The following is a 56,352-nucleotide window of genomic DNA, read 5'->3' on the forward strand; positions in this document are numbered from 1 at the left end:
AGTCGCATCGCGGCGCGAGCTTCCCGCTCGGGCCGCTCACCCTGCTGGCCGGGGCGAGCGGGACCGGCAAGTCCAGCGTCCTGGAGGGGCTCGGCCTGCTCGGCCGGCTCGCCGCCGGCGAGGAACTGACGACGGCGTTCGACGGGGCGCGCGGGGGAGTGGCGGCGTGCGTGCCCCACGCCGCCAGGCCGGATGCGGAGGGGCGGCGCGGCTTCCGCATCGGCTGCACGGTGGACGGCGCCGTCGGACCGGTCGTGCTCGACGTCGCCGTCCAGACCGAACCCGGACTGCGCATCGTCGGCGAGCGGTTGACCGGCGCCGGGGAGACCCTGCTCGCCACCGCGCTGCGCGACCCGGGACGGCGCACGGTCCAGGCGGCCTGGCACACCGCGGGGCTGGTCCCGGTGACCCGGGCCCCGCTGCCCGACGACCGGCTGGCCACCTCGCTGCTGCCGCTGCGCGTCGCGGGCACGACCGAGGGACAGCGGCTTGTGCTCGCCGCCGCCGAGCAGATGGTGCTCGCGTTGCGCGGGGTGTTCCCCGTCGACCCCCGGCCGCACATGATGCGGGAACCCGCACGGGTGGCGGACGGACTGCTCCGCGGCGGCTGCGACAACCTCTCGGCGGTGCTGCGCCGTACCCAGGGCGAATGCCGTACGCGGCACGCGGCGCTGGTCGGTGCCCTGCGGGCGGTGTGCAGCCCGCCCGTCGAAGGGCTGACGGTGATCCCCGCCGGGGAGCCGGGGACAGGGGCGTACGCGGAGTCGGTGCTGGCGGCCGTCGACCGGGGACCGCTGGGGCTGGTGCCGGTCGACCGGCTCGGCGACGGGGAGTTGCGCTTTCTCGCGCTGGCGCTGGTGCTGCTCACCGGGCCGGGCGTGCTGGAGGTGGACACCAGCGGAGAAGTGCCGGACGCCGTACAGGTGCTCACGGTGCTGGCGGACGGCCTGGACAGCGGTCTGGACCGGGCGCAGTCGCGGCAGTTGCTGGCGCTGGCCGCGCTGGTCGCCGAGCGCGGCCACATCAGGCTGCTCGGCACGGTGCACGACCCCTCGGTGGCCGAGGACGCGGACGGGGTCACCCTGCTGCGCCTCGGGAACGCCGTGGCCGACGGGGAACGGGTGCCGGCGCAGGGGCCGGGTCCGGAGACGCCGGCCGCCGGGGCCCCGCCGGCCGGGCAGGCCCCGCCGCAGCACGCGACGGCGGCGATGGGGTAGACCTGCGGGTGTGACCGAGGATCTGCACGCGCTGCAACGCAGGCTGGCCGCGTTCGCGGCCGCCCGCCGCTGGGAGCCGTACCACACCCCGAAGAACCTGGCCGTGGCCCTGAGCGTCGAGGCCTCCGAGCTCCTGGAGATCTTCCAGTGGCTCACGCCCGAGCAGGCGGCCCGGGTCATGGAGGACCCCGGCAGCGCGCACCGGGTGCGGGACGAGGTGGCGGACGTGCTCGCGTACCTGCTGCAGTTCTGCGAGGTGCTCGGCGTCGACGTGCTCCAGGCGCTGTCCGCCAAGATCGACCGCAACGAGCTGCGCTTCCCGCTGCCGGGGGCGGAGGGCTGAGGCGCGGCGGCCGTCGCGCCGCGCGGGGCACGCTCGTCACACGGACGGGCGAGCGGGTTGTCCACAGGCGGGAACCGGCCACTTCCACATCACGTCACGGTCGGTCACTCTGAGCGAGAAGGCGAGATCGACGGGTGAGGACGGGGGAGGTGCGTCGTGATGGACGCGGTACGGCTGATCCGGGCCACGCGGGAGGCGCTGAGCAGCGGTGGGACCGAGCGCGAGCTGATGGCGGAGGCCTGGCAGGTACAGGCGCTGACGGAGGCCATCGGCAGCCACCTGGCGCTCCATGGAGGGCCCGAGCTGCGCACCCCCGGCTTCTCCGTCTGCGAGGCGGGTGGCCGGGCGTGCGTCGCCCCGGGGCCACCGGGTGTGGCGTCCGGACCGTTGCGCGCCGCCCTGCTCACCGAAGTGCGCGAGCCGGCCGGGGCCTTGCGCGAACTGCGTGAACTGCTGTCGGAGCTGGGCATGGCCCTGGTCTCGGTGGCCTGTACCGCCGAGAGCGAGACGGAGTACTGGCAGTGCATCGACGCGGTCGACGCCGCCGACGAGTCCAAGGACCGGGTGGGTGTGCTCCTACGCGCGGTCGAGGCACGGCAGCAGGAAGACGCGTGAGCGGCAAGTCGCCCGAGCGGGAGCGCGGTTGGCGGATTGCCGCCGTCCCCCGCCGGAGAAGGTGCCCCGCGCGACCGGTTGCCGATCGATTCAGGGCCGACAGGTGCAGGATGGAGTCATGGATCTTCGAATATTCACCGAGCCCCAGCAAGGGGCCTCGTACGACACCCTGCTCTCCGTCGCCAAGGCGACCGAGGAGCTCGGTTTTGACGCCTTCTTCCGCTCGGACCACTACCTCAAGATGGGTGACGTGGACGGTCTGCCGGGGCCGACCGATGCGTGGATCACCCTGGCCGGCCTCGCCCGCGAGACCAAGCGGATCCGGCTCGGCACCCTGATGACGGCCGCCACGTTCCGGCTGCCAGGTGTGCTCGCCATCCAGGTCGCGCAGGTGGACCAGATGTCGGGCGGCCGCGTCGAGCTGGGCCTGGGCGCCGGGTGGTACGCGGACGAGCACGCCGCGTACGGCATCCCGTTCCCGAAGGAGAAGTTCGCCAGGCTGGAGGAGCAGCTCGCCATCGTCACCGGCCTGTGGGGGACACCGGCGGGGGAGACCTTCGACTTCAAGGGCACGCACTACACCCTGGAGAACTCGCCCGCGCTGCCCAAGCCCGCCCAGGCGAAGCTCCCCGTCCTCATCGGCGGCCACGGGGCCAAGCGCACCCCGCGGCTCGCCGCCCGGTACGCCGACGAGTTCAACCTGCCGTTCGGCTCACTGGAGGACACCGCCCAGCAGTTCGCCCGGGTGCGGGAGGCCGCCGAGGAGCACGGCCGGGGCAAGGACGAAATCGTCTACTCCAACGCCCTCGTCGCGTGCGTCGGCAAGGACGACGCCGAGGTCGCGCGCAGGGCCGCGGCCATCGGCCGTGAGGTCGACGAGCTCAAGGCCAATGGCCTCGCCGGTTCCCCCGCCGAGGTCGTCGACAAGATCGGCCGCTTTGCCGAGCTCGGTGCCACCCGCTTCTACCTGCAGATTCTGGACCTGAGTGACCTCGGGCACCTGGAACTGATCGCCTCCGAGGTGCAGCCGCAGCTCGGCTGACCCCGGCACTCCGCCGCGAGGAGCACCCGCGATGCCCACACCCGACCGGTCCCTGGCGCAAGCCCTCGCCGAGGGCGCCGTCGTCCTCGACGGCGGGCTGTCCAACCAGCTCGCCGACCAGGGCTGCGACCTGGCCGATGCGCTCTGGTCGGCCCGGCTGCTCGCCGACGCGCCCGGGCAGATCCAGGCGGCGCACACCGCCTACCTGCGGGCGGGCGCGCGGGTGCTCATCACCTCCAGCTACCAGGCGACCTACGAGGGGTTCGCCGCGCGCGGCATCGGACGGCAGGAGGCGACCGCCCTGCTGCGGCGCAGCGTCGCCCTCGCCCGCGCCGCCGCGGGCGAACGCGACGACGTATGGGTGGCGGCCTCCGTGGGACCGTACGGCGCGATGCTCGCGGACGGCAGTGAGTACCGGGGCCGATACGGGCTGAGTGTCGCGGAGCTGGAGCGCTTCCACCGGCCAAGGATCGAGACGCTGGCCGAGGCAGGTCCCGACGTCCTGGCGCTGGAGACCGTGCCTGACACGGACGAGGCGGAGGCGCTGCTGCGAATCGTCGAGGGCCTCGGGGTCCCGGTCTGGCTGAGCTACACCGTCTCGGGCGGGACGACCCGGGCCGGCCAGCCGCTGGAAGGGGCCTTCCGGATCGCGGCGGACGCGAAAGCGGTGATCGCCGTCGGCGTCAACTGCTGCGACCCGGCGGACGCCGCCCACGCGGTGGAGACGGCGGCGGCGACCGCCGGCCGGCCCGTGGTCGTCTACCCCAACAGCGGCGAGACCTGGGACGAACGGGCCCGCCACTGGCACGGCGGCTCGGCCTTCGACCCGGCCCTGGCGTCCGGCTGGCAGCGGGCCGGTGCCCGGCTCATCGGGGGATGCTGCCGGGTCGGGCCCGCGCAGATAGCCGCCCTGGCCGCCGCACTCGCCCCACAGCCGGGGAAAACCGCTGTTCGGGGCGGCGGCGGGCAGGCGATACTCGGGCGGTGTTCCTGACGATATCGACCACCGGCAACGGCGGCATGCCCGCCACGGACCTCGGCTTCCTGCTGCACAAGCATCCGGAGAAGGCCCAGGTGTTCTCGACCTCCTACGGCGACGCCCACGTCTTCTACCCCGAGGCGTCCGAGCAACGGTGCACGGCCGCGGTGCTGCTGGAGGTCGATCCGGTGGCGCTCGTCCGGCGCGGCAAGGGCAAGGGCCGGGGCGGGGCTCCCGGCTCCGCGCTCGGCCAGTACGTCAACGACCGGCCGTACGCCGCCTCGTCGCTGCTCGCGGTCGCCCTCCGTACGGTGTTCGCCAGCGCCCTGAGGGGGGTTTGCGACGCCCGCCCGGAGCGCGCCGCGCAGCCGCTGCCGTTGCGGATCGAGATCCCCGCCGTGCCCGCGCGCGGCGGCGCCGCCCTGGTCCGCCGGCTGTTCGAGCCGCTGGGCTGGACCGTCGAGGCCGAACCGGTCGGGCTGGACGAGCGGTTCCCCGAGTGGGGTGAGTCGCGGTACGTACGGCTGGTGCTCGAAGGCGAGCTGCGGCTGTCGGAGGCCCTGCGGCACCTGTACGTGCTGCTTCCGGTGCTGGACGACGCCAAGCACTACTGGGTCTCGCCCGACGAGGTCGACAAGCTGCTGCGGATGGGCGACGGATGGCTCGCCGGCCACCCGGAGCAGCGGCTGATCACCAGCCGCTATCTGTCCCGCCGCTGGTCGCTGACCCGGCAGGCCATGGAACGGCTGGAACTCGCCCGGCTCGCCGAGGCCGACGACAGTGAGGCGGAGGAACTGGACAACGCCGTCGACGAGGAGGTGGACACCGAGGAGAAGCCACTGCCACTGGCGGTGCAGCGCCGCGAGGCGATCCTGGCGGAGCTGCGCGACGCCGGGGCGAGCCGGGTCCTCGACCTCGGCTGCGGTCAGGGCCAGCTGGTCGGCGCTCTGCTGAAGGACGTCCGCTTCACCGAGATCCTCGGCGTCGACGTGTCGGCCCGGGCCCTGGGCGAGGCGGCCCGGCGGCTGCGGCTGGAGCGCATGGGCGAGCGGCAGTCCTCCCGCGTCCGGCTGGTGCAGGGCTCCCTGACGTACACCGACGCCCGCCTCAAGGGCTACGACGCCGCCGTGCTCAGCGAGGTCGTCGAGCACCTCGACCTGCCCCGGCTGCCCGCCCTGGAGTACTCCGTCTTCGGTGCGGCGCGTCCCGCGACCGTGGTCGTGACCACACCGAACGTCGAGTACAACGTGCGCTGGGAGACCCTGCCCGCCGGGCACGCCCGGCACGCCGACCACCGCTTCGAGTGGACCCGCCAGGAGTTCCGCTCATGGGCCGAGCAGGTCGCCGGACGGCACGGCTACGGGGTGCGGTTCGTCCCCGTCGGCCCCGACGACCCCGAAGTCGGCCCGCCCACCCAGATGGCGGTTTTCACGATGACCGCGAAGGAGGTCGCATCCGCATGACCGGCAAGCACACCCTCCCGGTGACCGACCTGTCCCTCGTGGTCCTGATCGGCACCACCGGCTCCGGCAAGTCCACCTTCGCCCGGCGCCACTTCAAGCCCACCGAGGTGATCTCCTCGGACTTCTGCCGCGGCCTGGTCAGCGACGACGAGAACGACCAGGGCGCCAGCGGCGACGCCTTCGACGTACTGCGCTACATCGCGGGCAAGCGGCTGGCCGTCGGCCGGCTCACCGTCGTCGACGCCACCAGCGTGCAGCAGGAGAGCCGCCGTCAGCTCGTCCGGCTCGCCCGGGAGCACGACGTGCTGCCCATCGCGATCGTCCTGGACGTCCCCGAGCAGGTCTGCATCGAGCGGAACGCGTCCCGGCCCGACCGCGCCCACCTGCCCCGGCACGTCGTGCAGCGCCAGCAGCGCGAGCTGCGCCGCTCCTTGCGGCAGCTGGAGCGCGAGGGCTTCCGCAAGGTCCACATCCTGCGCGGCGTCGAGGAGGTCGAGGCGGCCGAGGTCGTGCTGGAGCGCCGCTACAACGACAAGCGCGAGCTCACCGGTCCGTTCGACATCATCGGCGACGTCCACGGCTGCAGCTCCGAGCTGGAGACCCTGCTGGGCAAGCTGGGCTACGTCGACGGCGTGCACCCCGAGGGCCGCACGGCCGTCTTCGTCGGAGACCTCGTCGACCGCGGCCCCGACAGCCCCGGCGTGCTGCGCCGCGTCATGGGCATGGTCGCCGCAGGCAGCGCCCTGTGTGTGCCCGGCAACCACGAGAACAAGCTGGGCCGCTGGCTGAAGGGCAAGAAGGTCCAGCACACCCACGGCCTCGCCGAGACGATCGAGCAGCTGGAGAAGGAGGACGCCAGGGACCCCGCCTTCCGCGAGCAGGTGCGCGAGTTCATCGAGGGACTCGTCAGCCATTACGTCCTCGACGGCGGCAGGCTGGTCGTCTGCCACGCCGGCCTGCCCGAGAAGTACCACGGCCGCACCTCCGGCCGGGTCCGCTCGCACGCCCTGTACGGCGACACCACCGGAGAGACCGACGAGTTCGGCCTGCCCGTGCGCTACCCGTGGGCCGAGGACTACCGCGGCCGCGCCGCCGTCGTCTACGGCCACACGCCCGTGCCGAGCACATCGTGGCTCAACAACACCATCTGCCTCGACACCGGCGCCGTGTTCGGCGGGCGGATGACGGCCCTGCGCTGGCCCGAGCGCGAGATCGTCGACGTCCCGGCGGAGCGGGTCTGGTACGAGCCGGCCAAGCCGCTCGCCTCCGAGGCCCCCGGCGGGAACGATGGCCGGCCGCTCGACCTCGCCGACGCCATCGGCCGCCGGATCGTGGAGACCACGCACCACGGACGGGTCGCCGTCCGCGAGGAGAACGCGGCCGCCGCGCTGGAGGTGATGAGCCGCTTCGCGGTCGACCCGCGGCTGCTGATGTACCTGCCGCCGACGATGTCGCCGTGCGCGACCTCGCAGCTGGAGGGCTACCTGGAGCACCCGCACGAGGCGTTCGCCGCCTACCGGGCGGACGGCATCGGCCAGGTGCTCTGCGAGGAGAAGCACATGGGATCGCGCGCGGTGGCGCTGGTATGCCGCGACGCGGAGACGGCCGCCGAGCGCTTCGGGGTGGCCGGCGGTGTGACGGGCGCCCTGCACACCCGCACGGGCCGTCCGTTCTTCGACGATCCGGCCGTCACCGAGCAGGTCCTCGGCCGGCTGCGGGCCTCCGTCACCGCCGCCGGCCTGTGGGAGGAACTCGGCACGGACTGGCTGCTGCTCGACGCCGAGCTGCTGCCCTGGTCACTGAAGGCCTCCGGGTTGCTGCGCAAGCAGTACGCCGCGGTGGGTGCCGCCTCCGGCGCGGTCTTCCCGGGCGCGCTCGCCGCCCTGGAGTCCGCCGCCGCGCGCGGCACCGACGTGGCGGCCCTGCTGGAGCGGCAGCGCGGCCGGTCCGCGGACGCCGCCGCCTTCACCGAGGCGTACCGGCGCTACTGCTGGACGACCGAGGGCCTGGACGGGGTGCGTCTCGCGCCCTTCCAGATCCTGGCCGCCGAGGGCCGCAGTCTCGCCGCGCTCCCGCACGACGAGCAGCTGGGGCTCATCGACCGCCTGGTCGCCGGCGACCCGACGGGTCTGCTCCAGGAGACCCGCCGGCTGCTGGTCGACACCCGAGACGAGGAGTCGGTTGCCGCCGGTACGCGGTGGTGGCTGGAACTGACCGAGGCCGGCGGCGAGGGCATGGTGGTCAAGCCGCTCCAGGCCCTGGTGCGCACCGAGAACGGCAACCGCCTGGTCCAGCCCGGCGTCAAGTGCCGCGGCCGGGAGTATCTGCGGATCATCTACGGCCCGGAGTACACCCGGCCCGACCAGCTGCTCGGGCTCCGCTCCCGGGCCCTGGGCCACAAGCGCTCGCTCGCGCTGCGCGAGTACGCGCTGGGCCTGGAGGCGCTGGACCGGCTGGCCGCGGGCGAGCCCCTGTGGCGCGTGCACGAGGCGGTCTTCGCCGTCCTGGCCCTGGAGTCCGAGCCGGTGGACCCCCGGCTGTGACGGGTGAGGGGCGGGCACCCGGTTGCCCGCCCCTCCCTGGCGGTAAACCCTTGCCAAGTGGGAATGTCTAGCTCCATGGCATTCCATGTGGACTCCGAGGCAGGGCGGCTGCACCGCGTCATCCTCCACCGCCCCGACCTGGAGCTGAAAAGGCTCACGCCGTCGAACAAGGACGCCCTGCTCTTCGACGACGTCCTGTGGGTGCGCCGGGCCCGCGCCGAGCACGACGGCTTCGCCGACGTGCTGCGCGACCGGGGCGTGGCCGTGCACCTCTTCGGCGACCTGCTGCGGGAGACGCTGGGCCTGCCCGAGGCCCGGCGCATGGTGCTGGACCGGGTCTTCCACGAGAAGGAGTACGGGCCGGTGGTCACCGACCACCTGCGCGCCGCCTTCGACGAGCTGTCCGCATCCGAGCTGGCCGAGGCCCTGGTCGGCGGCGTGACCAAGCGGGAGTTCCTGGCCCGCTTCGCCGAGCCGACCTCGGTCCGCTTCCACGTGATGGACCTGGACGACTTCCTGCTCAACCCGCTGCCCAACCACATCTTCACCCGGGACACCTCGGCCTGGGTCTACGACGGGGTCAGCATCAACGCGATGCGCTGGCCGGCCCGCTGGCACGAGACGATCCACTACGAGGCGATCTACCGCCACCACCCCCTCTTCGCGGGCGGGTCCTTCCACGTGTGGTCCGAGGGCCAGGCGGCCTACCCCTCCACCATCGAGGGCGGCGACGTCCTGGTGATCGGCAACGGCGCCGTGCTCATCGGCATGAGCGAGCGCACGACCCCGCAGGCGGTGGAGATGCTGGCCCAGCGCCTGTTCAACGCCGGGTCGGCCACCACGATCGTGGCCTTGGACATGCCCAAGCGGCGTGCCTTCATGCACCTGGACACCGTGATGACCATGGTCGACGGCGACACCTTCACCAAGTACGCGGGCCTGGGCATGCTCCGCTCGTACACCATCGAGCCCGGCGCGGGGGAGCGCGACCTGAAGGTCACCGACCACCCGCCGGAGCACATGCACCGGGCGATCGCGGCGGCCCTCGGTCTCGACGACATCCGCGTGCTCACCGCGACCCAGGACGTCCACTCCGCCGAGCGCGAGCAGTGGGACGACGGGTGCAACGTGCTCGCGCTGGAGCCGGGCGTCGTCCTGGCCTATGAGCGCAACGTCACCACCAACACCTTCCTGCGCAAGCGCGGCATCGAGGTCATAGAGATTCCCGGGAGCGAACTGGGGCGCGGCCGCGGCGGCCCGCGCTGCATGAGCTGCCCCATCGAGCGGGACCCGGTCTGACGGGAGGCGGTCCGTGGGGCGGCTGTATAAGGATGCGAGTGTTCGTATAGACTTCCATGGTCCCGGCGCACTCATGTTCGGCACCCGGCCGACCCCGACCTAGGAGCCCCCATGGCCATCGACCTCACGGGCCGTCACTTCCTCAAGGAGCTGGACTTCGCCCCCGAGGAGTTCCGCGGGCTGGTGGAGCTGGCCGCCGAGCTGAAGGCGGCCAAGAAGGCGGGCACCGAGGTGCGGCGGCTCGGCGGCAGGAACATCGCCCTGATCTTCGCCAAGACCTCCACCCGCACCCGCTGTGCCTTCGAGGTCGCCGCGGCCGACCAGGGCGCGTCCACGACCTACCTGGACCCGGCCGGCTCCCAGCTCGGCCACAAGGAGTCGGTGAAGGACACCGCCCGCGTGCTCGGCCGGATGTTCGACGGCATCGAGTACCGCGGCACGGGCCAGGAGGTCGTCGAGGAGCTGGCCGCCCACGCCGGGGTGCCGGTGTGGAACGGCCTCACCGACCAGTGGCACCCGACCCAGATGCTCGCCGACGTCCTCACCATGACCGAGCACTCCCGCTCCCCGCTGGAGCGGACCGCCTACGCCTACCTCGGCGACGCCCGCTCCAACATGGGCAACTCGCTGCTGGTCACCGGCGCCCTCCTCGGCATGGACGTGCGCATCGTCGCCCCGCGGAAGCTGTGGCCGGACGACTTGGTCGTCACCCGGGCGCGGCGCCTCGCGGAGACCACCGGCGCCCGCGTCACCCTGACCGAGGACGTCACCGAGGGCGTCGCCGGCGCGGAGTTCGTCCACACCGACGTCTGGGTGTCGATGGGCGAACCCGCCGAGGTGTGGGACGAGCGCGTCGCACTGCTCAAGCCGTACGCCGTGACCATGGACGTGCTGCGGGCCACCGGGCGTCCCGACGCGAAGTTCATGCACTGCCTGCCCGCCTTCCACGACCTCGGCACCACCCTGGCCCGGGAGATCCACGAACGGCACGGACTGACCTCCCTGGAGGTCACCGACGAGGTCTTCGAGTCGGCGCACTCCATCGTCTTCGACCAGGCCGAGAACCGGATGCACACCATCAAGGCCGTCCTCGTCGCCACGCTGGGAGGCGCGTGAGGCGCCTCGCGTATCGCGCACTCGTGACGGCGGTCACGAAGGAGTGATAACTTCGCGGTGTTGGCAAGCCTGCCTCCCCCCGCGAAGGAGGACGTGCCCATGAGCCCCTACCGAGGCTCCGCAGGCCGTACCGAGGAATGGCGGCACCTGCGGGTCGAGCACGCCGACGGTGTCGTCACCGTCACCCTCGACCGCCCCGACAAGCTCAACGCGCTCACCTTCGGTGCCTACGCCGACCTGCGCGACCTGCTCACCGAGCTGCCGCACCACGGCGACACCCGGGTGCTGGTGCTGGCCGGGGCCGGTCGCGGCTTCTGCTCCGGAGGGGACGTCGACGAGATCATCGGTGCCACCCTCGCCATGGGCGCCGGACAGCTCCTGGACTTCACCCGCATGACCGGACAGGTCGTCCGCGCCATCCGCGAGGCCCCCTTCCCCGTCATCACGGCCATCCACGGCGTCGCGGCCGGAGCCGGTTCCGTCATCGCCCTCGCCTCCGACTTCCGGATCGTCGAACGCTCCGCCCGCTTCGCCTTCCTCTTCACCAAGGTCGGCCTCGCGGGCGCCGACATGGGCGCCGCCTATCTGCTGCCGCGCGTGGTCGGCCTCGGCCACGCCACCCGGCTGCTGATGCTCGGCGACACCGTAGGCGCCGCGGAGGCCGACCGTATCGGCCTGGTCAGCGAGCTCGTCGACGACGGGCAGGCGGACGCGAGCGCCGCCGCCCTCGCCAAGCGGCTGGCCGCCGGCCCCGCGCTGGCGTACGCCCAGACCAAAGCACTGCTCACCGCGGAGCTCGACATGCCGCTCGGCGCCGCCGTCGAGATGGACGCCGCGACCCAGGCCCTCCTGATGACCAGTGAGGACTACGCCGAGTTCCACGCCGCGTTCACCGGGAAGCGCAGCCCCAACTGGAAGGGCCGCTAGCCGTGCGGGTGGCCATCATCGGCGGCGGCCCCGGCGGGCTCTACGTGGCCGCGCTGCTCAAACGCCTCCACCCGGAACGGGACATCACCGTCTGGGAGCGCGGCTCGCCCGAGGACACCTTCGGCTTCGGCGTCGTGCTCTCCGACGAGACGCTCGGCGGCATCGAGCACGCCGACCCGGTGGTCTTCCGCGCCCTGGAACGGGAGTTCATCCGCTGGGACGACATCGACGTGCACCACCGCGGCCGTGCCGTCACCTCCGGCGGCCACGGCTTCGCCGCGGTGGACCGGCGCACGCTGCTGGCGATCCTCCACGACCGCTGCCGCGACCTGGGGGTGACCGTCCGCACCCGCGAACTCGCCCCTGCCGCCGAGCGGCTGGCCCGCGACCACGACCTCGTCATCGCCGCCGACGGCGCGGGCAGCGCCACGCGCGGTGCCCACGCCGACGTCTTCCGGCCCACCCTCACCGGGCACCGCTGCCGCTACATCTGGCTCGCCACCGACCGCGTCCTGGACGCCTTCCGCTTCGAGATCGCCGAGACCGAGCACGGCGTGATGCAGGCCCACGGCTATCCGTTCCGGCCGGACGAGAGCACCTTCATCGTCGAGATGCACGAGGACGTCTGGCGGCGCGCCGGACTGGACCGGCTGGACGAGGCCGAGTCGATCGCCCGCTGCGAGAAGATCTTCGCCGACGCCCTGCACGGCCACGGCCTGCGCGGCAACCGCTCCCGGTGGATCGCCTTCACCACCGTGGTCAACGAGCGCTGGCGGCACAGGAACATCGTCCTCCTCGGCGACGCCGCCCACACCGCGCACTTCTCCATCGGCTCCGGTACCAAGCTCGCCATGGAGGACGCCCTCGCCCTCGCCGCCTGCCTGCACGAGCAGCCCGGCGTCCCCGAGGCGCTGGCCGCGTACGAGGCCGAGCGCAAGCCCGTGGTCGCCAGCACGCAGCGCGCCGCGCGGGCCAGCCTGGAGTGGTTCGAGCACCTGGAGCAGTACACCGCCCAGCCGCCCCGGCAGTTCGCCTTCAACCTGCTCACCCGCAGTCGCCGCGTCACCCACGACAACCTGCGGCTGCGCGACGCGGACTTCACCGCCTCCGTGGAGCGGGAGTTCGGCACCGAGCCGGACATCCCGCCGATGTTCACCCCCTTCACCCTGCGCGGGCTGACCCTGCGCAACCGGGTCGTCGTCTCGCCGATGGACATGTACTCCGCCACCGACGGCACCCCTGGCGACTTCCACCTCGTCCACCTCGGCGCCCGGGCCCTCGGCGGCGCCGGCCTGGTCATGACCGAGATGGTCTGTGTCAGCCCCGAGGGCCGCATCACCCCCGGCTGCGCCGGCCTGTGGAACGACGGGCACGAGGCGGCCTGGCGCCGGGTCACCGACTTCGTGCACGCCCGGCCCGGCCCCGCGATCGGTCTCCAGCTCGGCCACAGCGGCCGCAAGGGCTCCACACGGCTGATGTGGCAGGGCATCGACCAGCCGCTCCCGGAGGGCAACTGGCCGCTCGCCGCCCCCTCCCCGCTGCCGTACCACCCCCAAGTCAGTCAGGTCCCGCACGCCCTGGACGCCGCCGGACTGGCCGCGATCCGCGAGCAGTTCGCCGCCTCCGCCGCGCGCGGCGCCCGCGCCGGGTTCGACCTGCTGGAACTGCACTGCGCCCACGGCTACCTGCTGTCGTCCTTCCTCTCCCCGCTCACCAACCGGCGCACCGACGCCTACGGCCGCGACCTGGCCGGACGGCTGCGCTTCCCGCTGGAGGTCTTCGACGCCGTCCGCGAGGTCTGGCCCGCCGACCGCCCGATGACCGTCCGCATCTCCGCCACCGACTGGGCCGAGGGCGGCACGACCGCCGACGACGCCGTCGAGATCGCCCGGGCCTTCGTCGCCCACGGCGCCGACGCCATCGACGTCTCCACCGGCCAGGTCGTCCCCGACGAGGTCCCCGACTACGGCCGCTCCTACCAGACCCCCTACGCCGACCGGATTCGCAACGAACTCGGCGTGCCCGTCATCGCGGTCGGCGCAATCTCCTCCTGGGACGACGTCAACTCCCTGCTCCTGGCCGGCCGCGCCGACCTGTGCGCGCTCGCCCGCCCCCACCTCTACGACCCCAACTGGACGCTGCACGCCGCCGCCGAACAGGGCTACTCCGGCGCCGGCGCCCCCTGGCCCCTCCCGTACCAGGCGGGCAGCCGCCGCCCGCCCACGGGCCGCACGGACGCCCCCCGGCCCCGGCTGACGCTGGACGTGTGAGGGACGGCCGGCTCCGGGTCAGCCGAAGAGGGAGGTGTCGAGGGCGAACGCGAAGGGCTCGGGGAGCTCGAGCTCCTTGCCGAACAGCACCCGGACGTCCTGGCGGTAGTCCTCGGCGTCCGGCTCGCTGTACAGGGTCACGGTGCCCTCGGTGCGGTCCACCAGCAGGTAGAAGGGGATGCCGGCAGCAGCGTAGCCGCGTCGCTTCGGGCCGCGGTCCTTGTCGGGCCGGATCGACGTCACTTCGACGGTCATGACCACGCCGTCCGGGTCCGCCCACGCGTCGAGACCGCGGAAGAAGCCGCGGGGGGCGACGGACGCGTCGGGGACGAATCGGCCGAGCGGGGTGATCAGCCCCTTCGTCCCCACGCCGTACAGCTCTGTGGCGGACTTCCTGGCGATCTGCCACAGCAGCTCGCCGACCGCGTCCTCGTGGTCTCCGTCGGGCGGCGGGGTCACGACGATCTCCCCCTCGATCAGCTCGGCGCGGTACCCCTCGGGGACCGTGAGGTCGAGGAAGGCGGCGAGCACCGCGTCGCCGCCGGAGCCCGAGCGTTCGGTCGCGGGCAGTGCCATCTCGCGTACCTCCTCGATCGTCATGGTTCCGCTCCGACGTGGTCAGGTTATGCCCCGCCGGGCGGCGTGGGCGTGCGTCCTGCCAACGATCAACCGCGGGGGCCGGTCACGTCATGCGATCGGCTGACCGCGCGAACTCCGCTCCCGCGTCGTGCAGCCGCGCGTGCAGGCCCTCGAAGACCGCTGCCGCGCGGCCGCCGGGCCAGTCGGGAGGGAGGAGGGCGGGCGGCAGGCCCGGGTCGGCGTAGGGGAGGCGGCGCCAGGAATCGAGGGCGCGCAGGTAGTCCGCGAAGGCCTCCTGCGGCGGGGTCGCCGCCCGGGCGCCCCAGGAGCGCAGGACCGGCTGGTGGGCGTCGAGGAAGGCGTGGTGGCGCTTGGCGACGGCGTCGAGGTCCCACCAGCGGCGCACGGCCGTGGCCGTCGGCTCGAAGCCGAGGTGGGTGCCGGTGAAGAGGTCCACGTAACGGTCGAGGCCGAGCCGGCGCAGGGTGTGCAGGGCCTCCTCGTGGAGGCGGGCGGGCGCGATCCACACGCCCGGCGCGGCGGTGCCGAAGCCCAGGCGGGCCAGGCGGGAGCGGAGCAGGTGCCGCTTGTGGCGCTCGCTCTCCGGGACGGAGAAGACCGCGAGCACCCACTCCTGGTCCCCCGCTCCGCCGGCCGGGTGACCGTAGATGCGCCGGTCGCCGTCGGCGAGCAGCTGGCGGGCGTCCTCGGACAGGGCGTAGCCCGCGGCGCCGTCGACGCGGTCCGGCTCCAGCAGGCCGCGGCGCTTGAGCCGGGAGACCGCCGAGCGCACCGACTGTGGGTCCACGTCCACCGCGCCCATCAGCCGGATCAGCCCGGCGACGGGTATCCGCCCGTCCCAGGCGTCGGCCCGGCCGTAGGCGCCGAAGAAGGTCAGGATCAGCGAACTGGGGGTGTGCTCGGTCACGCGATCACTGTAGGTCGCGCAGCCGGAAGCGCTGCAGTTTCCCGGTGGGCGTGCGGGGCAGGGCGTCGAGGAAGACGATCTCGCGCGGGCACTTGTAGCCGGCGATCTCCTCCCGGGTGAAGGCGCGCAGCGCCTCGACCGTGTGCTCGTCGCGCGGCGGGCCGTCCCGCAGTACGACGAATGCCCGGACGATCTGGCCGCGCTGGTCGTCCGGCACCCCGATGACCGCGGCCTCCCGTACGTCGGGGTGGCGCAGCAGCGCCTCCTCGACCTCGGGGCCCGCGATGTTGTACCCGGACGAGATGATCATGTCGTCGGCGCGGGCCACGTAGCGGAAGTAGCCGTCCGGCTCGCGCACGTACGTGTCGCCGGTGATGTTCCAGCCGCCCCGCACGTACTCCCGCTGCCGCTCGTCCGCCAGATAGCGGCAGCCCGTCGGGCCGCGCACCGCGAGCAGTCCCGGTTCGCCGTCCGGGACGGGGGACAGCGTCGCGGGGTCGACGACCCTGGCCTGGTAGCCCGGCACCGGCAGGCCCGTGGTACCCGGCCGGATCATGCCGTCGGCGGCCGAGATGAAGATGTGCAGCAGCTCCGTGGCCCCTATGCCGTTGATGATCCGCAGCCCCGTCGACTCGTACCAGGCGTGCCAGGTGGCCTCGGGCAGGTTCTCGCCCGCGGACACGCAGCGCCGCAGCGAGGACAGGTCGCGCGAGCCGTGCGAGGCGAGTATCGCCCGGTAGGCGGTGGGCGCGGTGAACAGCACGGTCACCCCGTGCTCCGCGACCGCGCGGGCGAGCTGCTCGGGACCGGCCTGCTCCAGCAGCAGCGCCGACGCCCCCACGCGCAGCGGGAAGACGACCAGGCCGCCCAGCCCGAAGGTGAACCCCAGCGGCGGGCTGCCGGCGAACACGTCCTCTGCGGTGGGTCGCAGTATGTGCGCGGAGAAGGTGTCGGCGATCGCCAGCACGTCCCGGTGGAAGTGCATGCAGCCCTTGGGCCGCCCGGTCGTCCCGGAGGTGAAGGCGATCAGCGCGACGTCGTCGGACGAGGTCTCCACGGCGGCGAAGGAGCCCGGCCGGCCGGCCGCGAGCCGCAGCAGGTCGTCCGGCGCCTCACCGCCGTACGTGGCGATGCGCAGTCCCGGCGCCTCGCACTTGGCGAGGTCGTCGAGCGCGCGGATGTCGCACAACGCGTGCCGGACGGCGGCGATCTCGCAGATCGTCGCCAGTTCGTGCGGGCGGTGCGCCGCGAGCACGGTCACTGCCACCGCGCCCGCCTTCATGACGGCGAACCAGCACGCCACCAGCCACGGCGTGGTGGGACCACGCAGCAGCACGCGGTTGCCGGGCACCACCCCGAGGTCCTCGGTCAGCACGTGCGCGATGCGGTCGGAGGCGGCGCGCAGGTCCGCGTACGACCAGACCTCACCGCCCGGCATCCGCAGGCAGGGCGCCTCGGGCAGGCCGGCGGCGAGGAGCTCGGTGCCGCAGTTGAGCCGGCCGGGATAGGCCAGCTCGGGGAGGTCTTGGGTCAGGACGGGCCACTGGTCACGCGGCGGGAGGTTGTCCCGCGGGAAAGTGTCCACGTGTGCTGACGGCAGCAGGTCCATGGCGGGTTCGCCCCTCGTTGGCCCCTGGTTGCGGACGGATTCAGCGTAACGTGTTTGTGACGGCAGTCAACGGTACGCGATACGGGAGGTGCCGCGTGGCATCGTTCGCGCTCGACCCGGAACAGCTCAAGTGGTGTGCGCAGGTCCGTGATTGGGCCGCCGAACGGCTTCGCCCGCTGGCGGGGTCCGGCGAACCCGGGCGGGTCAACCGGCCCCTGCTCGCCGCCCTCGGCGAACTCGGCCTGCTGTCCCGCCTCTTCCCCGGCACCGCCCTGGAGCTGTGCCTGCTGCGGGAGTCCCTGGCCCGCGAGTGCACCGAGGCCGAGACAGCGCTCGCCCTCCAGGGGCTGGGCGCCCATCCGCTGCTGGACTCCCCGGAACTGGCCGCCCGCTGGATCCCGCGGATCGTCTCCGGGGAGGCCGTCGCGGCCTTCGCGCTCACCGAGCCCGGCGCCGGCTCCGACGCCGCCGCCCTCGAACTGGCCGCGGAACCCGCGCCGGAGGGCGGCTGGCGGCTCACCGGCGAGAAGTGCTGGATCTCCAACGCCCCCGAGGCCGACGTCTACACCGTCTTCGCCCGGACCACCCCTGGCGCCGGGGCTCGCGGCGTCACCGCTTTCGCGGTCCCGGCCGACCGCCCGGGGCTCACTGGCGAACACCTCGACATGCTCTCCCCCCACCCCATCGGGCGGCTGCGCTTCGACGCCGTACCGGTCGGGGAGCAGGACGTGATAGGCGAGGTCGACCGGGGCTTCCGGGTCGCCATGACCACCCTCAACCGCTTCCGGCCCAGCGTCGGTGCGTTCGCCGTCGGCATGGCGCAGGCCGCGCTCGACGCGGCCACCGCACACGCCGCCTCCCGCACTGCTTTCGGCGCGCCCTTGAAGGAGCTCCAGGCCGTCGCCCATACCCTCGCCGAGATGGCCACCCGCACCGAGGCCGCGCGCCTGCTGGTCTACGCCGCCGCCGAGGCCTACGACTCCGGTTCGTCCGGCACCGCCCGCAGCTCCGCCATGGCCAAGCTCTTCGCCACCGAGACCGCCCAGTACGCCGTCGACGCCGCCGTCCAGATCCACGGGGCCCGCGCGCTGGAGCGCGGCCACCTCCTGGAGCACCTCTACCGCGAGGTGCGCGCACCGCGTATCTACGAAGGGGCCACCGAAGTCCAGCGGTCGATCATCGCCAAGGAGCTGTTCGCATGACCCTCAACCGGATCAACCCGCCGGAGCTCTCCCCGCCGACCGGCTTCAGCCACGCCGTCACCGCCACCGGCCGGACCCTCGTCCTCCTCGCGGGTCAGACCGCGCTGGACTCCGCGGGCAAGGTCGTCGGGGACACGCTCCCCGCCCAGTTCGAGCACGCGCTGATCAACCTGCTCACCGCCCTCCAGGCGGCCGGTGGCACCCCCGCCGACCTCGCACGCCTCACCGTCCACACCACCGACGTCGCCGCCTACCGCGAACACGCGCCCGAACTCGGCCGCATCTGGCGCGCCCTGGCCGGCCGCGACTACCCGGCGATGGCGGTCATCGGCATCACCCGCCTGTGGGACGAGGAGGCCTTGGTCGAACTCGACGGCCTCGCCGTGCTCACCTGAGCGGGCGGGCGTCAGGAGGTACCCAGGGTGCGGGGCATGGCCCGGCACGTCGGCAGTGGCCGCCGTCCCGCCGCCCCTGACGAGCGGCCCCTGACGAGCGGCCCCGGCCGGCGTCCGGGTCTGACGGCCGCGATCGCCGGGGCGGTGGGCGGCGAGGGCCGCCCGGGGCGGTGGGCAGCCGTCAGGATGTCCGCGACGCTTCGCGGCGGCTCCGGCACGCCGCCCGTCAGTCCTCGACCTCGTGCGCGAAGGGCCGGACCTCGATGGGCAGCGTGGTCACCCGGGACAGCCTGCTGCCCCACTCCAGCGCGGCGTCGAGGTCGGCCGCCTTCACGATCGTGAAGCCGCCGAGGTACTCCTCGCTCTGCGCGAACGGTCCGTCGGTGACGAGCACCTCGTCGCCCTGCGCCCGCAGCACGGTGGCCGTGTCCGGGGCGTTCAGGCCCGCGCCGAAGACCCAGGCCCCGGCCTCCTTCATGTCCTGGTTGAGGACGTCGAGGTCCGCCATGATCCGGGCGAGGACCTCGGGCGGTGGCGGGGTTCCCCCGGGCTGGTACACGCTGAGCAGGTAGTGCTTCATGTCGGTCGTCCTCGCGGTCCGGGCCGGCCCTTCGCCGGCGTTCCACCCCTCTGCACGAAGGGCGACCGCCCGGATCGACACCTCGTGCCCCGGATCCGCGGGGAACGGGCGCCGAGGGCGGTCGGCACGTTCGTACCACGGGTGTCAGCCCCGGCGGCGGGACGACACCTCGTCCCTGACCCGGGAGAGGATCGCGGCCGCCTGGTCGAGCCCCGCCGCCCGGCACCGGTTGATCGCGGGACCGAGCCGCGCCAGCGCCGCTTCCGGCCGGTCCAGGCCGTTCGCCTCGACCAGGGCGGCGATCCGGACGGCTTCGGCGCGCGGCGCCTCGCCCCGGGGCCCGCCCTCCTCGTGGGCGGCGATGGCCCGCTCCAGCTCGGCGAGCGCCTCGGGGAAGCGCTCGGCGCCGGCGTAAGCCCGGCCGCGCTGGTAGTGCGTGGCGCCGGTCTCGTACCAGAGGGCGATGTCCTCGTCGTCCGCGGGCACGGCCGCCAGCACCTCGTCGGCCTCGCGCAGATGGCCCAGGGCCCTGTCCAGGCCCCCGGCGCCCTCGGCCGACACGACGTACCCCGCGAAGTCCCGCATCATCTCCGCGACGGCGTGCGGGTTGGGCCCCTTGGCGTGCGAGGCGACGGCCCGGCCGTACGCGGAGCGCGCCGCCTCCTCGCGGCCGGCCGTCAGCAGGGCGACGGCGGCCTCCGAGGCGACGAGCGTGTGTGTGAACTGCTCTTCCCACGGCTCGACGGCGTCGGCCAGCAGCAGGAACTGCTCGGCGCTCGCGCGGTGCTCCTCCAGGTCCCGCAGGCCCCGTGCCAGCAGCAGCCGGGCCTGGGCGAGGGCGCGTTCGTCCATGCCGGCCGCGGCCTCGTCGTGGACCAGCGACTCCAGCACGGCGACGGCGTCCGCCTGGCGGTCGGCGCGGGCGAGCACGTCCGCCAGCTCCACCCGCAGCTCGGCGGCGCCGGGGGCGTCGCCCTCGCGATCCAGCCGCGCCGCCGCGTCGGACAGGTGACGTACGGCGGCGCTCAGGTCGCCCGCGTGGCCGGCGGCGTGGCCGAGCAGCGCGTGGGTGCGCGCCACCGGGAACGCCGTGTCGCCGTGGGCGCCGGCCGAGGCGAGCGCGCCGTGGAACTGCTCCATGGCCTCCTGAGGGCGGTGCTGCTGCAGCAGCACCTGGCCGAGCAACCCCCGCGGGCGCGTGGCCCGCCAGGGCGTCCCCGCCGCCTCCACGATCCGCAGCACACTCCGCAACTCCTGCTCGGCCCGGTCCAGGTCCCCCGAGCGCGCCGCGAGATCCGCCGCGTACACACGGGTGTTGACCATGCGCTCAGGGGCGCCGAGCCGCTCCGACTCGGCGACGGCCTCGGCCACGGCGGCGTCGAAGCGCTCGCGCAGCTCCGTGGGGACGTCGGGCAGCGCGGCCGCCGCCTCGGTGTGTGCCAGGAAGGCACGGCACTGCAGTACGACGAAGTAGGCGCGCACGACCCCGGCGGAGCCCTCGTCCAGCAGGGCGCGGGCCTCGGTCAGCACCGCGTCCAGCTCCGCCCGGCCCTCGGCGGCCTCCGGGCCGGGCTCCACGCCCACCGAGGCCAGCCGGGCTCGGGAGGTCAGCACGCGCTCGGGCATGCCGGCCAGGGCGAACAGCTCCCGTGCCTCGGCCAGCGCGGCCCTGGCCGCGGCCCGGTCCTCGTCCTCCATGGCCGTGAAGGCGCGGTGCTCGGCCAGTTCGCCCCGCAGCCGCTCCTCCGGGCCCAGCCGGGGGTCGTGGACATGGCCCTCGGCCCCGGCGCGCTCGGCGACGCGGCGCCACAGCTCCTCGTCGCCGGGTCGGCCCGCGTCCCCCATCTCGCGGGCCTTCTCCACCAGTTCGACGAAGTCCTCGGGCACCTCCCGCGCGGGCGCGGCCACGGGCGGTCCCGCCACCACGGGTCCGGCCGCCGGGGCGGGCACGGCCGCGGTACGCAGACCGAGCCGCAACGGCTCGGCGAGCGGCGGGCGCCGCTCGAGCCGGGCCCGGCGGCGCTCGCCGACCGCGCCGGTGCCGTTGCGCCGGTCGAACGCCGCCGCCAGGGCGTCGCCCTCCTCGCGCACGTGGTCCAGCAGCTCCTTCGCCGTCCAGGCGCGCCCCAGTGGTCCGGCGACGGGGGTCGTGTCGTACCCTTCGTCGACCAGGCGCCGGGTGAGGACCTGGACGCCGGTTAGGAAACCGAGCAGCGACAGCGGCGCGCCCGTGGTGTCGAACAGGGCGCGGTTCTCGGCGAGGATCTCCAGCGCCCGGCCCTCGTTGCCGGACAGCGCGCAGAACTCCACGTGCAGTCCGGTCTCCTCGGCCATGCCGACGCGCCCCCGGACGTGCCGGTAACCGGTCAGGTGGTGGGAGCGGGCCTCGTCGGTGCGGCCGAGGCGCAGCAACGGCAGCAGGGCGTGGGCCTGGGTGACCCAGGGCTCCTCCTCGCAACTCTGGAGGCCGCTCAGGACCGGCTCCCAGGTCCGCAGGGCCCGCTCGTCGTCGCCCGCCGCGAGATGGTGCAGCCCCTGGTGCCGGGTCTCGCAGGCCAGGCAGTCGCTGAGCTGTTCCCGGCGCCGGGTGACCCACAGGTCCCAGGCCGTCCCGCGGTCCGCGCCGGTGTGGGCGGCGATCCGGTGCCGCATGGCCGCCACCGGCTGCAGTCCCTCACCGGCCGCGCGGTAGCGCTCGCCCATCTGGCCGACCCAGGCGTGGACCGTCGCCAGCGGGACGTCCGGCACCTGGAGCAGGGAGGTCGTCACCCACTTGTGGCGCCACAGCACCTGGCGGGCCTCCCACTCGCTGAAGGAGTCCGGCACCTCCTCCCACAGCTTCAGGATCCGGGCGAAGACGACCGGCGACTTGCGGTGCTCGGCGGCGTACTCGTACGCCGACATGAGTTCGAGCAGTGCCGTCACCAGGACGTCCTTCTCCTCGAACTGCTCGGCCGCCTCGGCCAGTTCCTCGGCGATCACGGCGCGGGGCGTTCCGTAGGGGCGCTCGTTGTTCTCGCGGAGCGCCTCGAACACGGCCTCGGGGGTGTCCAGCATCAGTGCTCCTTGGCGTCCGGCCCGGACCCGGGGGTGTCCTGGTCGTGCATGGCGTGGGTGAGCAGGCCGATGAAGGCCCGGTTGAGCAGCGCGCTCTCCGAGGACTTCAGCGGCCGCCGGGTGAGCAGCAGCGCCTGCCCGTACAGGGCCTCGGCCGTGGTGAGGGCCAGCCCGCGCTCGGTGACGGTGGCGGCCCGGCGCACCAGCGGGTTGAGGTGGTTGAGGACGAGCTGGGCCCGCGGCGCCTGCGTGCGCAGCGAGCCGAGGATGTCCGCCCACAGCCCGTCGCTGCTCTCCGCGAGGCCCGCCCGGGTGCGCTCGTGGCGTGCCTCGCGGTTGTCCAGGAGCAGCGCGGGTGCGGTGACCGGCTGGAAGGCGCGCAGCACCACGTCGCAGTCGTACTGGCCGACGACCTCGCGGGCGACCGCGAGGAAGGAGCCGGCGGCGAGTTCGGCGGCCGAGTCGACGGGGTCGAGGTGCGCGGTGACGGTGGCCGGGTCCAGGTCGGTGACCGTGGTGCCGGGACGGATCTCCGGCAGCCGGTGCACCAGGTCCCGGTCGTAGGTGTAGCCGCCGTTGACGACGCCGAGGCCGGCCGCCGCCGCGATCGGGGCGACCTGCCGGAACTCGTCGACGCTGCGGGTGACCAGCACCGTGGGGTGGGCGCGGGCGAACTCCTCCAGCGTGACGTTGCCGTCCGTGGTCTCGAAGGGCAGCCATGGCAGCAGCATCCGCAGCAGCGCGTCGTCGTAGCGGGCCAGCGCCTTGACGGCGAGATGGTGACTGTCGATGAAGCGCTGAAGGAGCACCGGGTCGCTGGCGGCGAGCCCGGTCAGCCAGTCGCGGATGCGGGCGCCGAGGGCGTCGCGGACGGCCGCCAGCGTCTCGTCCTCGTACAGCGCCTCGCGGGAGGCCGTCGGGCGCAGGCTGGTGACGTCCACGACGCAGCGGACGAAGAACGCCCACTCCGGGAGGAGTTCGGCGGCCCGGTCCGAGAGCAGCATGCCCTTCAGGTGCACCCGGTGCCCGGCCCGCTCCGACGGGTTGACGGCGGTCGGCAGCACGTAGGCCACGCCGCGCAGCCCGGCGACGGGCAGGTCGAGGTCGATGGTGTCGAGCGGGGTGAAGCCGAACGTCGCGCGGCAGTGCTCGGAGAGCGCCTCGGCGCGGGCCAGCGGGGAGCCGTGGCGGCGCTCCCACGGCGGGGTCTCGTTGATCCGGGTGGTCCCGCCGCGCGGGTCGGCCACGGTGACCTCGTGCCGCAGCAGGCTGCCGTAGTGCCGGGCCAGCGACGCCACCCGGTCTGGCTCCGTCCACTCGCGGGCGTCCGCGCGCGGGGTCAGCGTCACGCGCGTGCCGGGCTCGGGCAGCGCGTCGGCGGGAAGCGTGCGGATGGTGTAGCTGCCGTCGGAGCGTCCGCGCCATTCGACGGCGGGGGCGCCGGGGGCGATGGCCGAGCGGCTGACGACCGTGATCTCGTCGGCAACCACGAAGCAGGCCAGCAGCCCGATGCCGAACTGGCCGATGAAGTCGCCGCGGGCGGCCTCGATCTCCCCGTCGGCGGCGCGCTTGGAGCTGCGCCCGATGGTGGCGAGGAAGGTGTGCACGTCGGCCTCGCTCAGCCCGACACCGGTGTCGGTGACGCTGAGCGTGTCACCGGTCCGCACGGTGATCCTGGCCGGTGCGCCCGGCTGGACCGCCTGCCGGGCGCTGATCGCGTCGACGGCGTTCTGCAGCAGCTCCCGAAGGTAGACGCGGGGGCTGGAGTAGAGGTGGTGGGAGAGCAGGTCGACCAGGCCGCGCAGGTCGACCTGGAACGTGTGCGCTGACGGGGACTGGGACACCGAAGGGGCCTTCCGGGCGGTGCGCGGACGGGGAACGGGGTGCGGGACGGTCAGGGACGCCCCGAGCGGGACCGCAGGGCGCGGTAGGCCGCGGCCGGGTCGTTGCCGTTGAGGTACTGCCACGGGAACTCGGTGACGAGGCCACCGGTGGCGGCGAAGGCCTCGGCGGCCGCCTTCTTCTCGCCGGCCAGCGCGAAGGCCATGGCGAAGACGTTGAGCGTCGCGACCGGGTCGAGGGCGTCCCGGTACCCCGCGTTGCGGTAGGAGCGGTCCGCGGCCTCGTGCAGTTCCTTCTCCACCTGCAGGCGCAGCATGTACGCCGTGTCGTCGCCGTGGTCGAGGTCGCCCCAGTGCTCGAGGTGCGCGATGGCGACGAGCACCCCCAGGTCGCTGCCCTCGGGGGCGGCGAGCATGGACTCCCGGGCGAAGGCGTGCATCTCCTCGTGCGAGCCGCCCCACTTGCGGCACACCTGCTGCAACTGCTGCTGGTGCGCCCCCAGGTGCAGCGGGGAGCGCCGTACGGCGGCCTCGAAGCGCAGCCGGGCGATGTCCGGGCCGACCTGCAGCCCCCGTCCGCTCATCTGCAGGAAGTACCAGGGGCAGGCCCACCCGGGTTCGAGCTCCGCGGCCCGGTACAGCAGGTCCTCGGCCACCTCCAGGCGTTCGTGGAACACCTGGAACTGCTCACGCGAGACGTGCTGGGCGCGCAGTCCGGTCCTGGCCTCCCAGGCCCAGGTCACCTGGCGGGCGCCCGCCACCAGCTGGGCGAGCCCGGAGCCGGGCTCGGCCGCGACGACGCCGGGCATCCAGCGCTCCCAGCCGTCGACGTCCACGACGTTCGCCACGAGCCAGCTGCGCTCACGGTCGTCGGTCACCGCCGACAGCCGCTCCCGTATCGCGGGCCAGTCCGCCGCGGCGGCGGACGCGCGCAGCGTCGCGAGCCCGGGGTTTCCCCGAGCCGGGTCGAGCCGGGGCGACGGGCGCGGCGCCCACCGCCTCAGTGAGAACGCCGAGCCGCGTCGCGCGCCACCGTCCACCGTCCCGCCTGCGGGACCACGTCGGACCGCCACCATGAAGACCCCCTCCTGGCCTGGCCGTTCCTCCCCCGAGGGCCATGATCCGCGGCCCGGAGCATGATTATCACGGCCGCCTTGCGGGGGAGTAGCCGGTTTCCCGGCCAGGAGGGGCGGGACGGGTCAGATGTCGCGGAACGTCTCGATCTGCGCCCCGATGGAGTTGAGCCGCTCGGCCAGCTCCTCGTAGCCGCGGTTGATGACGTAGACGTTCCGCAGCACCGAGGTGCCCTCGGCGGCGAGCATCGCCAGCAGGGTCACCACGGCGGGCCGCAGGGCCGGCGGGCACATCATCTCGGCGGTGCGCCAGCGGGTCGGGCCCTCGACCAGCACCCGGTGCGGGTCCAGCAGTTTGACGTTGGCGCCGAGCCGGGTCAGTTCGGTGAGGTAGATGGCGCGGTTGTCGTAGACCCAGTCGTGGATGAGGGTCGAACCCTGGGCGGTTGCGGCGATGGCCGCGAAGAACGGCACGTTGTCGATGTTGAGGCCCGGGAAGGGCATGGGGTGGATCTTGTCGATGGGGGAGCGCAGCTTCGAGGGGCGCACGGTGAGGTCGATCAGCCGGGTGCGGCCGTTGTCGGCGGGGTACTCGGCCGAGCGCTCGTGGTCCAGCCCCATCTCCTCCAGGACCGCCAGCTCGATCTCCAGGAACTCCACCGGCACCCGGCGGATGGTCAGCTCGGACTCGGTGACCACGGCCGCGGCCAGCAGGCTCATGGCCTCCACCGGGTCCTCGGAGGGCGCGTAGTCCACGTCCCGGTCGATCTCCGTGACGCCGTGCACGGTCAGCGTGGTGGTGCCGATGCCGTCCACCCGGACGCCCAGCTCCTCCAGGAAGAAGCACAGGTCCTGGACCATGTAGTTCGAACTGGCGTTGCGGATGACGGTCACCCCGTCGTGCCGGGCGGCCGCCAGGAGCGCGTTCTCGGTCACGGTGTCGCCGCGCTCGGTCAGCACGATGGGCCGCCGCGGGGCCACCGAGGGGGCGACCCGGGCGTGGTACATCCCGCTGGTGGCGGTCACGTCCAGCCCGAAGTGCCGCAGGGCGGTCATGTGCGGCTGGACGGTACGGGTGCCGAGGTCGCAGCCGCCCGCGTACGGGATGCGGAAGCGGTCGGTGCGGTGCATCAGGGGGCCGAGGAACATGATCACGCTGCGGGTGCGGCGGGCGGCGTCGGTGTCCATGGCGTCCAGATCCAGCCGCGCGGGCGGGACGATCTCCAGGTCGTTGCCGTCGTTGATCCAGCGGGTCCGCACGCCGATGCTGCTGAGCACCTCCAGGATGCGGTAGACCTCCTCGATCCGCGCGACGCGGCGCAGGGTGGTCCGCCCGGAGTTCAGCAGCGTGGCGCACAGCAGCGCCACGCACGCGTTCTTGCTGGTCTTGACGTCGATGGAGCCGGAGAGCCGGCGGCCACCGACGACGCGCAGGTGCATGGGCCCCGCGTAGCCGAGGGAGACGATCTCGCTGTCGAGCGCTTCCCCGATGCGGGCGATCATCTCAAGGCTGATGTTCTGGTTCCCGCGTTCAATGCGGTTCACCGCGCTCTGGCTGGTCCCGAGCGCCTCCGCCAGCTGCGACTGGGTCCACCCCCGGTGCTGGCGGGCGTCACGGATGAGCTTGCCGATGCGTGCGAGGTAGTCGTCTCCCATGGGGAGAGACTATCTCACATATGAGATGTCAACCCGAGTTCGAGGTCCAGGAGGTACCGCTTGCGCTCCAGCCCGCCCCCGTATCCGGTGAGGTCGCCGGAGGCCCCGACCACCCGGTGACAGGGCACGATGATGCCGACCGGGTTCCGCCCGCCTGCGAGCCCGACGGCGCGTGAGGCACCGGGGCTGCCGAGCTTGTCCGTCAGCTGACCGTACGTCATGACCGTGCCGTACGGGATGGCCCGCAGACCCGCCCAGACGCGCTGCTGGAAGGGGGCGCCGCGCAGGTCGAGCGGGAGGTCGAAAGCCGTCAACCCGCCCGTGAAGCAGGCCCCCAGCTGTTCGGCGGCCCGCGCGAACGGGGACTCGTCCGGGTCGCGCCGCGCCCCGAAGGACTCCTCCGGGGGCCGGTGGCGCTGCTCGGTCATGTAGAGACCGGACAGGACGCCGTCGGCCGCGACCAGGGTCAGCGGCCCGACCGGGCTGTCGGTCAGCGCGCGTGTGCGAAGGGACATGATCGTTCCTCAGGCTCGGTCGGCGGGCAGGACGTTGATGGGGTGGTCGCCGGTGGCCCACAGGTGCTGCACGGCGTACGCGCGCCACGGCCGCCAGGCGGCGGCCCGCCGGACGAGGGCGGCGGGGGTGGCCGGGAGGCCCAGTTTTTCCGCGGCCAGCCGTACACCCAAATCGGTGGCGGGGAAGGCGTCCGGGTCGCCGAGCGCCCGCATCGCGACCGCCTCGACCGACCACGGGCCGAAACCCGGCAGTGCCGCCAGCTGCCGCCGTGCCTTCTCCCAGTCACTGCCGACGTCCAGGTCGAGGCCCCCTTCGGTGAGCGCGGCGACCAGGGCCCGCAGGGTGTCCCGCCGGGTGCGCGGCATGGCCAGGGACTGCGGGTCCAGGCCCGTCAGCGCCCACGGCGAGGGGAACAGGTGGGTCAGCCCGCCCCCGGGGTCGGCGACGGGCTCGCCGTGCGCCGTCACCAGCCGGCCGGCAAGCGTGCGTGCCGCCGCCGTGGACACCTGCTGCCCGAGGACCACGCGCACCGCGAACTCCGCCCCGTCCACCGTGCGCGGCACCCGGCGCCCCGGGTCCTTGTCCACGTACGGGGCGAGCAGCGGGTCCTCGCGGAGCAGCGCGTCGACGGCGACCGGGTCGGCGTCCAGGTCGAGCAGCCGGCGGCAGCGGCTGATGGCGTGCGACAGGTCCCGCCAGTCGGTGAGGGAGAGCCGGCAGGCGACGTGGTCGGGCTCGGGCCGCAGGGCCACGATTCCGTGGCCGTGGGGCAGCCGCAGCGTGCGGCGGTAGGCGCCCTCGCGCCACTCCTCCACGCCCGGCACGGCGGTCGCGGCCAGGTGCCCGAAGAGGTTGCCGGGGCACAGCGGCGCCCGGAAGGGCAGCCGCAGCGCCAGGGAGCCCGACACGTCGGGGGCGGGGACGGAGCGCCGCCCCCGGGCCGCCCGCGCGCGCAGCTCGCTCGGGGTGAGCGCGAAGACCTCGCGCACGGTGTCGTTGAAGGTGCGGATGCTGCTGAACCCGGCGGCGAAGGCGACGTCGGCCATGGGCAGCGCCGAGGTCTCGATCAGCAGGCGGGCCGTCTGCGCCCGCTGCGCCCGGGCCAGGGCGAGCGGCCCGGCGCCGAGCTCGGCCCGCAGCTGCCGTTCGACCTGCCGTGTGCTGTAGCCCAGACGTGCCGCGAGCCCGGGCACGCCGTCCCGGTCGACGACCCCGTCAGCGATCAGGCGCATGGCACGGGCCACCAGGTCCGCCCGCTCGTTCCACTGCGGGGAACCGGGTGCGGCGTCGGGACGGCAGCGCTTGCAGGCGCGGAAGCCTGCCTGCTGGGCGGCGGCCGCGCTCGGGTAGAAGCTCATGTTCTCCGGCTTCGGCGGCACCGCGGGGCAGCCGGGCCGGCAGTAGATGCGGGTGGTCAGCACCGCGGTGAAGAACCACCCGTCGAAACGGGAGTCCTTCGACTGCACGGCGCGCACGCAGCGCTCGAAGTCCTCATGCACATCCCCCAGCATCCGTGGGCCGCGCGGGCCGGGGCTAGCGAGAATCCGACATGGATGTGAGCGGGGGCGGCCCGGGACGTAGGTGTCGGAAATCCGCCGGATCCGGCTCCCGGCCGGTGATGGACTGCGGTCCGTGATCAACGAACTCAAGGCCAAGGCCGGACTCCTCCGCTCCCTCCACGTCCCCGGCCGCCCGCTGCTGCTCGCCAACGCCTGGGACGCCGCCAGTGCCCGCCTCGCCGAGCGCGCCGGGGCCGCCGCCGTCGCCACCACCAGTTCCGGGGTCTCCTGGACCCTGGGCACCGCGGACGGCGACCACGTCGACCGCGGCCTCGCGCTGGAGCTGACCGCACGGGTCGCCGCGGCCGTCTCCGTCCCCGTCAGCGCCGACGTCGAGGGCGGCTACGCGGCCGACCCCGAGGGCGTGGCGGAGACGGTGCGGGCGGTGCTCACCGCGGGTGCGGTCGGCATCAACATCGAGGACTCCCACGACGGCGGCCCGGCCCCGCTGCGCGACGTGGACGACCAGGCCGCCCGCATCGCCGCCGCCCGCCGTGCCGCCGACGAGGCCGGGGTGCCGCTGTTCGTCCACGCCCGCACCGACACCTTCCTGCGCGGCGCCGGCGACCTGGGGGAGACCCTGGAACGTGCCGCCCGCTACCTCGCGGCGGGCGCCGACGGCATCTTCGTGCCCGGCGTGACCGACCCGGCCGTCGTCGGCGCCCTGGCCGCCGGCATCGACGCCCCCGTCGGCATCCTCGCCGGTCCCGGTGCGCCGCCCGTGTCCGTACTGGCCGCCGCCGGCGCCGCGCGGGTCAGCCTCGGCAGCGCGGTCGCCGAGGCCGCCTACGCCCTCGTCGACCGCGCCGCCCGCGAACTGCTCGCCACCGGCACATACGCAGCCGTCGCGGGCGGCATCCCCTGGGGCGAGCTCAACACGCTGATGCTCCCGCAGGCGTGACGGCTGAGCCGCCCCCGAAGACCGCCTGGCGTCCCCGGGCCGCGTGCGGTCGTCCGCGCCGGCGGCGGGCATCGGCCCGCGCCCTCCCTGCCCCGGCGGCAAGCCGGGGCAGCTCCCTCGTCCCCACGGCTGCGCGTGCCCCGCGCGCTCGTGGTGGGGCCGGGTGCCGCGCGAGCGTGCGGGGCGGCCCGTCCCCGCCCTGGCGCGGTCGGCCCGGCCTCGGCGCTCGTTGGGGGTCGCGCAGGGGCCGAGCCTTGGGCCGGCGGCGCGGAATCCCCTGGTCCGCAGGCTGCGAGCGGGTACGGGTCCTCCCCTGCCGCGGCCAGTGCAGGCTCGCGCGCGCGTCGTGGGGCCGGGTGCCGCGCCGGGCCCCCCGGGTCCCCACGGGCGCCCGCCGGCACGGCCTGTAGCGGCGGGCCCGTAGCGGCGGCGAGGGCGCGACGCCGCACACGTGCGGCCCAGCGCATGACCCGGCAGCGGTGATGTATTAGAGTTATCTCGACATCGAGATATCTGCCGAGGCGCACCGCTGCCGTCGAAGGTAAGGCTCACCTTATTTAGCCTTACCTTAGCGGATCGGCCAGGGGCCGAAGCGGCAGCATTGCGGTGGTACGCGCAAAGTTACGAAGGAGACTGTCGTGTCGGCGAACAGCTTCGACGCCCGCAGCACCCTGCAAGTGGGCGACGAGTCGTACGAGATCTTCCGGCTGGACAAGGTCGAGGGCGCCGCGCGCCTTCCCTACAGCCTGAAGGTGCTGCTGGAGAACCTGCTCCGCACCGAGGACGGCGCGAACATCACCGCCGACCACATCCGCGCGCTCGGCAACTGGGACTCGCAGGCCCAGCCGAGCCAGGAGATCCAGTTCACGCCGGCCCGCGTGATCATGCAGGACTTCACCGGTGTGCCGTGCGTGGTGGACCTCGCCACCATGCGCGAGGCCGTCAAGGAGCTGGGCGGCGACCCGTCCCGCATCAATCCGCTGGCCCCGGCCGAGCTGGTCATCGACCACTCGGTCATCGCCGACAAGTTCGGCACCCCGGACTCCTTCGCGCAGAACGTGGAGCTGGAGTACGGCCGCAACAAGGAGCGCTACCAGTTCCTGCGCTGGGGCCAGACCGCGTTCGACGAGTTCAAGGTCGTCCCGCCGGGCACCGGCATCGTCCACCAGGTGAACATCGAGCACCTGGCCCGCACCGTCATGGTCCGGGGCGGCCAGGCGTACCCCGACACCCTCGTCGGCACCGACTCGCACACCACCATGGTCAACGGCCTCGGTGTCCTGGGCTGGGGCGTCGGCGGCATCGAGGCCGAGGCCGCCATGCTCGGCCAGCCGGTCTCCATGCTGATCCCGCGCGTCGTCGGCTTCAAGCTGACCGGCGAGCTGCCGACCGGCACCACCGCCACCGACCTCGTGCTGACCATCACCGAGATGCTGCGCAAGCACGGTGTCGTCGGCAAGTTCGTCGAGTTCTACGGCGAGGGCGTGGCGGCCACCTCGCTCGCCAACCGCGCCACCATCGGCAACATGTCGCCGGAGTTCGGCTCCACCGCGGCGATCTTCCCGATCGATGCGGAGACCATTAACTACCTGAAGCTGACCGGCCGTTCGGAGCAGCAGCTCGCGCTCGTCGAGGCGTACGCCAAGGAGCAGGGCCTGTGGCTGGACCCGGCCGCCGAGCCGGACTTCTCCGAGAAGCTGGAGCTCGATCTCTCCACGGTCGTCCCCTCCATCGCCGGCCCGAAGCGCCCGCAGGACCGCATCGTCCTCGCAGGCGCCGCCGAGCAGTTCAAGGCCGACGTGCGCAACTACGTGGACGACGCCGACGAGGCGGGCAAGGAGTCCTTCCCGGCCTCCGACGCCCCGGCCGTCGCCAACGGCGTCCCGACCCGCCCGACCGTGGTCACCGCGCCCGACGGTTCGACCTACGAGATCGACCACGGCGCCGTCACCGTCGCCGCGATCACCTCCTGCACCAACACCTCGAACCCCTACGTCATGGTCGCCGCCGCCCTGGTGGCCAAGAAGGCGGTCGAGAAGGGCCTGACCCGCAAGCCGTGGGTCAAGACCACCCTGGCCCCGGGCTCCAAGGTCGTCATGGACTACTACGACCGGGCCGGCCTCACCCCGTACCTCGACAAGATGGGCTTCAACCTCGTCGGGTACGGCTGCACGACCTGTATCGGCAACTCCGGCCCGCTGCCGGACGAGGTCTCCAAGGCCGTCAACGAGCACGACCTGGCCGTGACCTCGGTGCTGTCGGGCAACCGCAACTTCGAGGGCCGGATCAACCCGGACGTCAAGATGAACTACCTGGCGTCCCCGCCGCTGGTCGTCGCGTACGCCATCGCCGGCTCCATGAAGGTGGACATCACCAAGGACGCCATCGGCACCGACACCGACGGCAAGCCGGTCTTCCTCCAGGACATCTGGCCCTCCGAGCAGGAGGTCAACGAGGTCGTCGCATCCGCGATCGGCCAGGACATGTTCAGCGCCTCCTACCAGGACGTCTTCGCCGGAGACGCCCAGTGGCAGTCGCTGCCGATCCCGACCGGCAACACCTTCGAGTGGGACCCGCAGTCGACCTACGTCCGCAAGCCCCCGTACTTCGAGGGCATGACCATGGAGCCGGACCCGGTCTCCGACATCACCGGTGCCCGCGTGCTGGCGAAGCTGGGCGACTCGGTCACCACCGACCACATCTCCCCGGCCGGCGCCATCAAGGCCGACACCCCGGCCGGCAAGTACCTCACCGAGCACGGTGTGGAGCGCCGCGACTTCAACTCCTACGGCTCCCGCCGCGGCAACCACGAGGTCATGATCCGCGGCACCTTCGCCAACATCCGCCTGCGCAACCAGATCGCGCCGGGCACCGAGGGCGGCTACACCCGCGACTTCACGCAGCAGGACGCCCCGGTCTCCTTCATCTACGACGCGTCGCAGAACTACCAGGCCGCCGGCATCCCGCTGGTCGTCCTGGCGGGCAAGGAGTACGGCTCCGGCTCCTCCCGCGACTGGGCCGCGAAGGGCACCGCGCTGCTGGGCGTCAAGGCCGTCATCGCCGAGTCGTACGAGCGCATCCACCGCTCCAACCTGATCGGCATGGGCGTGCTGCCGCTGCAGTTCCCCGAGGGCGCCTCGGCGGACTCGCTGGGCCTGACCGGTGAGGAGACCTTCTCGTTCTCCGGCATCACCGAACTCAACGACGGCACCACCCCGCGCACCGTCAAGGTGACGACCGACAGCGGCGTCGAGTTCGACGCCGTGGTCCGGATCGACACCCCCGGTGAGGCGGACTACTACCGCAACGGCGGCATCATGCAGTACGTCCTGCGCTCCCTGATCCGCAAGTAAGGATCACGGCCGCCGGGCACGAGGAACGGGCCCGCACCCCTGCCGGGGGTGCGGGCCCGTTCGCGTTACCGAGAGGTCTCAACTAGGGAAAGCTGTCTGTCAAAAGCGCGCATGACCTTGCCCACCTCGCGGGAAGTGGACTATACCTGTCGGCGTCCAGGAGGCCCGCTGAACGCGGGCTTGCGCGGGGGGAACGACGGGTGCGTGGCCCGTGCACAGATTCAACTCCGCACCGCATGGGTCCTGGAGAAGGTGAGGACTTGAGCATGAGATCCGACGTCAACCGGCGCGATCTGATCAAGCGGGCGGCAGCGGCGGGCCTGTTGGCCGCTCCCGCCGCCGGTCTGCTGAGTGCCTGTGCGTCCAGCGGCAGCGGCAACGACAAGGCCCCCGAGAAGGGCGAGAAGTCCAAGGACAACCCGTTCGGCGTGGCCAACGACGCCGCCCTGGACGTGGTGATCTTCAAGGGCGGCTACGGCGACGACTACGCCAAGGCGTTCGAGAAGCTCTACCAGAAGAAGTTCTCCGGGGCGAAGGTCAGCCACCTGGGCACCCAGGAGATCACCGGCAAGCTCCAGCCCCGCTTCAACGCCGGCAACCCGCCGGACGTCGTCGACGACTCCGGCGCGCAGCAGATCAAGCTGGACGTGCTCTACAAGAGCGGCCAGCTCACCGACCTCACCCCGCTCCTCGACGCACCCTACATCGACGACCCGAGCAAGAAGATCAGGGACGTCCTGCAGCCCGGCACCATCGAGATCGGCAGCTTCGACGACGGCAAGATGTACCAGCTGTCGTACATCTACACCGTCTGGGGCCTGTGGTACTCGGGCAAGCTCTTCAAGGAGAAGGGCTGGACGGCGCCGAAGACCTGGGCCGACTTCATGTCCCTGTCCGCGGAGATCAAGAAGTCGGGCATGGCCCCCTTCTGCCACCAGGGCAAGTACCCGTACTACATCAACATCGTGGTCATGGACCTGATCGCCAAGCACGGCGGTCCGGAGCTGGTCAAGCGGATCGACAGCCTCGACCCGACGGTGTGGGACGAGGACGCGGCGAAGGTGGCCGTCGAGTCGGTCTACCAGATCGCCGACAAGGGCTACCTGCTCCCCGGCACCAACGGCATGACCCACATCGAGTCGCAGACCGCCTGGAACGAGGGCAAGGCCGCCTTCATCCCCTGCGGTTCGTGGCTGGAGAACGAGCAGCTGAAGGCCACCCCATCGGACTTCGAGATGACCTTCCTGCCGATCCCCTCGCTGGACGGCGACAAGCTGCCCTTCGAGGCGATCCGGGCCGGCGCCGGTGAGCCCTTCATCGTCCCGAAGAAGGCCAAGAACCAGGCCGGCGGCCTGGAGTTCCTGCGGATCATGCTCACCAAGGAAGCCTCCAGCCAGTTCGCCCAGACGGCCAACTCGCTGACCGTGCTCAAGGACGGCGTCGGCTCCGACGTCCAGCTGCGCCCGGGCACCAAGTCCACCGTCACCGCGCTCAGCGCGGCCGGCAGCAACGTCTTCAACTACAACTACATCAACACGCAGAGCGCCTTCGACACCGACGTGCAGAACGCCAGTGCCGAGCTGATGGCCAAGCGCATCAAGCCCGCCGACTGGCTCAAGCGGGTCAAGGCGGCGGCCGAGAAGGCCAAGAAGGGCTAAACGTTCCCACCGGCCCTTGCGCACCGGGGCCCCGGTGCCCCCTGATGGACCAGGGGGCGTTCGGGGCCCCGGTGCGACGGTCTACCCGATGGCAGGAGCAGCGCCATGCGCTATCGCAAGTACCCGTTCATCGCGGGATTCCTCTTCATTCCGGTCGTGCTCTACGTCGTCTTCGTGATCTGGCCCTACCTCCAGACGTTCGGGTATTCCCTGACGGACTGGTCCGGGCAGTCCCAGGAGATGCACTTCGTCGGTCTGGAGAATTACACGAAGCTCTTCGGGGACCACGTCTTCCTGCAGGCGCTCCAGCACAACGTGCTGCTGCTGGTGTTCCTGCCGGTGATCACGATCCTGCTGGCGCTCTTCTTCGCCTTCATGCTCAACGTGGGCGGCCGCGGTGGCACCACGGGTGTCCGGGGAGTTCACGGATCCGCCCTCTACAAAGTGATCTTCTTCTTCCCCCAGGTGCTTTCCGTCGCCATTCTCATCGTGCTCTTCCAGGCGGTCTACCGCAGTGACGGAAGCGGCCTGCTGAACGGCATCCTGATCAAACTGCACCTCGAGGACCCGCAGGCCCCGATCGAATGGCTGAACAGTCCCAACCTGGTGATGTGGTGTCTGCTCGGCGTGCAGATCTGGGCCGGTGTCGGCTTCTACCTGGTGCTGTTCTCGGCGGCCATGCAGTCCGTTCCGAAGGACATCTACGAGGCCGCCCTGCTGGACGGTGCCGGGCGCCTGCAGACCTTCTTCAAGGTGACCCTCCCGCTCCTGTGGGACAGCGTGCAGACGGCCTGGGTGTACCTCGCCATCGCCGCGATGGACTTCTTCGCCCTGGCCTCGGTCCTCACCCCGGGATCGAATTTCGGCGGCGGCCCCGACTATCACGGTGAGGTCATGGCGACCTACCTGATGCGTAACTTCCTCACCTTCGGAAAGAGCGGCTACGCCTGTGCCATGGGCGTCGTCATCCTCTTCCTCACCCTGATCCTTTCCGCTGTCGCGCTGCGGGTCTCCCGTCGCGATCGCATCGAGTACTGAGCGGGGAGCGCATCCCATGGCCACTCCCATCAAGCAGCCCACTCCGGTTCCGGTCCTCAAAGGGCAGCCCACCACGATCGGCAGCAGGAAGACGGACCGGGAACGCTTCGCCGAAGGCGGCGCGACGCTCAACGTCTTCTCCCACGGTTTCCTGTTCCTGTGGGGCGTGATGATCCTGCTGCCCCTGGGCTGGATCATCCTGGGGTCCTTCAAGAACAATGCGGAGATCGGCGCGAGCGCCTGGTCCTGGCCCTCGCACTGGTCCTTCGACGCGTTCTCCCGGGCCTGGGAGAAGGGCATCGGCGACTTCTTCGTGAACACGGTGATCGTGCTGGTGTTCTCGGTGCCGCTGACGATGCTGCTCGGGTCGATGACCGCGTACGTGCTGGCGCGCTACGAGTTCCCCGGCAACCGGATCATCTTCTACCTGTTCGTCGGCGGCGCGATGTTCCCGGTGTACCTCGCCCTGGTGCCGCTGTTCTTCATGGTCAGCAACCTGGGCATGCTCAACACCTACCAGGGCCTGATCCTGGTGTACGTCGCCTACTCGCTGCCCTTCACCGTCTTCTTCATGCACTCCTTCTTCAGGACCCTGCCCACGGCGGTGCACGAGGCGGCCATGATCGACGGTTGCTCCCACTCCCGGGCCTTCTTCCAGGTCATGCTGCCGATGGCGAAGCCGGGCCTGATCAGCGTGGGAATCTTCAACGTGCTGGGCCAGTGGAACCAGTACATCCTGCCGATGACCCTGCAGCAGCAGCAGTCCAGCAGCGACCCCGACCGCTCGATGCTGGCCCAGGGCCTGGTGAACCTGGCCCAGCAGCAGGGGTACTCCGGCGACTACCCGGCGCTCTTCGCCGGCATGACGATCGCGATGCTGCCGGTGCTCGTGGTCTACCTCTCCTTCCAGCGTCAGGTGCAGGCGGGTCTGACGGCCGGCACCCTGAAGTAATCGGAAGGACACTCACCGTGGCCGCCGCCCGGTCGTCCGGACGGCTGAGCGGAAGCGGTCCCGCCACCCGCGGGGCCGCTTCTGGATTTTTCGGGCATTGCGTCAGCGGTCTGGTTCTGCCCCTTGACGGGAAGCGAGCCTAAAGGCTTGCTTAGAGTTCACATGTTGTAGACGACGGGGTCTCATCGGCGTGGCTCCCGTCCGGTTCGGCAGGAGTGGAATGGTCGTGGAGACTCCGGGATCCCAGTCGTCGCTGCACCGGGCCAACCTCGAGCGGGTGGTCCGGGCCGTACGGCTGGCGGGTTCGCTGACGCAAGCGGAGATCGCCCGTACGACGGGGCTGTCCGCCGCGACGGTCTCCAACATCGTCCGCGAACTGCGTGACAACGGGACGGTACAGGTCACCCCCACCTCCTCGGGAGGGCGCCGGGCCCGCGCGGTGGCGCTGTCCGGCGACGCGGGCGTCGTCGTGGGCGTCGACTTCGGGCACTCCCACCTGCGCGTCGCGGTGGGCAACCTGGCCCACCAGGTACTGGCCGAGCAGTCCGAGCCGATCGACGTGGACGCCTCGGCCTCCGAGGGCTTCGACCGGGCCGAGCAGCTCGTCGCGCGGCTGATCGAGTCGAGCGGCATCGACGCCGACAAGGTGATCGGCGTCGGCCTCGGCGTCCCGGGCCCGATCGACGTGGAGACCGGCGCGCTGGGGTCCACCGCCATCCTGCCGGGGTGGGGCGGCATCAACCCGCGCCAGGAGCTCGCCGAGCGGCTGCGCATGCCGGTCCAGGTGGACAACGACGCGAACCTCGGCGCCCTCGGGGAGCTGGTCTGGGGCAGTGGACGGGGCGTGAAGGACCTGGCCTACATCAAGGTGGCCAGCGGCGTGGGCGCCGGGCTGGTGATCGACGGCCGCATCTACCGCGGCCCCGGCGGCACCGCGGGTGAGATCGGCCACATCACGCTGGACGAGTCCGGCCCGGTCTGCCGCTGCGGCAACCGCGGCTGCCTGGAGACCTTCACCGCCGCCCGTTATGTGCTGGACCTGCTGCGCGGCAGCCATGGCCCCGACCTGACCCTGGCGCGCATGGTGCAACTGGGCAGGGAAGGGGATCCCGGCTGCCGTAGAGTGATCGCGGACGTGGGCCGGCACATCGGCATGGGCGTCGCCAGCCTCGCCAACCTTCTGAACCCGAGCCGGGTGGTGCTCGGCGGTGATCTCGCCGAGGCGGGGGAGCTGGTCCTGGCGCCCATCAGGGAATCGGTGGCGCGGTACGCGATCCCCAGTGCGGCCCGCCGTCTTTCGGTCGTCTCGGGGGCCCTGGGCGCCCGCGCCGAGGTCCTGGGCGCCCTGGCCCTGGCCCTCAGCGAGGTGGGGGATTCCACCCTTTTGGATGCTAACGTTCCTGCAGCGGTCGCTGTGCCGTAGGGATCACTCTGCGTTCATCTAGATAACGAAACGCACCGTTGCCATCTCGTTAAGTATTTACTTCTTGACGTCAAGGCTGTTGCCGAGTTGACTCACGCTCACCTCGGCCGCAGTCTCTTGCGGCCCTGTCAGGGAGGCAACCCCACATGAACGCAATGATGCGTCGCGTCGTGATCGGCACCGCGGCCGTCTCCATGGCCCTTTCCGTCGCCGCGTGCGGCAAGGCCGGCGATGACAAGGCGGACGGCGGCAGCAGCGCCGGCAGCAAGAGCAAGACCATCGGCCTGCTGCTTCCCGACAGCGTCACCGCTCGCTACGACAAGTTCGACAAGCCGCTGTTCGAGGCCAAGGTCAAGGAGCTGTGCGCGGACTGCGACGTCCAGTACGCGAACGCCGCGGGTGACTCCGGCAAGCAGGCCCAGCAGGTCAGTACCATGATCACCAAGGGTGTCAAGGTGATCGTGATCAGCGCCCAGGACGCCGCTGCCATCAAGTCCTCCGTCCAGGCCGCCGTCGACAAGGGCATCAAGGTCGTCGCCTACGACCGCCTCGCCCAGGGCCCGGTCTCCGCGTACGTCTCCTTCGACAACGAGAAGGTCGGCGAGCTGCAGGGCCAGGCGCTCCTCGACGCGCTCGGCGCCAAGGCCAAGCCGTCGGCGAACGTCGTCATGATCAACGGTGACGACGCCGACCCGAACGCCGCGATGTTCAAGGCGGGCGCCCACAAGGTCCTCAACGGCAAGGTCAAGATCGCCTACGAGCAGAGCGGTCTGTGGAAGGACACCGTCGCCAACCAGAAGATGACGGCGGCCATCACCCAGCTCAAGGCCAAGAACATCGCGGGCGTCTACGCCGCCAACGACGGCATGGCCGGCGGTATCGCCACCGCCCTCAAGGGCGCCGGCATCAGCGGCATCCCGCTGACCGGTCAGGACGCCGAACTCGCGGGCATCCAGCGGATCATAGCGGGCACCCAGTCGAGCACCGTCTACAAGGCGTTCAAGCCCGAGGCCGACGCCGCCGCCCAGCTCGCGGTGAACCTGGTCGAGGGCAAGGCCATCGACTCGCTCGCCACCACCACGCTGACCAGCGGTTCCGGTGACAAGGTCCCGTCCCAGCTGCTGACCCCGGTGTCGGTGACCAAGGCCAACGTCAAGGACACGGTCATCGCGGACAAGCTGTACTCCGTCTCCGAGATCTGCACGGCCGAGTTCGCCAAGGCCTGCGCGGCCGCCGGCATCCAGTAACACGGCAGGCCCTCCCTCCGGAGGCCGCCACGCGAACCTGTCCGGCGCCCGCCCCGTCCAACAGACCCCGCTGACGGGGCGGGTGCCGGACAGACAGTCCGCTCCCGTTCATGTAAAGCTGTGCAGTTTGCACAAAACTCCGCGCCCCTCCAAGCGCGGCATCCCCGCCGGTCAGGCGGCGAAGGAGATGGTTCACGTGTCCGCTACGCCCGTGCTGGCGTTGCGCGGAGTCTCCAAGCGATTCGGTGCGGTCCAAGCACTCACCGATGTCGACCTGGAGGTCCACGCCGGTGAGGTCGTCGCGCTCGTCGGCGACAACGGCGCAGGTAAGTCGACCCTGGTCAAGACGATCGCGGGTGTCCACCCCATCGATGAAGGCGTCATCGAGTGGGAGGGCAAGCCGGTCAGCATCAACAAGCCGCACGACGCCCAGGGCTTCGGAATCGCGACGGTCTACCAGGACCTGGCGCTCTGTGACAACCTCGACGTCGTCGCCAACCTCTACCTCGGCCGCGAGATCAAGCGCGCCAGTGTGATCGACGAGGTCACCATGGAGGCGCGGTCCAGGGAGCTGCTGAGCACCCTGTCGATCCGCATCCCGAGCGTCCGCATCCCGATCGCCAGCCTGTCGGGTGGTCAGCGGCAGGTCGTCGCGATCGCCCGCGCCCTGATCGGCGACCCCAAGCTGGTCATCCTCGACGAGCCCACCGCCGCGCTCGGTGTGGAGCAGACGGCCCAGGTGCTCGACCTGGTGGAGCGGCTGCGCCAGCGTGGCCTCGCCGTCATCCTCATCAGCCACAACATGGTGGACGTCAAGGCCGTCGCGGACAAGGTGGCGGTACTGCGCCTCGGTCGCAACAACGGTGTGTTCGACGTCAAGAGCACGTCCCAGGAAGAAATCATCTCCGCGATCACGGGCGCCACGGACAACGCCGTGACCCGCCGTCAGGCGCGGCGCACGGAGGATGCAAAGTGAGCGACACGTCGAAGACCGTAAAGAAGGACGTGGCAGCAGCGGTCGAGGACGCGTCCTCGGCGGCCGTGCCCATGGTCGACCCGCGCCTGCTCGTCCGTGAAGAGGGCTTCAAGGGCTACCTCACGGAGTTCAAGCGCAAGGTGCGCGGCGGTGAGCTCGGCTCGCTGCCGGTCATCATCGGCCTGATCATCATCTGGACCATCTTCCAGACCCAGTCCAGCCAGTTCCTCACCGCCGGCAACCTGGCCAACATCGGCTTCTTCCTGGCCGCCACGGGCATGCTGGCCATCGGCCTGGTCTTCGTGCTGCTGCTCGGCGAGATCGACCTCTCGGTCGGCTCGGTCAGCGGTCTGGCATCGGCCCTCTTCGCCATCTTCGTGACCAACCACGGGATGAACCCCTGGCTCGCGCTGGTCCTGACCATCGTGACCGGCGTTCTCATCGGTTCCCTGCACGGCTGGTTCTTCGCGAAGATCGGCGTCCCCGCGTTCGTCGTCACCCTCGCCGGCTTCCTCGGCTGGAACGGCCTCATGCTGCAGCTGCTCGGCGCCAGCGGAAGCCTCTCGATCCCGGACGACGGCCCCCTGCACATCCTGGGCCAGCGTTCCTTCTTCCTGGACCAGGACATCGCGGGCGCCTACCTGCTGGCCGGCCTCGGCACCGGGGCCATGCTCGCGGGCTCGCTCATCGAGCAGCGCCGCCGCCGCACCGCCGGCGTCCCGTTCCGCCCCACCAGTGAGATCGCGCTGCGGGTCGGCGCCCTCGCGATCATCTCCTTCGTCGCCGCCTACGTGCTCAACCAGGCGAACGGCGTGCCCAACGCGCTGGTCATCTTCCTGGCCGCCCTGGTGATCATCGACTTCGTGCTGCGGCGCACGGCCTATGGCCGCAAGATCTTCGCGGTCGGCGGTGGCATCGAGGCCGCCCGTCGCGCGGGTATCAACGTCGCCTTCGTCCGCATCTCGGTGTTCGCCATCTCCGGTGGCTTCGCGGCGCTCGGCGGTCTGTTCTTCGCCGCCCAGACCTACACCGCTTCCCTGGGCGCCGGTGGCGGCAACTACCTGATGCTGGCCATCGCGGCCGCGGTCATCGGCGGCACCAGCCTCTTCGGCGGTCGCGGCAGCGTCTGGTCCGCCCTGCTCGGCATGCTGGTCATCCAGTCCATCCAGACCGGCCTGGACCTGCTCAACATGAACACCGCGCTCCAGTACATGATCACCGCCGCGGTGCTCCTCGCCGCCGTGGTCATCGACTCGGTGTCCCGCAAGAGCCAGAAGGCCGCGGGCCGCGGCTGAGGGTTCGCACCGTACCAGTGGCGGGACGTGCCCGGCGCAGGGAAGATCATCCCAGCGCCGGGCACGGGTGTGTGCGGAGCTGAAAACGCGAACACATACACTCGGGAAACCGGAAAGCGACAACAAGGAGGCACGGGTGGCGCTGCTGACCCGTATCAAGGGACCGCGCGACCTCGACCGGCTCAGCCCGGAGCAGCTGGTCGAGCTGGCAGGCGAGATCCGTACCTTCCTGGTCGACGAGGTCTCCAAGACGGGCGGGCACCTGGGGCCGAACCTCGGTGTCGTCGAACTGACCATCGCCCTGCACCGTGTCTTCGACTCGCCGAAGGACAAGGTGCTGTGGGACACCGGACACCAGTCCTACGTCCACAAGCTGCTCACCGGCCGTCAGGACTTCTCCAAGCTCAAGGGCAAGGGCGGCCTGTCCGGCTACCCCTCGCGCGCCGAGTCCGAGCACGACGTCATCGAGAACAGCCACGCCTCCACGGTGCTCGGCTGGGCCGACGGCCTGGCCAAGGCCAACGAGCAGCTCGGCAAGCGCGATCACACCGTCGCCGTGATCGGTGACGGCGCCCTGACGGGCGGCATGGCCTGGGAGGCGCTGAACAACATCGCCGCCGCCAAGGACCGTCCGCTGGTCATCGTCGTCAACGACAACGAGCGCTCCTACGCGCCCACCATCGGCGGCCTCGCCAACCACCTCGCCACGCTGCGTACCACCGACGGCTACGAGCGCTTCCTCACCCGCACCAAGGAACTGCTGGAGCGCACCCCGGTCATCGGCCAGCCGCTGTACGAGACCCTGCACGGCGCCAAGAAGGGCTTCAAGGACTTCATCGCGCCGCAGGGCATGTTCGAGGACCTGGGCCTGAAGTACGTCGGCCCGATCGACGGCCACGACATCGCCGCCCTGGAGTCCGCGCTGCAGCGCGCCAAGCGCTTCGGCGGGCCGGTCATCGTCCACTGCCTGACGGAGAAGGGCCGCGGCTACACCCCCGCCCTGCAGGACGAGGCCGACCGCTTCCACGCCGTCGGCAAGATCCACCCGGACACCGGCCTGCCGATCGCCGCCTCCGGCGCCGACTGGACCTCGGTCTTCGGCGAGGAGATGGTCAAGCTCGGCAGGGAGCGCAAGGACATCGTGGCCATCACCGCCGCGATGCTCCAGCCCGTGGGTCTGGACAAGTTCGCCAAGGCGTTCCCCGACCGCGTCTACGACGTCGGCATCGCCGAGCAGCACGCGGTGGTGTCCGCGGCGGGCCTGGCGACCGGCGGCCTGCACCCGGTCGTCGCCGTCTACGCGACCTTCCTCAACCGCGCCTTCGACCAGGTGCTGATGGACGTCGCGCTGCACAAGTGCGGCGTCACCTTCGTGCTGGACCGCGCCGGCATCACCGGCACCGACGGTGCCTCGCACAACGGCATGTGGGACATGTCGATCCTGCAGGTCGTCCCGGGCGTGCGGATCGCCGCCCCGCGCGACGCCGACCAGGTGCGCGCCCAGCTCCGCGAGGCCGTCGAGGTCCCGGACGCCCCGACCGTGGTCCGCTACTCCAAGGGCGCGGTCGGCCCGGCGGTCAAGGCCGTCGGCAAGGTCGGCGGCATGGACGTGCTGCGTCAGGCCGAGCCCCAGGGTGACGGCGCCAAGCCGGACGTCCTGCTGGTCTCCGTCGGCGCGCTCGCCCCGATGTGCCTGGAGATCGCCGACCTGCTCGACGCCCAGGGCATCACCACCACCGTCGTCGACCCCCGCTGGGTCAAGCCCGTCGACGCGGCCCTGCCCGGTCTCGCGGCCGGCCACCGGGTCGTCGTCACGGTCGAGGACAACGGGCGCGTCGGAGGTGTCGGCTCCGCCGTCGCCCAGGCGCTGCGCGACGCCAACGTGGACGTGCCGCTGCGCGACTTCGGCATCCCGCAGGAGTTCCTCGACCACGCCAGCCGCAAGGAGGTCATGGCCGAGATCGGCCTGACCGCCCCGGACATCGCGCGCCAGGTGACCGGACTCGTCAGCCGGCTCGAGGGCCGTTACGCCGACGAGCCCGCGCCCCAGGTCGCGGGCGACTGACACCCGCTCCGACGGCTTCGGCACCACCGGGCCGGGCGACACCCGGGCGGGTGATCGCCCGGCCCTTCTGTCGGTGTGTAGGCGCGCCAGATCCGGTCACAAGCATCCGCGGGTGCTGTGATGCAGGAACAACTGTGGAGGTGCGCCGGTGGACGTGGGCGGTAACGCTACGAAGGGACGGAGCGGGTTCTTCCGTACCAAATCGGTCGAGGAATCCCTGAGGGACACCCAGGAGCCGGAGCACGCGCTCAAGAAGTCGCTGTCCGCCCTCGACCTCACGGTCTTCGGGGTCGGAGTGGTCATCGGCACCGGCATCTTCGTCCTCACCGGCAAGGTGGCGAAGGAGAACGCGGGCCCGGCGGTCGCGCTGTCCTTCGTCGCCGCCGGCGTCGTCTGCGCGCTGGCCGCCCTGTGCTACGCGGAGTTCGCCTCCACCGTGCCGGTGGCCGGGTCCGCGTACACCTTCTCCTTCGCCACCCTCGGCGAACTGCCCGCCTGGATCATCGGCTGGGACCTGGTCCTGGAACTGGCGCTGGGCTGCGCCGTGGTCGCCGTCGGATGGTCCGGGTACATGCGCTCGATCATGGACAACTGGGGCTGGCACCTGCCGTCCGTGCTGTCCGGCGGCGAGCAGAGCGGCTTCCACTTCGACGTGCTGGCCTTCCTGCTGGTGGCGGCGCTCACCGCCATCCTGGTCGCCGGGATGAAGCTCTCGGCCCGGGTCACCTCCGTGGTGGTGGCCATCAAGGTGACCGTGGTGCTGATCGTCATCGTCGTGGGCGCGTTCTTCATCAAGGGCCACAACTACACGCCGTTCGTCCCGCCCGCCGTGCCGTCCGAGGGGGCGGAGGCCGGCATCAAGGCCCCGCTGATCCAGCTGGTCTCGGGCTTCACGCCGTCCCAGTTCGGCGTCATGGGCATCTTCACCGCGGCAGCCGTGGTCTTCTTCGCGTACATCGGCTTCGACATCGTCGCCACCGCGGCCGAGGAGACCAGGAACCCGCAACGGGACGTGCCGCGCGGCATCCTCGGCTCGCTGCTCATCTGCACCGTGCTCTACGTCGCCGTCTCCATCGTCGTCACCGGCATGCAGCACTACTCCCAGCTGTCGGTGGACGCGCCGCTGGCCGACGCCTTCAAGGCCGTGGGCCACCCCTTCTGGGCCGGGCTGATCGCCTTCGGCGCGGTGGTGGGCCTGACGACGGTCTGCATGATCCTGCTCCTCGGGCAGAGCCGGGTCTTCTTCGCGATGAGCCGCGACGGGCTGCTGCCGCGCTTCTTCTCCCGGGTGCACCCCACCCGGGGCACGCCCTACCGCTCGACGATCCTGCTCGGCGGCATCGTGGCGATCGTCGCGGGCTTCACGACCATCGAGGAACTCGCCGAGCTGGTGAACATCGGCACCCTCTTCGCGTTCGTCGTCGTCGCCATCGGCGTCGTGGTGCTCCGCCGTACCCGCCCCGACCTGCCGCGGGCCTTCCGCACCCCGTTGGTGCCCTGGCTGCCCGCCGTGTCGGTGCTCGCCACGCTGTGGCTGATGCTCAACCTCCCGGCCGAGACCTGGTTGCGGTTCGCCGTCTGGATGGCGCTCGGCTTCATCGTCTACTTCCTGTACGGCTACCGGCACAGCCGGGTGCGCAAGCCGGCGCCGCAGGGGTGAGCTGACGCACCCGGAGGGCGCCCGGTACGTTGGGCACGTGACGACCCGCCCCGAGACCGCCCGCGCCGCCGCGCCCGCGCTCCCGCAACGGCGGGCGGACGCGGACCCGTCCCGCGCGATCTCCCCGTTCACCCGGTTCTCGTGGCCCCTGCTGCTCCCGCTGCTGACGCTCGTGGCGGCCGTGGTCCACCTGCCGTCCTTCGTACGCCCCGTCTGGAACCCCGACGAGGGTTTCCTCGCCACCCAGGCGCGTGTGCTCGCCTCCGGCGGGGTCCTCTACGACACCGTGGTGGACCGCAAGCCCCCCTTGCTTCCGTGGCTCTACCACGGCGCGTTCGCGGTCTTCGGCGACGGTTCGCTGTGGCCCCTGCGGGTGGCGGCGGTCCTCGCACACGTGGTGACCGCGGCGCTGCTCGTCGCCCTCGCCCGGCGCCGCTGGGGCGACCGGTGGGGCGCGGCCGCCGGATTCGGCTACCTGCTGCTGTCCGTGGGGCTGGCGCCCGAGGACACGCAGGCGGCCACCTTCGAGGTCTTCACCCTGCCGTGGACGGTCGCCGCCGTGCTCTGCGCCGAGCGCGGACGCTGGGGCGCGGCCGGGGTGGCGGTCGCCGGGGCGGCGCTGACCAAACAGACCGGCGCGGTGGTGCTCCTCCCGGTGCTCTGGATGTTGTGGCGGGCCCGGCGCGGGAGCCCGGGCGCGTGGGGACGGCTGGCGGCGGGCTGCGGGCTGCCCGTCGCGGCCGTGGCCCTGGCGACCGGCGGGGGGCGCTTCGTCTTCTGGACCGTCACCGGGTCCGGCGCCTACATGTCGCCCGAGGGCGCCTGGCTGCTCGCGGCCGGGCGGGGGCTCGGCAACGCCGCGATCCTCACAGCGGCCGGGGCGGGGCTGGTGCTGCCCGCCGTCCGGCTCGCCGCGCGCCGGAGGGCCGCCGCCACGGCCGAGCTGTGGATCTGGCTCGGCGCGGCCGCCGTCGCCGTCGTGGCGGGCTTCCAGTTCTACGGCCACTACTACCTGCAACTGCTGCCCCCGCTCACGCTCGTCGGGGTGGCCGCGCTGCGGCGGCTGCCCGCGCGCGGGCCCGCCAGGAGGGTCGCCGCCGTCTGGACGGTGCTGGCGGCGGCGGTGTGCACCGGCTGGGGCTTCGCCGCCCCGCGAGCGGAACTCGGCCACGCCCGCACCGTCGCCGCCGCGATCCGCGCCCACACCGACGCGGACGAGACCGTCCTGGTGTGGGGCATGCACCCGGAGCAGTACTGGTTCGCCGGCCGCGCACCGGCCGGCCGCTTCCTCACCGCGGGGTTCCTCACCAACTTCAGCGGCGGACGCGGCGGAGCCCGGGTCGGCGAGGAGTACGCCGTACCGGGTGCCTGGGCGGACTTCCGCCGGGAGTTCTCCACCGCGCCCCCGGCCGTCGTGGTCGACGACTCCCGGGGCGCCCCCTACGGCGCGGCGCACGTCCCGGGACTGCGCCGTCTGCTCGACCGGGGCGGCTACGAGCGGGTCGCCACCGCCGACGGCGCGGTGCTGTACGCCAGGCCGTCGCGCGGTTAGTCAGCCACGCACCGACCGCGGCCCCGCGACGGCCGCGCCGTGGGCGGTCACCCGGCGGCGCAGCTCCCGGTCGGCCGTCACGACCAGGCACGGCCGCTCGGGCGCCCGGGCCGCGACGATCCCGGCGATGAGGTCGTCACCGCTGCCGGGGGCCGCCTCGACCCGTACCCCCGGCACGGGCGCCACCTCCCGGGCCGCGCCCTCCACCACGAGCACGAGGTCGAGCGGTGCCCGCCGTGCCCATTCCGGCACGTCCGCCCGCTCCGGCAGCCCGGTCCGCGCCAGTCCCGCGAGGGCGTCCCGCAATCGCTCCGTCGCCCCGTGCCGGTCCCGCCACCACCCGTCGGGGACGGACCCCACGGTGTTGGCGGCGTCGACCACGACCAGGGGCGCTGTCCCGTCGTTCACCACCGGCCCACCCTGGCACAACCGGCCCGGTATGGGGCGAGTCCGGCCGGCCCCGGTGTCCGTCGGCGGCTTCGCGTCGGCGAATCGTCGCGCCCGCGGCCCGCTCCCCGTGGTGTGAGGACGTACCCTCCCACGGGGCGTGTTCGTACGCGGTGGTAGAAAGTCCCGGTGAAGCAGACGAAGTCCAAGCGCTGGCGGTCCTACGCCGGGACGGTGATCGTCCTGGGTGTGGTGTTCGGGGGTTCGGCCGTCCTCGGGGCGCATGTGCGCAGTGAGAAGCAGCACGAGGCCAAGGCACCGGCCGGCGCCTCGGGCCAGGAGCAGCTGGCGGTACCGGTCAAGCCGACGAAGCTGCCGGTGACGCTGACCGTGTACGAGGACCTGCGCAGCCCGGAGTCGAAGGCCTTCGCCGCCGAGTACGCGGACACCCTCGCGAAGCTGGTCGTCACCGGTCAGGTGCAGATCGACTACCGGCTGGTGACGCCGACCGACACCGCGGACGGCGGCAGCGGTTCCCTCGCCGCGGCCAACGCGGCCGCGTGCGCCCAGGACGTGGGCCGGTTCCAGGAGTACGTCGCGCAGGTGTGGGACGCCCAGCCCGCCGACACCCAGGACGACCCGTTCACCAGCGACGCGTTCCTGAAGAGCCTGGCGAAGAAGGCCGGCGGTGTGGACGAGACGCACTTCGTCCCGTGCGTCCAGGGCGGCGACCACGACGGCTGGGTGCGGCGCTCCCAGGAGGAGTTCGCCGCGGCCGGGTTCACCTCCGTTCCGGTCGTGCGGGTGAACGGCGAGACCGTCACCGATCCCACGGGCGGTGCGTCCGGGCTCACCCCCGAGCGCTTGACGAAGCTGGTCGACAAGGCCGTTGCCGAGGTCGTGAACGGCACCACCGCGACAGGCTGACCGCATCACCCGTTGTCGTTCCATCAGATTTACGTGGACATCGGGTAATAAGGGCATGTGGCACTCGATCGCGAGGAGTGGTGGTGCGCATGTCCACACCGGTGTTCGACGAGGTCGGGCCGCAGCCGGGCTGCGTCTGTGAGGACTGCGCCCGGCGACGGCTGATCCGGGCGGCGACCCGTGCCACGCCCCCCTGCGCGCCACCGGCTGCCGCTCCTGCCGCACTGGTCGTCCTGGCCACGGCCGGCGCGGCCGCCGTGGCGCCCGCCGCGGTGGCGGCCCCCGGTGAGGACGCGGGCCAGGCCGCGTCCGCAGGCCGGACCGAGCAGGCGCAGCCGGACCGGATCGGCGCCGCGGTCCCACTCCGCCTGACCCGCGATCAGATCCTGGAACGGGCCCAGGGGTGGATCGACGCCCGCGTCCCGTACGACATGCGCCGCCGCTGGCGGGACGGCTACCGGCAGGACTGCTCCGGATTCGTCTCCATGGCCTGGGGCCTGGGCACCAGCCAGTGGACCGGCACACTGCCCCGCTTCGCGGAACGGATCGGCCGCGACGAGCTCGAACCCGGCGACATCCTGCTCTTCCACAACCCCCGCGACCCGGTCGACGGTTCCCACGTCACGATCTTCGGGGGCTGGGCGAATGCCGCGCACAGCCGTTACGTGGCCTACGAGCAGACCCGTCCGCGTGCCCGGGTGCGCACGACGCCGTACGCCTACTGGGACCACTCCAAGCGCTACGTCCCCTACCGTTACAAGTACCTGCGCGGCGAGGGCTACGGCGACTTCTACGACGACCTCTACGGGGACCTCGACCTCGGCGACCTGGCCTCCGCCGGATACCCGGGGAGCTGGTCCTTCGGCCCCGGCGCCTCCAACGGATACGTCACCCGGCTCGGCAAGATGCTGCGGCAGCGGGGCGCGGGCACCTTCTACCACGACGGCCCGGGGCCCCGCTGGAGCGACGCCGACCGCCGTGCCACCCGTGCCTTCCAGCAGGCCCAGGGCTGGAAGGGCGATCAGGCCGACGGCTTCCCCGGCCCGCTGACGTGGCGTTACCTCACCCAGGGCGCGGGGTCCGACATCGCCGGTGGCGGCCGCCCGGCGGCAGCCCCGGACTACCCGGGCCTCGGCGGCTTCAGGCCCGGCCAGTCGGGCCCGCACGTGCTCGCGCTGGGACGGCAACTGGCCGCCAAGGGCTTCGGCCGGTTCTACGCGAAGGGCCCCGGCCCCCGCTGGGGCGAGGCCGACCGGCGCGCCGTCGAGGCCTTCCAGCGGGCCCAGGGGTGGTCGGGCAGCCGGGCGGACGGTTACCCGGGTCCCGAGACGTGGAGGCGGCTCTTCTCATGACGATCACCCCCCAGGGGAACCGGGCCGAACTCCCCGTTCCCGCTCCGGCACCCGTCGCCCACGGCGTCCACAGCCCAGCCGCCGCCGCGCCGCCGCCCGAGATCGCCGAACGTCCGGGACGCTGCCTGCCCGGCGGCCTCGCCGTGCTCACGGCCCTGGCGGCCGCAGGCGGCACCGCCGCGCTCCTCCTGGGCCCCGCCGGGACCTCCCCGGTCGTGCGCACCGTCGCCGTCGCCGTCCTCGCCGCGCTCACCGCCCTGACCGCGCTCGGCCTGGTCCGGGGCCGCCCTGGCTCCGTGTGGATGCTCACCCGGCACGGCGCCTACCACGGCACCGTCCGCCGTACCGGGCTGCTGTGGATCAGTCCGCTCCTCGCCCGCCGCCGCGTCGACACCAGCCTGCGTCACTGGCGCAGCAGCCCCATCGAGGCCACCGACGCCGTCGGCACCCCGTTGCAGACCACGGTCCTGGTGGTCTGGCGGGTCCGCGACACCGCGCGGGCCGCCTTCACCGTCCACGACCACGTGCGCTACCTGCGCGAACAGGTCGAGGCAGCGGTCGTCCGCTGTGTGTCCCGGCTGCCCGCCGACGACTTCCACGGCCCCGGTCCCACGCTCCGCGACGCCGACCGCCTCGCGGACGACCTCACCCGGATCGTCGTCCAGGACCTGCGACCCGTCGGAGTCGAGGTGTTCTCCGTCCAGCCCGTCCGGGTCGACTACGCCCCCGCCGTGGCCTCCGCCATGCGCCGCGCCCGACTGGCGGCGCTGGACGCCCGGCACCGCAGGGCCGCCCTCGACGATGCCCTCACCGCCGTCGGCGAGACCGTGCGCGGCCTCCTCGACCGCGGCCTGGTCGATCTCGACGACTACGAACGCAAGGCCCTGGTGCGTGACCTGACGGTCGCTTACTGCGCCGCCCGCCTTCCGGAGGGCTCCGCGCCCGCCGCGTGAGCCTCAGTTGGAGGTCGTGGACTTCGGCACCGGCTCGGGGATGCCGGTGTCCTCCCGGATCGCCTCCCCCAGACGGGCCGCCTGTGGCTCGGCGGCCACGACGTGGTTCGGGCCGATCTTGCCGTACGCCACCGGCAGCATGATCGTCGTTGCGCCGGGCGGCGGTTCGGCCCTGCGATGGGTCCAGCAGGTGCCCGGTGGTGCGATGGAGCGGGCTTCTGATCTGGCCGCCCCCGTCCGGGCCGACGTGCGACCACCACCCCTTCGCGGGCCGGTGGTGACGGCGACGCCATGGCGCGCCGGCCCGGACGGAGACCACCCGGAAGTGTTCCGCCCCGGTACCGCGGCAAGCGGTACCGGGGGGCAGAACCGGTGTTACGGCGGTGACTTACGCGGGCACGCTCGCCACGCCCGGGGCCAGGAACGGCTTGCCGTTCACCCGCTCCGAGACGCCCTCACGGTCCAGGTACGGCGTGATGCCGCCCAGGTGGAAGGGCCAGCCGGCACCGGTGATCAGGCAGAGGTCGATGTCCTGCGCCTCGGCGACGACACCCTCCTCCAGCATGATGCCGATCTCCTGCGCCACCGCGTCCAGGACGCGGTCGCGCACCTGCTGTTCCGTCAGGACGCTGTCGCCCTGCACCAGGAGCGCGGCGACCTCGGGGTCCAGCTCCGGCTTGAAGCCGTTCTCGGCGGCGTAGACGTAGAAGCCGCGCTTGCCCGCCTTGACGACGGCCGCCAGGTTCGGGGAGACCGTGAAGCGGTCCGGGAACGCGCGGTTGAGCGTCTCGGAGACGTGCAGACCGATCGCCGGGCCGACCAGCTCCAGCAGCACCAGCGGGGACATCGGCAGGCCGAGCGGCTCGATGGCCTTCTCCGCCGTCTCCACCGGGGTGCCCTCGTCGATGACGTTCTGGATCTCGCCCATGAAGCGGGTGAGGATGCGGTTGACGACGAACGCCGGGGCGTCCTTGGTCAGCACCGCGGTCTTCTTCAGCTTCTTCGCCACGGCGAACGCGGTGGCCAGGGAAGCGTCGTCGGTCCTCTCGCCGCGCACGATCTCCAGCAGCGGCAGCACCGCGACCGGGTTGAAGAAGTGGAAGCCGACGACCCGCTCCGGGTGCTCCAGCTTCGAGGCCATCTCGCTGACCGAGAGGGAGGAGGTGTTGGTGGCCAGGATGGTCTCCGGCCTCACCACCGCCTCGACCTCGGCGAAGACCTGCTGCTTGACGCCGATCTCCTCGAAGACCGCCTCGATGACGAAGTCCGCGTCCGCGAAGGCCGCGGCCTTGTCGAGGGAGCCGGAGACCAGGGCCTTGAGGCGGTTCGCCTTGTCCTGGTTGACGCGGCCCTTGACCAGCAGCTTGTCGATCTCGCCGTGGACGTAGCCGACGCCCTTGTCCACGCGCTCCTGGTCGATGTCGGTGAGGACCACCGGCACCTCCAGGCGGCGCGCGAAGAGCAGCGCCAGCTGCGAGGCCATCAGACCGGCGCCGACGACGCCGACCTTGGTGACCGGGCGGGCCAGGTTCTTGTCCGGGGCGCCGGCCGGGCGCTTGCCGCGCTTTTGCACCAGGTTGAAGGCGTAGATGCCGGAGCGCAGCTCACCGCCCATGATGAGGTCCGCAAGGGCCTCGTCCTCGGCGTCGAAACCGGCCGACAGGTCACCGTCCTTGACGGCGGCGATGATGTCCAGCGCCCGGTACGCGGCCGGGGCGGCGCCGTGCACCTTGGAGTCGGCGAAGGCACGGCCCTTGGCGACGGCCTCGTCCCACGCCGCACCGCGGTCCAGCTCGGGGCGGACGATCTGGATCTCGCCCTTGAGGACGGCGGCCGTCCAGATGAGCGACTGCTCCAGGAAGTCCGCGCCGTCGAACAACGCGTCGGCGATGCCCAGGTCGTAGATCTGGCCACCCTTCAGCTGCTTGTTCTGGTTGAGCGAGTTCTCGATGATGACGCTCACCGCGCGCTCGGCGCCGATGAGGTTCGGCAGCAGCGTGCAGCCGCCCCAGCCCGGGACCAGGCCCAGGAAGACCTCGGGGAGGGAGAAGGCCGGGATGGCCGACGAGACGGTGCGGTAACTGCAGTGCAGGCCGACCTCGACGCCGCCGCCCATGGCCGCGCCGTTGTAGTACGCGAAGGTCGGGACGGCGAGGGACCGCAGACGGCGGAAGACGTCGTGGCCGCCCTTGCCGATGGCCAGCGCGTCCTCACGGCGCTTCAGCAGCTCGACGCCCTTGAGGTCGGCGCCGACCGCGAAGATGAACGGCTTGCCGGTGACACCGACGCCGACGATCGCGCCGTCCGCGGCCTCCTTCTCGACCTGGTCGAGGGCGGCGTTCAGGTTCGCCAGCGACTGCGGGCCGAAGGTGGTGGGCTTGGTGTGGTCCAGACCGTTGTCCAGGGTGATGAGCGCGAAGCGCCCGGCGCCCTGCGGGAGGTCGAGGTGGCGCACGTGCGCCTGCGTCACGACCTCGTCCGGGAACAGCTCGGCCGCTCCCTTGAGGAGCTCGGCGGTGGTGGTCACTTGCTGCCTCCGTCGAAGTGCGGGTTCTCCCAGATCACGGTGCCGCCCATGCCGAAGCCGACGCACATGGTGGTCAGGCCGTAGCGGACGTGCGGCTGCTCCTCGAACTGGCGGGCCAGCTGCGTCATCAGACGGACGCCGGAGGAAGCGAGCGGGTGGCCGAACGCGATCGCGCCGCCGTACTGGTTGACGCGCGCATCGTCGTCGGCGATGCCGTAGTGGTCCAGGAAGGCCAGCACCTGGACGGCGAACGCCTCGTTGACCTCGAAGAGGCCGATGTCGGAGATGGACAGGCCCGCCTTGGCGAGCGCCTTCTCCGTCGCCGGGACCGGGCCGATGCCCATCACCTCGGGCTCGACGCCCACGAAGGCGTAGGAGACCAGGCGCATCTTCACCGGGAGGCCCAGCTCCCGGGCGACGTCCTCGGCGGCGACCAGGGAGGCGGTGGCGCCGTCGTTGAGCCCCGCCGAGTTGCCCGCCGTCACGTTGCCGTGGGCGCGGAACGGGGTCTTCAGGCCCGCCAGGTTCTCCAGCGTGGTGCCCGGGCGCATCGGCTCGTCGGCGGTGGCCAGGCCCCAGCCGGTCTCCCCGCCCTCGGGGGAGGTGCGGCGCACCGAGATCGGCACCAGGTCCTGCTGGATCCTGCCGTTCGCGTACGCCTTCGCCGCCTTCTCCTGGCTGCGGACCGCGTACTCGTCGGCGCGCTGCTTGGTCAGGTGCGGGAAGCGGTCGTGCAGGTTCTCCGCCGTCATGCCCATGAACAGGGCGGACTCGTCGACCAGTTTCTCCGACACGAAGCGCGGGTTCGGGTCCACGCCCTCGCCCATCGGGTGCCGGCCCATGTGCTCCACGCCGCCCGCGAGCGCCACGTCGTACGCGCCGAAGGCGATGCCGCCGGCGACGCTGGTGACCGCGGTCATCGCGCCCGCGCACATGCGGTCGATGGAGAAGCCGGGCACCGACTTGGGCAGCCCCGCCAGGATCGCGGCCGTACGGCCCAGGGTCAGGCCCTGGTCGCCGATCTGGGTGGTCGCGGCGATGGCGACCTCGTCGATGCGCTCCGGGGAAAGCGCGGGGTTGCGGCGCAGCAGCTCCCGGATGGACTTGATGACCAGGTCGTCGGCGCGGGTCTCGTGGTAGATGCCCTTCGGGCCCGCCTTGCCGAACGGGGTGCGGACGCCGTCGACGAAGACGACGTCCCTAGCGGTACGAGGCACGTTGGCTCTCCTCAAGATGCGGGTTCGCTTGCCGCGGGCAGAAGACGGCGGCTCCGCCGTACATGCTACTCGTGGGTAACCGATGTGCCCAGTGCGGGTGTGCGGCGTCACACGTTCGGCTGCGCCGGGCCGCCCGTTGTCGTTGTGTGCGGCGCGGTTCGTGGTTGCGGTCGGGGTTTCTCCCCCACCCTCCCTCCCCCCGGCCTTCGGCCGGGGAGACCCCCCACCGACCCCGCCCCCTCCGTCGGTTGCGCGACCAACGGCCGGTGGGGGGCGGGCGGTCCGGCGCAGGCGTGGCGGCACCACCCAGCGGTAGCCGGGGGAGGGTGGGCGCGACCCCACAGCGGCGCCGCACGTGCTCGGTGTGCACGGTCCTCGCCGTTCGCACGCCGGTGGGTGGGGGTGAGCCAACCCGCCCCCAGCCTTCGGCCAGGGGAATTGCGTGCGGTGGGAGGAACGACTGACCGTGCCCCCACCTCGTCCGGCCGCCGGCCGACCACACGACCGGAGGGGGTGGGCGTGGTGCCCCGCGGGGGACGAGCGGCGCGCGCTGCCGGACGATGTGGGGCAGCGCCACGAGCCCCGAGGCGGGGACACCCCCCGGCCGATGGCTGGCGATGTGCTGCGGTGCGGCTTCGAGCGCAACGTAACGGTGCGCGGGACCGCACAGACCGCGCCTGATGGGGTCCCCCCGGCCGAAGGCTCGGGGCGGGCGGGGATGCCCGCCCCAGGCGCAAACGAGCCGCACACGACAACCGGCCGTAGGGGCACCCCCGGTCAGGACGGCGGCGTCGCCGCCACCGCCGCCGTGAGAATCGGCGTCGTGAGTTCGACCTGCCACGGCCGCGCGCCGGCCTCCGTCAGGAAAGCCGCCACGGACTCGGGGCCGCGGTCGCGCGGGGGCGCCCAGCACAGGCGGCGGACGGTGTCCGGGGTGATGAGGTTCTCCTGGGGGAGGTTCAGCTGCTCCGCCAGCGCGGAGACCGCCGCCCGCGCCGCGGAGAGCCGGGCCGCGGCGGCCGGGTCCTTGTCGGCCCAGGCGCGCGGCGGCGGGGGACCGGTGTAGGCGGGGCCGGGCTGCGGCAGGTCCCGCTCGGGGATGCTGCGGGCGTGGTCGATCGCGGCCTGCCATTGCTCCAGCTGGCGCCGTCCCATGCGATGCCCGAACCCGGGGAGCGCGGCCAGCGCGTGCGCGTTGGGGGTGGCCTCCAGGGACGCGGTGACGATGGCCGCGTCGGTGAGGACGCGGCCGGGTGAGACGTCCCGCTCGCGGGCGATCCGGTCCCGGAGGGTCCACAGCTCGCGGACGACCGCCATCTGGCGGCGCCGGCGCACCTTGTGCATGCCGGAGGTGCGGCGCCAAGGGTCGACGCGGGGCGGGGGCGGCGGGGCCGCGGCGATGGCCGCGAACTCCTGCATCGCCCACTCCAGTTTGCCCTGGGCGCGCAGCTCCTCCTCCAGCGCGTCGCGCAGGTCGACCAGGAGCTCCACGTCCAGCGCGGCGTAACGCAGCCACGGTTCGGGGAGCGGCCGGGTGGACCAGTCGACGGCGGAATGACCCTTCTCCAGGGCGTACCCGAGGACGTTCTCCACCATCGCGCCCAGCCCGACCCGGGCGAAGCCGGCGAGGCGGCCGGCCAGCTCGGTGTCGAACAGCCGGGTGGGGCGCATGCCCGCCTCGTCGAGGCACGGCAGGTCCTGCGTGGCGGCGTGCAGCACCCATTCCGTGCCGTCGAGCGCGGCGCTGAGCGCCGACAGGTCCCGACAGGCGACGGGGTCGATCAGCGCGGTCCCTGCCCCGGTACGACGCAGCTGGACCAGATAGGCCCGCTGGCCGTAGCGATAACCGGATGCGCGCTCGGCGTCGACGGCGACAGGTCCGGAGCCCGCGGCGAAAGCCGCGACAACGTCGGCGAAGGCCTCCGGGCTGGCGGTCACCGGCGGGATTCCCTCGCGCGGGTCCAGCAGCGGGACCGGCGCCGGGGGTGCTTCTGTTGCGGTCTCTCGGGCGTCGGTCACCAGTCAAGAGTATCTGTGCACAGCAGGCGCCCGCCGACGGA

At 72.3% G+C, this 56,352-nt stretch carries 43 protein-coding genes (1 of these 43 running past the window's edge); 28 read left to right on the forward strand and 15 right to left on the reverse strand.

Annotation, left to right across the window (positions count from 1 at the left end; translation table 11 throughout):
- The 11 genes from AC3EUJ_RS18555 to AC3EUJ_RS18605 form a co-directional block, all read left to right on the forward strand.
- Positions 1-1,217: the 3' portion of an AAA family ATPase gene (locus tag AC3EUJ_RS18555; protein ID WP_431962645.1), read on the forward strand. It extends 55 nt beyond the left edge of the window; the window shows 1,217 of its 1,272 coding nt (coding positions 56-1,272); its start codon lies off the left edge, out of view; the stop codon is at positions 1,215-1,217.
- Between the two features lie 10 nt (positions 1,218-1,227).
- Positions 1,228-1,560, forward strand: coding sequence for a nucleotide pyrophosphohydrolase (locus AC3EUJ_RS18560; protein ID WP_431962647.1), 333 nt, complete (start codon positions 1,228-1,230; stop codon positions 1,558-1,560).
- 159 nt (positions 1,561-1,719) lie between these two features.
- The gene (locus AC3EUJ_RS18565) at positions 1,720-2,175 is read left to right on the forward strand and encodes a DUF6099 family protein (RefSeq protein ID WP_431962649.1); all 456 of its coding nucleotides are present in this window, start codon (positions 1,720-1,722) and stop codon (positions 2,173-2,175) included.
- 118 nt (positions 2,176-2,293) lie between these two features.
- Positions 2,294-3,217 (forward strand): LLM class F420-dependent oxidoreductase, encoded by a 924-nt coding sequence (locus AC3EUJ_RS18570; RefSeq protein WP_431962651.1) that lies wholly within the window; start codon positions 2,294-2,296, stop codon positions 3,215-3,217.
- A gap of 31 nt (positions 3,218-3,248) precedes the next feature.
- Complete coding sequence (mmuM, locus tag AC3EUJ_RS18575; RefSeq protein WP_431962653.1) at positions 3,249-4,211, forward strand: homocysteine S-methyltransferase; 963 nt, start codon at positions 3,249-3,251, stop codon at positions 4,209-4,211.
- Positions 4,202-5,659: a 3' terminal RNA ribose 2'-O-methyltransferase Hen1 gene (locus AC3EUJ_RS18580; RefSeq protein ID WP_431962655.1), complete on the forward strand. Its 1,458-nt coding sequence runs from the start codon at positions 4,202-4,204 to the stop codon at positions 5,657-5,659. The genes mmuM and AC3EUJ_RS18580 overlap by 10 nt, the downstream gene beginning before the upstream one ends.
- Positions 5,656-8,202, forward strand: a complete 2,547-nt coding sequence (locus AC3EUJ_RS18585; RefSeq protein ID WP_431962657.1) for a polynucleotide kinase-phosphatase — start codon at positions 5,656-5,658, stop codon at positions 8,200-8,202. Before AC3EUJ_RS18580 ends, AC3EUJ_RS18585 begins: the two co-directional genes overlap by 4 nt.
- A gap of 75 nt (positions 8,203-8,277) precedes the next feature.
- Positions 8,278-9,501 carry an arginine deiminase gene (locus AC3EUJ_RS18590; RefSeq protein ID WP_431962659.1) on the forward strand — a complete coding sequence of 408 codons (1,224 nt, stop codon included), beginning with the start codon at positions 8,278-8,280 and terminating at the stop codon, positions 9,499-9,501.
- A 111-nt stretch (positions 9,502-9,612) separates the two neighbouring features.
- Positions 9,613-10,617: an ornithine carbamoyltransferase gene (gene argF, locus AC3EUJ_RS18595; protein ID WP_431962661.1), complete on the forward strand. Its 1,005-nt coding sequence runs from the start codon at positions 9,613-9,615 to the stop codon at positions 10,615-10,617.
- 99 nt (positions 10,618-10,716) lie between these two features.
- Complete coding sequence (locus AC3EUJ_RS18600; RefSeq protein ID WP_431962663.1) at positions 10,717-11,544, forward strand: enoyl-CoA hydratase family protein; 828 nt, start codon at positions 10,717-10,719, stop codon at positions 11,542-11,544.
- Positions 11,545-11,546: 2 nt separating this feature from the next.
- Entirely contained in the window at positions 11,547-13,814 is a 2,268-nt protein-coding gene (locus AC3EUJ_RS18605) for a bifunctional salicylyl-CoA 5-hydroxylase/oxidoreductase (RefSeq protein ID WP_431962664.1), read from the forward strand.
- Between the two features lie 18 nt (positions 13,815-13,832).
- Here the strand turns inward: AC3EUJ_RS18605 and AC3EUJ_RS18610 are convergent, their stop codons facing one another.
- From AC3EUJ_RS18610 to AC3EUJ_RS18620, 3 genes are all read right to left on the reverse strand, one after another.
- Complete coding sequence (locus AC3EUJ_RS18610; protein ID WP_431962666.1) at positions 13,833-14,414, reverse strand: Uma2 family endonuclease; 582 nt, start codon at positions 14,412-14,414, stop codon at positions 13,833-13,835.
- Positions 14,415-14,496: 82 nt separating this feature from the next.
- A complete protein-coding gene (locus AC3EUJ_RS18615) occupies positions 14,497-15,321 on the reverse strand; it encodes a PaaX family transcriptional regulator (protein WP_431962668.1) in 825 nt (274 codons plus the stop codon).
- Positions 15,322-15,325: 4 nt separating this feature from the next.
- Positions 15,326-16,930, reverse strand: coding sequence for an AMP-binding protein (locus tag AC3EUJ_RS18620; RefSeq protein ID WP_431962670.1), 1,605 nt, complete (start codon positions 16,928-16,930; stop codon positions 15,326-15,328).
- 95 nt (positions 16,931-17,025) lie between these two features.
- Here AC3EUJ_RS18620 and AC3EUJ_RS18625 point away from each other — a divergent pair, with 95 nt between their 5' ends.
- Positions 17,026-18,132 carry an acyl-CoA dehydrogenase family protein gene (locus AC3EUJ_RS18625; protein WP_431962672.1) on the forward strand — a complete coding sequence of 369 codons (1,107 nt, stop codon included), beginning with the start codon at positions 17,026-17,028 and terminating at the stop codon, positions 18,130-18,132.
- Positions 18,129-18,527, forward strand: coding sequence for a RidA family protein (locus AC3EUJ_RS18630; protein ID WP_431962674.1), 399 nt, complete (start codon positions 18,129-18,131; stop codon positions 18,525-18,527). Before AC3EUJ_RS18625 ends, AC3EUJ_RS18630 begins: the two co-directional genes overlap by 4 nt.
- Positions 18,528-18,753: 226 nt before the next feature.
- On the opposite strand, the gene AC3EUJ_RS18635 is transcribed toward AC3EUJ_RS18630, so the two are convergent.
- The 7 genes from AC3EUJ_RS18635 to AC3EUJ_RS18665 all read right to left on the reverse strand — a co-directional run bounded on the left by AC3EUJ_RS18635 (position 18,754) and on the right by AC3EUJ_RS18665 (position 28,749).
- Positions 18,754-19,107: a YciI family protein gene (locus tag AC3EUJ_RS18635; RefSeq protein WP_431962676.1), complete on the reverse strand. Its 354-nt coding sequence runs from the start codon at positions 19,105-19,107 to the stop codon at positions 18,754-18,756.
- A gap of 144 nt (positions 19,108-19,251) precedes the next feature.
- Positions 19,252-22,164, reverse strand: a complete 2,913-nt coding sequence (locus tag AC3EUJ_RS18640) for a hypothetical protein (protein WP_431962678.1) — start codon at positions 22,162-22,164, stop codon at positions 19,252-19,254.
- Complete coding sequence (locus AC3EUJ_RS18645; RefSeq protein ID WP_431962679.1) at positions 22,164-24,008, reverse strand: HSP90 family protein; 1,845 nt, start codon at positions 24,006-24,008, stop codon at positions 22,164-22,166. Before AC3EUJ_RS18645 ends, AC3EUJ_RS18640 begins: the two co-directional genes overlap by 1 nt.
- A 50-nt stretch (positions 24,009-24,058) precedes the next feature.
- Positions 24,059-24,883, reverse strand: a complete 825-nt coding sequence (locus tag AC3EUJ_RS18650; protein WP_431962681.1) for a hypothetical protein — start codon at positions 24,881-24,883, stop codon at positions 24,059-24,061.
- 321 nt (positions 24,884-25,204) lie between these two features.
- Positions 25,205-26,734, reverse strand: coding sequence for a helix-turn-helix domain-containing protein (locus AC3EUJ_RS18655; RefSeq protein ID WP_431962683.1), 1,530 nt, complete (start codon positions 26,732-26,734; stop codon positions 25,205-25,207).
- 14 nt (positions 26,735-26,748) lie between these two features.
- Positions 26,749-27,249, reverse strand: coding sequence for a methylated-DNA--[protein]-cysteine S-methyltransferase (locus AC3EUJ_RS18660; RefSeq protein ID WP_431962685.1), 501 nt, complete (start codon positions 27,247-27,249; stop codon positions 26,749-26,751).
- 9 nt (positions 27,250-27,258) lie between these two features.
- A complete protein-coding gene (locus AC3EUJ_RS18665) occupies positions 27,259-28,749 on the reverse strand; it encodes an AlkA N-terminal domain-containing protein (RefSeq protein ID WP_431962687.1) in 1,491 nt (496 codons plus the stop codon).
- Positions 28,750-28,882: 133 nt separating this feature from the next.
- Here AC3EUJ_RS18665 and AC3EUJ_RS18670 point away from each other — a divergent pair, with 133 nt between their 5' ends.
- The 12 genes from AC3EUJ_RS18670 (at position 28,883) to AC3EUJ_RS18725 (ending at position 46,929) form a co-directional block, all read left to right on the forward strand.
- On the forward strand, positions 28,883-29,710 hold the full coding sequence (locus AC3EUJ_RS18670) for an isocitrate lyase/PEP mutase family protein (RefSeq protein ID WP_431962689.1): 828 nt from the start codon (positions 28,883-28,885) through the stop codon (positions 29,708-29,710).
- A gap of 638 nt (positions 29,711-30,348) precedes the next feature.
- On the forward strand, positions 30,349-33,063 hold the full coding sequence (gene acnA / locus AC3EUJ_RS18675) for an aconitate hydratase AcnA (RefSeq protein WP_431962691.1): 2,715 nt from the start codon (positions 30,349-30,351) through the stop codon (positions 33,061-33,063).
- 266 nt (positions 33,064-33,329) lie between these two features.
- Positions 33,330-34,721, forward strand: a complete 1,392-nt coding sequence (ngcE, locus tag AC3EUJ_RS18680; RefSeq protein ID WP_431962731.1) for an N-acetylglucosamine/diacetylchitobiose ABC transporter substrate-binding protein — start codon at positions 33,330-33,332, stop codon at positions 34,719-34,721.
- 105 nt (positions 34,722-34,826) lie between these two features.
- Positions 34,827-35,759 carry a carbohydrate ABC transporter permease gene (locus AC3EUJ_RS18685; protein WP_431962693.1) on the forward strand — a complete coding sequence of 311 codons (933 nt, stop codon included), beginning with the start codon at positions 34,827-34,829 and terminating at the stop codon, positions 35,757-35,759.
- 16 nt (positions 35,760-35,775) lie between these two features.
- Positions 35,776-36,711, forward strand: coding sequence for a carbohydrate ABC transporter permease (locus tag AC3EUJ_RS18690; RefSeq protein ID WP_431962695.1), 936 nt, complete (start codon positions 35,776-35,778; stop codon positions 36,709-36,711).
- 226 nt (positions 36,712-36,937) lie between these two features.
- Positions 36,938-38,134, forward strand: a complete 1,197-nt coding sequence (locus tag AC3EUJ_RS18695; RefSeq protein WP_431962697.1) for an ROK family transcriptional regulator — start codon at positions 36,938-36,940, stop codon at positions 38,132-38,134.
- 146 nt (positions 38,135-38,280) lie between these two features.
- On the forward strand, positions 38,281-39,381 hold the full coding sequence (locus tag AC3EUJ_RS18700; RefSeq protein ID WP_431962699.1) for a sugar ABC transporter substrate-binding protein: 1,101 nt from the start codon (positions 38,281-38,283) through the stop codon (positions 39,379-39,381).
- Positions 39,382-39,568: 187 nt separating this feature from the next.
- Complete coding sequence (locus tag AC3EUJ_RS18705; protein ID WP_037733039.1) at positions 39,569-40,357, forward strand: ATP-binding cassette domain-containing protein; 789 nt, start codon at positions 39,569-39,571, stop codon at positions 40,355-40,357.
- Positions 40,354-41,652: a sugar ABC transporter permease gene (locus tag AC3EUJ_RS18710; RefSeq protein ID WP_431962702.1), complete on the forward strand. Its 1,299-nt coding sequence runs from the start codon at positions 40,354-40,356 to the stop codon at positions 41,650-41,652. Before AC3EUJ_RS18705 ends, AC3EUJ_RS18710 begins: the two co-directional genes overlap by 4 nt.
- A gap of 136 nt (positions 41,653-41,788) precedes the next feature.
- Positions 41,789-43,717: a 1-deoxy-D-xylulose-5-phosphate synthase gene (gene dxs, locus AC3EUJ_RS18715; protein WP_431962703.1), complete on the forward strand. Its 1,929-nt coding sequence runs from the start codon at positions 41,789-41,791 to the stop codon at positions 43,715-43,717.
- A 148-nt stretch (positions 43,718-43,865) separates the two neighbouring features.
- On the forward strand, positions 43,866-45,377 hold the full coding sequence (locus tag AC3EUJ_RS18720; RefSeq protein WP_431962705.1) for an amino acid permease: 1,512 nt from the start codon (positions 43,866-43,868) through the stop codon (positions 45,375-45,377).
- Positions 45,378-45,414: 37 nt separating this feature from the next.
- Positions 45,415-46,929, forward strand: a complete 1,515-nt coding sequence (locus AC3EUJ_RS18725) for an ArnT family glycosyltransferase (RefSeq protein ID WP_431962707.1) — start codon at positions 45,415-45,417, stop codon at positions 46,927-46,929.
- Here AC3EUJ_RS18725 and AC3EUJ_RS18730 read toward each other — a convergent pair whose 3' ends face one another.
- Positions 46,930-47,340: an NTP pyrophosphohydrolase gene (locus tag AC3EUJ_RS18730; RefSeq protein ID WP_431962709.1), complete on the reverse strand. Its 411-nt coding sequence runs from the start codon at positions 47,338-47,340 to the stop codon at positions 46,930-46,932.
- Between the two features lie 165 nt (positions 47,341-47,505).
- On the opposite strand from AC3EUJ_RS18730, the gene AC3EUJ_RS18735 reads away from it, so the two are divergent.
- The 3 genes from AC3EUJ_RS18735 (at position 47,506) to AC3EUJ_RS18745 (ending at position 50,548) form a co-directional block, all read left to right on the forward strand.
- Positions 47,506-48,243, forward strand: a complete 738-nt coding sequence (locus AC3EUJ_RS18735) for a DsbA family protein (RefSeq protein WP_431962711.1) — start codon at positions 47,506-47,508, stop codon at positions 48,241-48,243.
- An 89-nt stretch (positions 48,244-48,332) separates the two neighbouring features.
- Positions 48,333-49,595, forward strand: coding sequence for a peptidoglycan-binding protein (locus AC3EUJ_RS18740; protein ID WP_431962713.1), 1,263 nt, complete (start codon positions 48,333-48,335; stop codon positions 49,593-49,595).
- Positions 49,592-50,548, forward strand: a complete 957-nt coding sequence (locus AC3EUJ_RS18745) for an SPFH domain-containing protein (RefSeq protein ID WP_431962715.1) — start codon at positions 49,592-49,594, stop codon at positions 50,546-50,548. The genes AC3EUJ_RS18740 and AC3EUJ_RS18745 overlap by 4 nt, the downstream gene beginning before the upstream one ends.
- Positions 50,549-50,551: 3 nt before the next feature.
- On the opposite strand, the gene AC3EUJ_RS18750 is transcribed toward AC3EUJ_RS18745, so the two are convergent.
- The 4 genes from AC3EUJ_RS18750 to AC3EUJ_RS18765 form a co-directional block, all read right to left on the reverse strand.
- Positions 50,552-50,680: a hypothetical protein gene (locus AC3EUJ_RS18750; protein ID WP_431962717.1), complete on the reverse strand. Its 129-nt coding sequence runs from the start codon at positions 50,678-50,680 to the stop codon at positions 50,552-50,554.
- 256 nt (positions 50,681-50,936) lie between these two features.
- Positions 50,937-53,075 carry a 3-hydroxyacyl-CoA dehydrogenase NAD-binding domain-containing protein gene (locus AC3EUJ_RS18755; protein WP_431962719.1) on the reverse strand — a complete coding sequence of 713 codons (2,139 nt, stop codon included), beginning with the start codon at positions 53,073-53,075 and terminating at the stop codon, positions 50,937-50,939.
- On the reverse strand, positions 53,072-54,292 hold the full coding sequence (locus AC3EUJ_RS18760; protein ID WP_431962721.1) for a thiolase family protein: 1,221 nt from the start codon (positions 54,290-54,292) through the stop codon (positions 53,072-53,074). The genes AC3EUJ_RS18755 and AC3EUJ_RS18760 overlap by 4 nt, the downstream gene beginning before the upstream one ends.
- 777 nt (positions 54,293-55,069) lie before the next feature.
- Positions 55,070-56,311 carry an HRDC domain-containing protein gene (locus AC3EUJ_RS18765; RefSeq protein WP_431962723.1) on the reverse strand — a complete coding sequence of 414 codons (1,242 nt, stop codon included), beginning with the start codon at positions 56,309-56,311 and terminating at the stop codon, positions 55,070-55,072.
- Positions 56,312-56,352 lie beyond the last annotated feature (41 nt).

It is taken from the genome of Actinacidiphila sp. bgisy160, from assembly GCF_057707815.1.

Excerpts from the sequence above, each read along its gene's own strand:
- AC3EUJ_RS18565 (WP_431962649.1), top strand. The coding sequence starts at position 1,720 with ATGGACGCGGTACGGCTGATCCGGGCCACGCGGGAGGCGCTGAGCAGC.
- AC3EUJ_RS18610 (WP_431962666.1), bottom strand. The coding sequence starts at position 14,414 with ATGACGATCGAGGAGGTACGCGAGATGGCACTGCCCGCGACCGAACGC.
- mmuM (WP_431962653.1), top strand. The coding sequence starts at position 3,249 with ATGCCCACACCCGACCGGTCCCTGGCGCAAGCCCTCGCCGAGGGCGCC.
- AC3EUJ_RS18635 (WP_431962676.1), bottom strand. The coding sequence starts at position 19,107 with ATGAAGCACTACCTGCTCAGCGTGTACCAGCCCGGGGGAACCCCGCCA.
- argF (WP_431962661.1), top strand. The coding sequence starts at position 9,613 with ATGGCCATCGACCTCACGGGCCGTCACTTCCTCAAGGAGCTGGACTTC.
- AC3EUJ_RS18570 (WP_431962651.1), top strand. The coding sequence starts at position 2,294 with ATGGATCTTCGAATATTCACCGAGCCCCAGCAAGGGGCCTCGTACGAC.
- AC3EUJ_RS18660 (WP_431962685.1), bottom strand. The coding sequence starts at position 27,249 with ATGTCCCTTCGCACACGCGCGCTGACCGACAGCCCGGTCGGGCCGCTG.
- AC3EUJ_RS18630 (WP_431962674.1), top strand. The coding sequence starts at position 18,129 with ATGACCCTCAACCGGATCAACCCGCCGGAGCTCTCCCCGCCGACCGGC.
- AC3EUJ_RS18620 (WP_431962670.1), bottom strand. The coding sequence starts at position 16,930 with ATGGACCTGCTGCCGTCAGCACACGTGGACACTTTCCCGCGGGACAAC.
- AC3EUJ_RS18705 (WP_037733039.1), top strand. The coding sequence starts at position 39,569 with ATGGTTCACGTGTCCGCTACGCCCGTGCTGGCGTTGCGCGGAGTCTCC.
- AC3EUJ_RS18690 (WP_431962695.1), top strand. The coding sequence starts at position 35,776 with ATGGCCACTCCCATCAAGCAGCCCACTCCGGTTCCGGTCCTCAAAGGG.
- AC3EUJ_RS18745 (WP_431962715.1), top strand. The coding sequence starts at position 49,592 with ATGACGATCACCCCCCAGGGGAACCGGGCCGAACTCCCCGTTCCCGCT.
- AC3EUJ_RS18700 (WP_431962699.1), top strand. The coding sequence starts at position 38,281 with ATGAACGCAATGATGCGTCGCGTCGTGATCGGCACCGCGGCCGTCTCC.
- AC3EUJ_RS18655 (WP_431962683.1), bottom strand. The coding sequence starts at position 26,734 with ATGGGAGACGACTACCTCGCACGCATCGGCAAGCTCATCCGTGACGCC.
- AC3EUJ_RS18585 (WP_431962657.1), top strand. The coding sequence starts at position 5,656 with ATGACCGGCAAGCACACCCTCCCGGTGACCGACCTGTCCCTCGTGGTC.
- AC3EUJ_RS18600 (WP_431962663.1), top strand. The coding sequence starts at position 10,717 with ATGAGCCCCTACCGAGGCTCCGCAGGCCGTACCGAGGAATGGCGGCAC.
- AC3EUJ_RS18740 (WP_431962713.1), top strand. The coding sequence starts at position 48,333 with ATGTCCACACCGGTGTTCGACGAGGTCGGGCCGCAGCCGGGCTGCGTC.
- AC3EUJ_RS18640 (WP_431962678.1), bottom strand. The coding sequence starts at position 22,164 with ATGCTGGACACCCCCGAGGCCGTGTTCGAGGCGCTCCGCGAGAACAAC.
- ngcE (WP_431962731.1), top strand. The coding sequence starts at position 33,330 with ATGAGATCCGACGTCAACCGGCGCGATCTGATCAAGCGGGCGGCAGCG.
- AC3EUJ_RS18685 (WP_431962693.1), top strand. The coding sequence starts at position 34,827 with ATGCGCTATCGCAAGTACCCGTTCATCGCGGGATTCCTCTTCATTCCG.
- AC3EUJ_RS18590 (WP_431962659.1), top strand. The coding sequence starts at position 8,278 with ATGGCATTCCATGTGGACTCCGAGGCAGGGCGGCTGCACCGCGTCATC.